The organism is Streptomyces sp. NPDC101225, assembly GCF_044767585.1.
Lineage (GTDB): Bacteria > Actinomycetota > Actinomycetes > Streptomycetales > Streptomycetaceae > Streptomyces.
In genome coordinates this window covers 1-57061 of sequence record NZ_JBIWOE010000039.1, presented here as the reverse complement: position 1 = coordinate 57061, position 57061 = coordinate 1, and the positions used below count along the sequence as shown (strand labels likewise).

Annotated in this window: 51 protein-coding genes and 4 pseudogenes (1 of these 55 cut by a window edge); 23 read left to right on the top strand and 32 right to left on the bottom strand. The window is 69.7% G+C overall.

Features of this window, described 5'->3' with window-relative positions; translation table 11 throughout:
* The 3 genes from ACIRPX_RS36735 to ACIRPX_RS36725 all read right to left on the bottom strand — a co-directional run.
* Positions 1-925: the 5' portion of a right-handed parallel beta-helix repeat-containing protein gene (locus ACIRPX_RS36735; protein ID WP_404203486.1), read on the bottom strand. 446 nt of this gene lie to the left of the window's left edge; the window shows 925 of its 1371 coding nt (coding positions 1-925); the start codon lies at positions 923-925; its stop codon lies beyond the left edge, outside the window.
* A 506-nt stretch (positions 926-1431) separates the two neighbouring features.
* The gene (locus ACIRPX_RS36730) at positions 1432-2361 is read right to left on the bottom strand and encodes a sugar phosphate isomerase/epimerase family protein (RefSeq protein WP_404203484.1); all 930 of its coding nucleotides are present in this window, start codon (positions 2359-2361) and stop codon (positions 1432-1434) included.
* Positions 2358-3341 (bottom strand): Gfo/Idh/MocA family oxidoreductase, encoded by a 984-nt coding sequence (locus ACIRPX_RS36725; RefSeq protein ID WP_404203519.1) that lies wholly within the window; start codon positions 3339-3341, stop codon positions 2358-2360. Before ACIRPX_RS36725 ends, ACIRPX_RS36730 begins: the two co-directional genes overlap by 4 nt.
* On the opposite strand from ACIRPX_RS36725, the gene ACIRPX_RS36720 reads away from it, so the two are divergent.
* The 4 genes and pseudogenes from ACIRPX_RS36720 (at position 3268) to ACIRPX_RS36705 (ending at position 9173) form a co-directional block, all read left to right on the top strand.
* On the top strand, positions 3268-3780 hold the full coding sequence (locus ACIRPX_RS36720; protein WP_404203482.1) for a carotenoid oxygenase family protein: 513 nt from the start codon (positions 3268-3270) through the stop codon (positions 3778-3780). The genes ACIRPX_RS36725 and ACIRPX_RS36720 overlap by 74 nt on opposite strands.
* Positions 3781-3899: 119 nt before the next feature.
* Positions 3900-4667, top strand: a pseudogene (locus tag ACIRPX_RS36715) (LLM class flavin-dependent oxidoreductase).
* A 229-nt stretch (positions 4668-4896) separates the two neighbouring features.
* A complete protein-coding gene (locus ACIRPX_RS36710; RefSeq protein ID WP_404203480.1) occupies positions 4897-5817 on the top strand; it encodes a zinc-binding alcohol dehydrogenase family protein in 921 nt (306 codons plus the stop codon).
* Positions 5818-7364: 1547 nt separating this feature from the next.
* Positions 7365-9173: a ricin-type beta-trefoil lectin domain protein gene (locus ACIRPX_RS36705; RefSeq protein WP_404203478.1), complete on the top strand. Its 1809-nt coding sequence runs from the start codon at positions 7365-7367 to the stop codon at positions 9171-9173.
* A gap of 23 nt (positions 9174-9196) precedes the next feature.
* Here ACIRPX_RS36705 and ACIRPX_RS36700 read toward each other — a convergent pair whose 3' ends face one another.
* Positions 9197-10678, bottom strand: a complete 1482-nt coding sequence (locus ACIRPX_RS36700; RefSeq protein ID WP_404203476.1) for a hypothetical protein — start codon at positions 10676-10678, stop codon at positions 9197-9199.
* An 876-nt stretch (positions 10679-11554) separates the two neighbouring features.
* Positions 11555-12199 (bottom strand): HNH endonuclease family protein, encoded by a 645-nt coding sequence (locus ACIRPX_RS36695; protein ID WP_404203474.1) that lies wholly within the window; start codon positions 12197-12199, stop codon positions 11555-11557.
* A gap of 502 nt (positions 12200-12701) precedes the next feature.
* Here ACIRPX_RS36695 and ACIRPX_RS36690 point away from each other — a divergent pair.
* The 3 genes and pseudogenes from ACIRPX_RS36690 (at position 12702) to ACIRPX_RS36680 (ending at position 13904) form a co-directional block, all read left to right on the top strand.
* Positions 12702-12830, top strand: coding sequence for a transposase (locus tag ACIRPX_RS36690; protein WP_404203472.1), 129 nt, complete (start codon positions 12702-12704; stop codon positions 12828-12830).
* Positions 12831-13098: 268 nt separating this feature from the next.
* Positions 13099-13299: pseudogene (locus ACIRPX_RS36685) on the top strand (IS3 family transposase); the annotation flags it as partial.
* Positions 13227-13904, top strand: a complete 678-nt coding sequence (locus tag ACIRPX_RS36680) for a transposase (RefSeq protein ID WP_404203517.1) — start codon at positions 13227-13229, stop codon at positions 13902-13904. The pseudogene ACIRPX_RS36685 and the gene ACIRPX_RS36680, both read left to right, overlap by 73 nt.
* A gap of 228 nt (positions 13905-14132) precedes the next feature.
* On the opposite strand, the gene ACIRPX_RS36675 is transcribed toward ACIRPX_RS36680, so the two are convergent.
* The 3 genes and pseudogenes from ACIRPX_RS36675 to ACIRPX_RS36665 form a co-directional block, all read right to left on the bottom strand.
* Positions 14133-15371 (bottom strand): lactonase family protein, encoded by a 1239-nt coding sequence (locus ACIRPX_RS36675; protein ID WP_404203470.1) that lies wholly within the window; start codon positions 15369-15371, stop codon positions 14133-14135.
* Positions 15372-15659: 288 nt separating this feature from the next.
* Positions 15660-16439: pseudogene (locus tag ACIRPX_RS36670) on the bottom strand (transposase).
* 410 nt (positions 16440-16849) lie between these two features.
* Positions 16850-17434: a hypothetical protein gene (locus ACIRPX_RS36665; RefSeq protein WP_404203468.1), complete on the bottom strand. Its 585-nt coding sequence runs from the start codon at positions 17432-17434 to the stop codon at positions 16850-16852.
* Positions 17435-17444: 10 nt separating this feature from the next.
* Here ACIRPX_RS36665 and ACIRPX_RS36660 point away from each other — a divergent pair, with 10 nt between their 5' ends.
* Positions 17445-17813: an FAD-binding protein gene (locus tag ACIRPX_RS36660; protein ID WP_404203466.1), complete on the top strand. Its 369-nt coding sequence runs from the start codon at positions 17445-17447 to the stop codon at positions 17811-17813.
* Positions 17814-17880: 67 nt separating this feature from the next.
* Here the strand turns inward: ACIRPX_RS36660 and ACIRPX_RS36655 are convergent, their stop codons facing one another.
* The gene (locus ACIRPX_RS36655; protein WP_404203464.1) at positions 17881-18705 is read right to left on the bottom strand and encodes an IclR family transcriptional regulator; all 825 of its coding nucleotides are present in this window, start codon (positions 18703-18705) and stop codon (positions 17881-17883) included.
* A gap of 115 nt (positions 18706-18820) precedes the next feature.
* Here ACIRPX_RS36655 and ACIRPX_RS36650 point away from each other — a divergent pair, with 115 nt between their 5' ends.
* From ACIRPX_RS36650 to ACIRPX_RS36635, 4 genes are all read left to right on the top strand, one after another.
* Positions 18821-19471, top strand: coding sequence for an ABC transporter permease (locus tag ACIRPX_RS36650; protein ID WP_404203462.1), 651 nt, complete (start codon positions 18821-18823; stop codon positions 19469-19471).
* A 22-nt stretch (positions 19472-19493) separates the two neighbouring features.
* Positions 19494-20501 carry an ABC transporter ATP-binding protein gene (locus tag ACIRPX_RS36645; RefSeq protein WP_404203515.1) on the top strand — a complete coding sequence of 336 codons (1008 nt, stop codon included), beginning with the start codon at positions 19494-19496 and terminating at the stop codon, positions 20499-20501.
* Positions 20498-21280 carry an ABC transporter permease gene (locus tag ACIRPX_RS36640; RefSeq protein WP_404203460.1) on the top strand — a complete coding sequence of 261 codons (783 nt, stop codon included), beginning with the start codon at positions 20498-20500 and terminating at the stop codon, positions 21278-21280. The genes ACIRPX_RS36645 and ACIRPX_RS36640 overlap by 4 nt, the downstream gene beginning before the upstream one ends.
* 211 nt (positions 21281-21491) lie before the next feature.
* Positions 21492-22454, top strand: coding sequence for a glycine betaine ABC transporter substrate-binding protein (locus ACIRPX_RS36635; protein WP_404203458.1), 963 nt, complete (start codon positions 21492-21494; stop codon positions 22452-22454).
* A 296-nt stretch (positions 22455-22750) separates the two neighbouring features.
* Here the strand turns inward: ACIRPX_RS36635 and ACIRPX_RS36630 are convergent, their stop codons facing one another.
* Positions 22751-23101 carry a hypothetical protein gene (locus tag ACIRPX_RS36630; RefSeq protein ID WP_404203456.1) on the bottom strand — a complete coding sequence of 117 codons (351 nt, stop codon included), beginning with the start codon at positions 23099-23101 and terminating at the stop codon, positions 22751-22753.
* Between the two features lie 805 nt (positions 23102-23906).
* Here ACIRPX_RS36630 and ACIRPX_RS36625 point away from each other — a divergent pair.
* Positions 23907-25694: a hypothetical protein gene (locus ACIRPX_RS36625; RefSeq protein WP_404203454.1), complete on the top strand. Its 1788-nt coding sequence runs from the start codon at positions 23907-23909 to the stop codon at positions 25692-25694.
* A 46-nt stretch (positions 25695-25740) separates the two neighbouring features.
* On the opposite strand, the gene ACIRPX_RS36620 is transcribed toward ACIRPX_RS36625, so the two are convergent.
* The 7 genes from ACIRPX_RS36620 to fae all read right to left on the bottom strand — a co-directional run bounded on the left by ACIRPX_RS36620 (position 25741) and on the right by fae (position 32057).
* Positions 25741-25938: a hypothetical protein gene (locus ACIRPX_RS36620; protein WP_404203452.1), complete on the bottom strand. Its 198-nt coding sequence runs from the start codon at positions 25936-25938 to the stop codon at positions 25741-25743.
* The gene (locus ACIRPX_RS36615; RefSeq protein WP_404203450.1) at positions 25935-26546 is read right to left on the bottom strand and encodes a transporter substrate-binding domain-containing protein; all 612 of its coding nucleotides are present in this window, start codon (positions 26544-26546) and stop codon (positions 25935-25937) included. The genes ACIRPX_RS36620 and ACIRPX_RS36615 overlap by 4 nt, the downstream gene beginning before the upstream one ends.
* Before the next feature lie 142 nt (positions 26547-26688).
* Entirely contained in the window at positions 26689-27852 is a 1164-nt protein-coding gene (locus ACIRPX_RS36610; protein ID WP_404203448.1) for an iron-containing alcohol dehydrogenase family protein, read from the bottom strand.
* 40 nt (positions 27853-27892) lie between these two features.
* Entirely contained in the window at positions 27893-28828 is a 936-nt protein-coding gene (locus tag ACIRPX_RS36605; RefSeq protein ID WP_404203446.1) for an NAD(P)-dependent oxidoreductase, read from the bottom strand.
* Between the two features lie 60 nt (positions 28829-28888).
* Positions 28889-30409, bottom strand: coding sequence for an aldehyde dehydrogenase (locus ACIRPX_RS36600; protein ID WP_404203444.1), 1521 nt, complete (start codon positions 30407-30409; stop codon positions 28889-28891).
* The gene (locus ACIRPX_RS36595) at positions 30406-31518 is read right to left on the bottom strand and encodes a mandelate racemase/muconate lactonizing enzyme family protein (protein WP_404203442.1); all 1113 of its coding nucleotides are present in this window, start codon (positions 31516-31518) and stop codon (positions 30406-30408) included. The genes ACIRPX_RS36600 and ACIRPX_RS36595 overlap by 4 nt, the downstream gene beginning before the upstream one ends.
* The gene (gene fae / locus ACIRPX_RS36590; protein WP_404203440.1) at positions 31515-32057 is read right to left on the bottom strand and encodes a formaldehyde-activating enzyme; all 543 of its coding nucleotides are present in this window, start codon (positions 32055-32057) and stop codon (positions 31515-31517) included. The genes ACIRPX_RS36595 and fae overlap by 4 nt, the downstream gene beginning before the upstream one ends.
* Before the next feature lie 221 nt (positions 32058-32278).
* Between fae and ACIRPX_RS36585 the strand changes: the two genes are divergently transcribed.
* The 5 genes from ACIRPX_RS36585 to ACIRPX_RS36565 all read left to right on the top strand — a co-directional run bounded on the left by ACIRPX_RS36585 (position 32279) and on the right by ACIRPX_RS36565 (position 35528).
* Positions 32279-33079, top strand: a complete 801-nt coding sequence (locus ACIRPX_RS36585) for an IclR family transcriptional regulator (protein ID WP_404203436.1) — start codon at positions 32279-32281, stop codon at positions 33077-33079.
* A gap of 150 nt (positions 33080-33229) precedes the next feature.
* Positions 33230-34711, top strand: coding sequence for an NAD-dependent succinate-semialdehyde dehydrogenase (locus ACIRPX_RS36580; RefSeq protein WP_404203434.1), 1482 nt, complete (start codon positions 33230-33232; stop codon positions 34709-34711).
* Between the two features lie 219 nt (positions 34712-34930).
* The gene (locus ACIRPX_RS36575; RefSeq protein ID WP_404203432.1) at positions 34931-35083 is read left to right on the top strand and encodes a hypothetical protein; all 153 of its coding nucleotides are present in this window, start codon (positions 34931-34933) and stop codon (positions 35081-35083) included.
* Positions 35062-35343: a hypothetical protein gene (locus ACIRPX_RS36570; RefSeq protein ID WP_404203430.1), complete on the top strand. Its 282-nt coding sequence runs from the start codon at positions 35062-35064 to the stop codon at positions 35341-35343. The genes ACIRPX_RS36575 and ACIRPX_RS36570 overlap by 22 nt, the downstream gene beginning before the upstream one ends.
* Positions 35238-35528 (top strand): hypothetical protein, encoded by a 291-nt coding sequence (locus ACIRPX_RS36565; protein WP_404203513.1) that lies wholly within the window; start codon positions 35238-35240, stop codon positions 35526-35528. Before ACIRPX_RS36570 ends, ACIRPX_RS36565 begins: the two co-directional genes overlap by 106 nt.
* Here the strand turns inward: ACIRPX_RS36565 and ACIRPX_RS36560 are convergent.
* From ACIRPX_RS36560 to ACIRPX_RS36495, 14 genes and pseudogenes are all read right to left on the bottom strand, one after another.
* Entirely contained in the window at positions 35472-35606 is a 135-nt protein-coding gene (locus ACIRPX_RS36560) for a hypothetical protein (protein ID WP_404203523.1), read from the bottom strand. The two genes, ACIRPX_RS36565 and ACIRPX_RS36560, sit on opposite strands and share 57 nt — an antisense overlap.
* Positions 35607-36128: 522 nt before the next feature.
* Entirely contained in the window at positions 36129-37145 is a 1017-nt protein-coding gene (locus ACIRPX_RS36555) for an aldo/keto reductase (protein ID WP_404203427.1), read from the bottom strand.
* A complete protein-coding gene (locus ACIRPX_RS36550; RefSeq protein ID WP_404203425.1) occupies positions 37142-37918 on the bottom strand; it encodes an SDR family NAD(P)-dependent oxidoreductase in 777 nt (258 codons plus the stop codon). The genes ACIRPX_RS36555 and ACIRPX_RS36550 overlap by 4 nt, the downstream gene beginning before the upstream one ends.
* A 312-nt stretch (positions 37919-38230) precedes the next feature.
* Positions 38231-38904: pseudogene (locus ACIRPX_RS36545) on the bottom strand (fumarylacetoacetate hydrolase family protein); the annotation flags it as partial.
* Positions 38901-39161: a hypothetical protein gene (locus ACIRPX_RS36540; RefSeq protein WP_404203423.1), complete on the bottom strand. Its 261-nt coding sequence runs from the start codon at positions 39159-39161 to the stop codon at positions 38901-38903. The gene ACIRPX_RS36540 and the pseudogene ACIRPX_RS36545, both read right to left, overlap by 4 nt.
* Entirely contained in the window at positions 39158-39919 is a 762-nt protein-coding gene (locus ACIRPX_RS36535) for an SDR family oxidoreductase (RefSeq protein ID WP_404203421.1), read from the bottom strand. The genes ACIRPX_RS36540 and ACIRPX_RS36535 overlap by 4 nt, the downstream gene beginning before the upstream one ends.
* Positions 39916-40965: a zinc-binding dehydrogenase gene (locus ACIRPX_RS36530; RefSeq protein WP_404203419.1), complete on the bottom strand. Its 1050-nt coding sequence runs from the start codon at positions 40963-40965 to the stop codon at positions 39916-39918. The genes ACIRPX_RS36535 and ACIRPX_RS36530 overlap by 4 nt, the downstream gene beginning before the upstream one ends.
* Positions 40962-41870 (bottom strand): amidohydrolase family protein, encoded by a 909-nt coding sequence (locus ACIRPX_RS36525; protein ID WP_404203417.1) that lies wholly within the window; start codon positions 41868-41870, stop codon positions 40962-40964. Before ACIRPX_RS36525 ends, ACIRPX_RS36530 begins: the two co-directional genes overlap by 4 nt.
* On the bottom strand, positions 41867-44647 hold the full coding sequence (locus ACIRPX_RS36520; RefSeq protein WP_404203415.1) for an RICIN domain-containing protein: 2781 nt from the start codon (positions 44645-44647) through the stop codon (positions 41867-41869). The genes ACIRPX_RS36525 and ACIRPX_RS36520 overlap by 4 nt, the downstream gene beginning before the upstream one ends.
* 92 nt (positions 44648-44739) lie before the next feature.
* Positions 44740-45078 carry an L-rhamnose mutarotase gene (locus ACIRPX_RS36515; RefSeq protein ID WP_404203413.1) on the bottom strand — a complete coding sequence of 113 codons (339 nt, stop codon included), beginning with the start codon at positions 45076-45078 and terminating at the stop codon, positions 44740-44742.
* Complete coding sequence (locus ACIRPX_RS36510; RefSeq protein WP_404203411.1) at positions 45075-47090, bottom strand: hypothetical protein; 2016 nt, start codon at positions 47088-47090, stop codon at positions 45075-45077. Before ACIRPX_RS36510 ends, ACIRPX_RS36515 begins: the two co-directional genes overlap by 4 nt.
* Positions 47091-47212: 122 nt before the next feature.
* Positions 47213-48121, bottom strand: a complete 909-nt coding sequence (locus ACIRPX_RS36505) for a carbohydrate ABC transporter permease (RefSeq protein WP_404203409.1) — start codon at positions 48119-48121, stop codon at positions 47213-47215.
* Between the two features lie 55 nt (positions 48122-48176).
* A complete protein-coding gene (locus ACIRPX_RS36500) occupies positions 48177-49091 on the bottom strand; it encodes a carbohydrate ABC transporter permease (protein ID WP_404203406.1) in 915 nt (304 codons plus the stop codon).
* Complete coding sequence (locus ACIRPX_RS36495) at positions 49088-50449, bottom strand: ABC transporter substrate-binding protein (RefSeq protein WP_404203404.1); 1362 nt, start codon at positions 50447-50449, stop codon at positions 49088-49090. The genes ACIRPX_RS36500 and ACIRPX_RS36495 overlap by 4 nt, the downstream gene beginning before the upstream one ends.
* 349 nt (positions 50450-50798) lie before the next feature.
* Here ACIRPX_RS36495 and ACIRPX_RS36490 point away from each other — a divergent pair, with 349 nt between their 5' ends.
* Entirely contained in the window at positions 50799-51596 is a 798-nt protein-coding gene (locus tag ACIRPX_RS36490) for a FadR/GntR family transcriptional regulator (protein WP_404203402.1), read from the top strand.
* A gap of 661 nt (positions 51597-52257) precedes the next feature.
* Here the strand turns inward: ACIRPX_RS36490 and ACIRPX_RS36485 are convergent.
* Positions 52258-53019, bottom strand: a complete 762-nt coding sequence (locus ACIRPX_RS36485) for an IclR family transcriptional regulator (protein WP_404203400.1) — start codon at positions 53017-53019, stop codon at positions 52258-52260.
* Between ACIRPX_RS36485 and ACIRPX_RS36480 the strand changes: the two genes are divergently transcribed.
* The 4 genes from ACIRPX_RS36480 to ACIRPX_RS36465 all read left to right on the top strand — a co-directional run.
* Positions 52937-54424, top strand: a complete 1488-nt coding sequence (locus ACIRPX_RS36480) for a CaiB/BaiF CoA transferase family protein (protein ID WP_404203398.1) — start codon at positions 52937-52939, stop codon at positions 54422-54424. The genes ACIRPX_RS36485 and ACIRPX_RS36480 overlap by 83 nt on opposite strands.
* A gap of 560 nt (positions 54425-54984) precedes the next feature.
* Positions 54985-55881 (top strand): alpha/beta fold hydrolase, encoded by an 897-nt coding sequence (locus ACIRPX_RS36475; protein ID WP_404203396.1) that lies wholly within the window; start codon positions 54985-54987, stop codon positions 55879-55881.
* A 147-nt stretch (positions 55882-56028) separates the two neighbouring features.
* Complete coding sequence (locus ACIRPX_RS36470) at positions 56029-56709, top strand: enoyl-CoA hydratase/isomerase family protein (RefSeq protein WP_404203394.1); 681 nt, start codon at positions 56029-56031, stop codon at positions 56707-56709.
* A 113-nt stretch (positions 56710-56822) separates the two neighbouring features.
* Positions 56823-57061: hypothetical protein (locus ACIRPX_RS36465; protein WP_404203392.1), on the top strand; the 239-nt coding region annotated here is incomplete at its 3' end.

Here is a 57061-nt window from a genome sequence, read left to right as displayed (position 1 = left end):
TGAGGGAGCCGCCGTCCATGGTGAACTCGGCGGTGCCGACGAGGGCGTCGCCGCTGCCGCTCTGGTGCAGCATGACGCCGTTCTTGCCGCCGGTGACCGTACTGTCCTTGAAGACCACCGAGTTGGCGCCCTCCACGACCGCGCCCTCCGCGCCGGTCGCGGTGACTGTCGCCCCGGTGACCGTGATCTTTCCGGTGGAGTAGACGCCGGGAGCGTCCTGGCCGCTCGTGGTGAACGTGCCGCCGGTGACGTCGAGCGTGCCGCCGCCGCGGTCGGTGGCGATGACGGCGGAGTTGGCGCCCGTGGTGTCGGCCGTGACGTTCTTCAGCGTCAGTGTGCCGCCGCCGGAGGCCATCACGCCGTGCGCGTACTGGCCGGTGGCCTTGATCTTTGTGCCTGTGAGCGTCACCGAGGAACCTGAGCCGTACGCGAAGACGCCGTTGGCGCCCTTGCCGGTGGTGCTGACGGTGCCGCCGTCGAGGGTGATGCCGCCGCCGTTTTCCGCGAGGACGCCCGCGTTCAGACCGTAGAAGCTGCTTTCGTCGGACGAGGACGTGGTGCCGGAGGTGGTCACCTTCGCGCCGGTCAGCGTCAGCTTGCCGCTCTTGGTGACCAGCACCGCGGACCTGTTCTTCGTGGACGAGGTGTACGACGCCCCGGACTTGGAGACGGTGCCGCTCTTGAGCGTGTACGTGCCGGTCGCCGTGTACTGCTGGGTCGAGGCACCCGGACCGCCGCCCGACCCGTCCGGAGCGCCGGACGGCGGGGTACCGCCCGGGCCACCAGCCTGGGCGCTTGCAGAGGCGGAGGTCGAGGCAGTGGAACCCGCGGTGGAGCCGCATCCGACGAGTACGAGGGAGGCGACGAGCGCGGTGGCGGCGAGAGCGGATCTCGACAGGTGGTTTCGGATCGGTCGGCGGTCCATCGCTTCCTCCGTTGGTGATCACAGTTGACGGGCATCCGCTTGAGGCGGGCTGCCCGAGCAGCCTCGCGCTCACCGCTGTGACGTCACTGTGCGATACCCATGGGCCCTCTGCGAAGAGGCTGCCGGGCACGCCCGCACCGGGCCGACGCCTTGCCGACCTGGACGCCATCGGTCGGCACCCGCCTCGGCTGCCCCGCGTCGCACGCGCACCACCGTTTCACCCACGGTGTCCGGCGTGGGTCACGATCTCACGCAGCCGAGCCCATGCTCCGAAGAAGCTCCGACGTGAACCTGAAAGGCCTCTGATCTGGGCGTGGTTGACTGCTGCCGAGACAGTCCGACGACCGTTGACCCCGTCAGGTTCTGAGAGCGGACAAGGAAACGGATGACCAACACCCGACTGAAGACAGTCCGCCGGTCCTTCGCCCTTCTCGCCGGGACAGCGGCGCTGGCGGTTGTACCGGGAGCACAGCCGGCTGCCGCCGCGACGACCAGGAGCCTCATGGTCAACAGCGACGCCGACGTGCCGTACTGCCTTTCCGTGGGGCTTTGACCGGCGTGGTACCCGTGTAGGCGCAGAGTTCCTTGGTGATGCGGTCGAGCATGAACGCCGAGGATTCCTCGGCCCGTTCCTCCCAGGCGAAGACGCAGGCCGTGGCCACGCCGTCGAAGTCCAGCTCGCGGAGTGTGCCGAAGAACGCCTCCCAGTCGACCTCGCCCTGACCGATGTCGAGGTGCTGGTGGATGCGGGCGGTGGTGCCGGGCGGGTTGAGGATGTAGCGCAGGCCGCTGGAGCCCTTGTGGTTGAAGGAGTCCGCGATGTGCACGTGCCGCAACTTGTCCCCGGCGTGGCGCAGCATCGCCGCGATGTCCGCCGTCGGGTCCGCGCCCGACAGGTGGAAGGAGTGCGGCGCGCAGTACAGGTAGTTCACCCACGGCTTGTTGACGGCGCGGACCAGGTCCACCGCGGGAGTGTTCTCCTCGCAGAAGTCGTCCGGATGGGCCTCCAGGTTGAGGGCGATGCCCTCCCGCTCGAAGAGCGGCAGCAGCTCCTCCAGCGAGCGCCAGAAGGCGGCCTCGCTCTCGGCGGCGCGTTCGGGCCGGCCGTTGAACTCCGAGTTCATCAGCGGGCATTCGAGGTCGGAGGTGATCTCGATCATCCGCTTCCAGTTGCGGACCGCGGCCTGCCGCTCGGTCTCGTCGGGCGAGGACCACTTGTACAGCGGCAGCACCGAGGAGAGCTGGACGCCGTGCGTGCGCAGGGCCCTCTTCAGCTCGGCGACGCGCGCGTCGTCCGCACGTGGGTGCAGGAAGAACGGCATGAAGTCGTCACGTGGTGACAACTCGATGTACTCGTAGCCGAGTTGGGCGACCGTGCGCACCATGTCGTCGATCGGCAGGGCACGGAACATGTACGGGTCGAGGGCGATCTTCACGCGGCACCTCCGTAGCAGGCGGGACGGGGCTTGAGGTCGGTGCTGACGACCCGGCCCGACTCCAGGGCCTCGACGGTCGCCGCGGTGATGACGGTGGCGGCGTAGCCGTCCCACGCCGAGGGGCCGGTGGGCTCCTGGCCGGCGGCGACACCGGCGATCCACTCGCGGAACTCGGTGTCGAACGCGTCCCGGAAGCGGCCCACCCAGTCCGTGAGCACCTCGGTGCTGTGCTGTGCGGCCGTGCGCACACCGACGGCGGCCGGGTCGGGCAGCCGTACCAGACCCTCCTCGCCGACCGTCTCGCACTGGATGTCGTAGCCGTACTGGCAGTTGACGAAGACCTCCAGGTCGATACGGACGCCCTTGGCGGTCTCGAAGAGCATGATCTGCGGGTCCTTCAGGTGCGCGAACCGCTTGGCCGTGGCGCGCGGTGTGACGACCTGGGTGGAGACGATCTCGTCGTCCAGCAGCCAGCGCAGCACGTCCACCTCGTGCACGGCCGTGTCCAGGGCCGCCATCGCGGAGGTGTACGACTGGGGCACGGTCGGGTTGCGGTGGGCGCAGTGCACGATCAGCGGGGCACCGATCCGGCCGGAGTCGATGACCTGCTTCATCTGCCGGTAGCCGGCGTCGTAGCGGCGCATGAAGCCGACCTGCACGAGGCGGCGGCCGTGCGCGGTCTCGGCGTCGATGATCCGCAGACAGTCCTCGGCGGTCGTCGCGAGGGGCTTCTCGCAGAAGACCGGCTTGCCGGCGGCGATCGCGCCCAGGACGTGCTCGGCGTGGGTGGGGCCCCAGGAGGTGACGAGCACGGCGTCGACGTCGTCCGCCGCGGCCACGGCGGCGCCGTCGGGCAGCACCCGTGCGCCGACCGGCTCGGCGGCCTCGGCGGCACGCGCCGGGTCGATGTCGGTGACCGCGGTGACCCGGGCGTCGGGCGTTCCGATCCACACCCCGCAGGAGCCGCCGGCCCAGGTCAGGACGTGGGCGCTGAACCTCGACAGCGGCGAGGTCGTGGACGACCGCCTGCTCATCGACCACGGGTACGAGCGCCCGAGGCTCAACCTGGGGCATGTCGGCAGGCCGAGCCGCTCCTGCTACCTCCTCGACGAGCACGGTGACGGCTACACGGGCAACGGCGTCCTGAAGTACGACCTCATCGACGAGAAGGAACTCGGATACGTCGACTACGGGGACATGTACGGCGGAGAGGCCCTGTTCGTTCCCAGGCCCAACGCCACCGACGAGGACGACGGTTATCTGGTCGACCTGCTCATGGACGCCACACGCGCGGAGTTCGTCGTCATCCAGGCGAAGACCATGAAGGAACTCGCACGACTGCACCTGCCCCGGCGCGTCCCGTTCGACGTCCACGCCGCCTGGCTCGCCCCCGAGGAGATCTCGAGTCTCGCGGCCTGAGCGGGCAACACGGCCCCCGAAGGCCACGTATCGGCGCCGTCGCACCCGGCGCCAGATGCCGGCCTCGCCCGTCCGACGGACGACCGGCAGCAGACACACGACCATGGACGGAGACCCGCGTGCGACTCGGCGTGCACCTGCACAGGTTCCCCCGGCCCCGGGACGGGGCGGGGTACGCAGGCGAACTGGCCGCGACCGGCACGGCGGCCGAGGCCGCCGGAGTGAGCCGGCTGTCGGTGATGGACCACTACTTCCAGATGGAACACAACGGCGGTGCCGAGGACCCCATGCTGGAGTGCTACACGGCCCTCGGCTTTCTCGCCGCCCGCACCTCCACCGTGCGACTCGGGGCGCTGGTGACCGGAGTGACCTACCGCCATCCCGGCCTGCCCGCGAAGATCGTGACCACCCTCGATTCTGTCTGCAGATGTGGGATCCCGGGGACAACGGGCCCTTCGAGGGCAGGTACTACCGTCTGTCGGAGACACTCGGCGTCCCACCGCCTGTGAGTGCGCCACGGCCCGAGATCATGATCGGTGGCGGTGGAGAGCGCAAGACCCTTCGCCCTGTCGCCCGCTACGGCGACGCCTGCAATCTCTTCGCCACCTCGCCGACGGAGGTGGCCCACAAGCTGGACGTGCTCCGGGCCCACCGCGAAGAGGCAGAGCGCGACTACGACCGGATCCGTAAGCCGGTCGTCCATGCCGGGGGGCCGTTGCACAACGGGCGACATCGATGCTTTTGTCAGTGAGATGTCTGACTATGCTCCTCTCGGCGTCGAGACCGTGATCGTGGGATGCCCGCCGGAAGGCTCCGCGGCCGAGTGGATCGAGCGCTGTGCTGCCCCTGCCGCTCGCCGTCTCGACGGACTCGGTCGCGGCGACTGACCGGATGGAGGGGCGGTGCGGCGGCCGGGGGCGCGGCGGGAGTGAAGGCGAGGCCGAGGAACGATGCCGGGAGATATGTGATCACCGTCGAGGAGACCGCGGGCGTACCTCCGGGCGGTGGCCGACGGGTCCGCGGCCGCGGCCGGTGAACGGCGTCCCGGCGCGCCCCGGTTCCAGCCGCTGGGACGACGGCTCGGCACCGGCCGACCGACGCCCTAACGTCGGGCCCATGAGAGCTGCAGTCATTCATGAGGCCGGGGGAGACCCACAGGTTCGGGACATCGACGAACCGGAACCCGGCGCGGGAGAGACACTCGTCCACGTATCGTCGGCCGCGCTCAACCCGCACGACCTGATCGTCGCGGCCGGCGTGAACCAGCCTCCCCCGGTGCCCTACGTTCCCGGTACGGAGGGCGTCGGGACGCTGACGGACGGCTCACGCGTGTACTTCGGCCTGTCCAGCCCCCCGCACGGCTCCCTCGCGGAGCGGGCGGTGGCCCCCGCAGACTCGGTGCAGCGGATTCCGCCGGACATCGGCGACGGCGAGGCACTGGCCGTGGGGGTTGCGGGCGTATCGGCCTGGCTGCCTCTCACCTGGAAGGCGGGGCTGCGGCCCGGCGAGCAGGTCCTGGTACTCGGCGCCACCGGCAGCGTCGGGCGGATCGCCGTCCAGGCGGCCAGGGTGCTCGGTGCCGGGCGGGTCGTGGCGGCGGGCCGCAACCGGAAGGCACTCGACTGGCTGGGGGACCGGGGAGCCGACGACACCGTCGTGCTCGACGGCGACTCCGCGGAGGCGCTGGCGAAGGCGGGGGGCGACGGCTTCGACGTTGTCCTGGACCTGGTCTACGGGCCGCCCTTCCTTGCCGCCCTGCGGGCCACCCGCCCCGGCGGGCGCATCGTGAACGTCGGCATGCGGGCCGGACGCACGGTCGAACTGCCGGGAGGCATGCTGAAGCGGCGCGACCTGCTGACGTACGCGGGTGACCAGCCGTCCGCGGACCTCAGGCGTCACGCCTACGCGGAACTCGTCCGGCACGTCGCGGCCGGCGACATCGACGTGATGTTCGAGGAACTGCCCCTGGAGCGGGTGCCCGAGGCGTGGCGACGCCAGGCATCGGGCCCGGACACCAAACTCGTCCTCCGCCTCTGAGGACCTGTCAGTTCCTCGGAGACCATCGCCCGCGTGCCGCCGGCGCGCTCGCCGCCGCCGACCGCCGGCACCGCGCGCAACTTCAGCACGAAGCAGACTCCGGCGGCGACGGGCTCGGTCGCGCACGCGTGGCAAGTCGGAGCCGCAGACCAGCAAGGACCGACGCGGCCCGGAGCGATCCGCAAGACCCTGCCTCCCACCTTCAGCTCACCCTCGCAGCCGTAGAGGTGCAGGGACCACAGGGCGGGCAGGCACCAGTCGTCGACCGGGCTGACAACGCCGTGGAGGCCGATGCCCAGGTCCGCCATGGACGGCAGCTGCGCGATGGGTACCCGCCAGACGAGTGGGGTGATCGGGTCCGGCACAGGGGGACGCTACACCGGTGACATCACGCGACCACCGTCGTCCCTGCCGGCGGCCGTCGGGTGAGAACGGACCACCGATGTCGGCCCCGACCATTGTCTTCCCCACGGCACGCCGCCTACGGTCGTGGAAACCGACCAGGACACGGATGACACCATGGTGCTCTTGCCATGCCCGAGGAAACCGCTGCCACGCCCTCCTTCCTGACCACCGCGGAGTCACTGTCCACGTTCAAGTGTCCGGACCGGTTCCGCGACGCCAGGCTGGGGATCTGGTCGCACTGAGGGCCGCAGTCGGTGCCGCGACACGGTGACTGGTACGCACGCCACATGTACATGCAGGGATCGGACCAGCTCGCTACCACGTACGCACCTATGGGCACCCGTCCGAGTTCGGCTACAAGGACGTTGCCGCGCTCTGGAAGGCGGAGAGGTTCACCTCGACGGGCTGGTGGATCTGTACGTCCGGTCCGGCGCCCGCTACTTCGTCGCCTGGGCCCCACGACCTCGGAGAATCCGGACGTGTGGTCCTCAGCGGGGGCGCAGGCACGTCCCTTCAACGGAAGTGCGCCATAAGCCTTTTGGGAGCGCTCCCAAAATGCCGCAGGTGAGAATTCCTCGGCAGTGGTCTCTTTCGGTACGACCGTTGGTCGATGGTCCGGTGTGTCGAGACACGCCTTTGCGGTTCTCCGGTGCCTCCAATTGGACTGGCAGGTGAGTGCAGGTGTTACCGACGGAAACGTGAAGGAGGCTCATCTTGTTGGTATCGGGTGCCGCTTCGCCTGAAATGCCGGGCTACCGCCCATCGAGGCGGGTGTTTGGTGACCTGTGCGGACGCCGCGCCTGCAGCCCTGGTGGCCCGCTGCCTCGCCGGGCTCGAAGATCTGCTCGTAATGGTGACGCATCGTCAACTCTCACGCCGGTAACGGAACGGGCAAGTTGGCTTGGGCGTTGTACCCGTTCGGCGCCTTGTGTATATGGTGTGTCCGTTGATGTGCAGTCAAATTCGCCCAGTGGTGGCACGTGTCTTCATGGCGGTTCGAGGCGGCACCCTGAAAAGGTGGTTCGAGGCGGCTATTTGAGCGGCCGGCGTTGTCCGTGACTATCCCCTCGCGTGTTACCGGTGGTGCAGCATGCCGTTTGGTGTGCACCAATTCCGGCGTTGTCTTGAGAGGAAACACGGTCATGGATGACGCTCCTTCGTCGATTCCTCCTATGTTCGGGCGCGCGTTCGACGCAACGGATGAGCGGTTCGTCGGCGCATCGAAGAAGTGCTCAGGCAGGGACTTCGCTCACTATCCCGTCGGTGAACTGCTGGATCGGCACTGGGAGCCGGTGTTCTCGTACGCCTCGTTGTGTGCCGAGAGCGCTCGCACGGCCGGAGTGCTCGCTTCCGCTGCCTTCACGAGGCTTTTCGACGAGTCTCTGCGGCAGACTGGCCCGACGGTTGCGTGGCGACCGCAGTTGCTGGTGACGGTACTCCGAATAGCCGCCGAGTGGCAGGCGGACCACAGGCGTCGCCTGCTGTGCCCGGAGTTGCGGGAGGCGACGGACTTCCGGAACCACGCGGGGACACTGTGTCGACCCACGGGCCAACGCCGGCTGCTGGCCGAGGCGTTCGAGCGGTTGCCGGAACTCGGACGTTGCCTGGTCTGGCACACGGAGGTCGAGGGCGAGCCCTTGGCCGTCCCAGCGGAACTGCTGGGGCTGGCTGACGAAGAGGCTTCCGTGGAACTGGCGCGGGCAGGCGAGCAGTTGCGTGAACGCTTCCTCGGGGTGCACCGTGCGTGGGCCCCCGAGAAGGAATGCCGTCACTTCAACCGGATGCTCGACGTCACCTACCGGCGTGGAGGCATGGACATCGATGCGGATCTGCGGCGACACCTTGAAAGGTGCTCTCACTGCCGTTTCGCCGCACACGAGTTGGAGCGGTTCAACGGACCGCTCGCCGTGCCGTTGGCCGAAGCTGTGCTCGGATGGGCCGCAGTGGGGTACGTGGAGTCGCGGCCCGGTCGTGGCCGTCCGACCGCGGACGTGGCACCGATGCCCGAGACCGGCACCGTGCCCCGGGTTCCGGGAGACTCCACCGGGTCCGGCGGTGCGGGCCACGGCTCACGAGCGATGGCTCGGAGGGCTTCGCGGCGGAAGAGAAACCGGCGCGCGCTCGTCGTGACCGTTGCCACGACGAGCGCGCTCGCACTGGGTCCGCTTGTCGTGTGGTCGCTGACGACCGGTGCGCAGGAGGGCGAGGGCACGTCGGACGTGCCCACTTCCAGCCCGAGTACCGTGCCCGGTGCCACCCCGTCCTGGGTGGGTGCCGGCGACGGTGCGGGAGCCATTGAGGAAGGACAGCTGCTCAACGCCGCGACCGGTCTGTGCCTGGGTGTCGAGAGAAAGCCCGTGTCGGGCGCCGAGGTCGGGATGACCGACTGCGGGTCGGCGGCGAGCCAGCGGTGGTCGTACGGGTCCGACGGGCTGCTGCGTGATGCGAACGCCCCCGGCCTCTGCCTGGATTCCAGCCTCGCCTACCTGGTCCGGCTCGCTTCGTGTGCCGGTGGGGCGAAGGCGGGATCCGGGAACATGCGTTACGACTTCACCCGCCAGGGCGCGCTGCTGCCTCGTTCTCACCCTGATCTGGCGTTGGCGCCCGCAGCCGCGAAGGGCCGGTCGGATCTCGTGCTGAAGCTTCAGGACGACGGTGACGAGCAGCGCTGGACTTTCGACGACTCGGAACCCTCGTTGCAGATGAAGGCGGTGGGCTGGGACTCGGCGAGCCGTACGCCGTCCACTGCTCCCACCGGGTCCGGCCGAAGCGCCTCGGCCGCGGCGTCCGCGACCGCGCGCCCCACGCAGGCCGCCGTCACTCCCTCGGCGACGTCGACCAGCAGTACCACGGGCCCGGCGGAGTGCTCCGCGTACTACTCCTGTTACGACATGGGAGGGTACGGAGGTTGGTCTCGTCACGGTCGCGGAGGGCGGGGCGGGAACCGCTGAAACGGACCGGAGCGTTTCAGGCCTCACACCTCCAGTGGCCACACACCCCATTCCTGCTCCCAGTCGTAGGTGAGGGTCCCGGCGGCCGTACGCCAGTTCCGGGGTGCGGTGGTCGACTGCCAGTCCAGGGGCTGGACGCCGCCCGGCACCCCGCCGTCCAGGGCGGTCCGGACGGCCGCCTGCAGGTCCCGGTCCGTGCGGTCGTTCCGTGCCGCGGGATCGACGGAGACGAACAGAGCGGTGCCGGAACGGGCGACGAGGTCGAGGAACTGGCGGTTCTTCGACCAGTCCGTCCTCGGCGTGCAGGGAACACAGTCCGCGTCCAGGGCAAAGAAGCGGTTGTGCTGGGCCAGGCGGAAGGCCAGGGTGTTGACACCCATCCTCCGGGTCCGCTCCCACGCGCGCCCGGACGTGTCGTCACCGGTGCGCTGTACTTGTACGAACCCTGCCGCAAGGTGCCCGACGGTGTTGCACCCGATCACCACGGCGGGCCCGGCGGCCTCCGCGATGGTGCGGTAGAGACGGACGAGGACCTCCGCGTTGGTCGACGAGGGATCCGACAACGACATCCGCGCGTCGGCGAGTTCGGGTGGAGCCGAGTTCGCGAACCGGCCGAAGACGTCGTACGTGGAGAAGTCGTGCTTGATCAGTTCGTATCCCCAGTCCCGGAAACGGCGGACATCCGCGGACACCGAGTCCAGCGCGGTGCTCAGGGACGGGTCGAGCGGGAACCCGGAGCCGCGGCGTACCCCGGGGCGGGTCGCCGCGGTCTCGACGCGTGACAGCAGAGGACGGAACCAGAGCCCTGGGCGGGCGCCGATTTCCTCGATCCGGGCGGCCATCTCCGGCATGTCGTCGAACACGCCTGGCAGCCCGCGGTCCCAGGGCCCGCCGGGAGCGCTGCCACCGTCCTCCGTCCAGCCGTCGTCGATGACACAGTAGGGGCGTACCGGATGGCCGTCCGCGTACTCGACGATCGTCCTCGCGTCCCGGAGCACGGCGTCAGGTCCGAAACCCCTACCGTACGCGTAGTACCAGTTGTTGCTGCCCACCACGGGTGTGGCGGGCAGCAACGGGTCCGCACTCATGACGGAACACAGGGCCTCGTGGGCGGCGTACGGGGATGATGCCGACGCCGTGACGACCGTGGCCACGTCGATCGCGCGGTCGCCCGGACGCACCGGACCGCCGCCGCTGCGCACATCGGCCCACAGCGACACGCCCTCCTCGTCCACCGTCCAGGAGCAGAACGCGCCCGCTCGGGTCCGAACCCCCCAGCCCGTGGTGGGCCCGCCGGGTCGCTCGGACACCAACGCGTACCAGGGCAGGACACGTTCGGGCTGGATCGTCCGCCACTGCAGGTCGCCGTAACTGCGCTCCCAGGCGTCGCCGAGGACAAGGGCGTCGCCGGGGATGGGACGGTTCCATCGCAACACGATGCGGGACAGGCCGCTCGCCCCGATCTCCGCGCCTACGAGAAGACCATCGGGCCGCGGCGTCAGCATGACCCTGACACCACGTGTGGACCAATCCCCCGCTCCAGTGGCGGAGGCGCGGAGGATGCATGTGTGATCGGTCATCACATGCACCGAGTCCGGCAGAGACAGCACAGAACCTCCTGGTGGGAGTACGGATGGCGAGGCGGAATCCGGAGGATCGTAGCCCGACCGGGGCAGCCGACGGCGGAGGGGGTGGAAGCGCACGCAGTCCGCATCCCGGCAAACCCGATCACTTCGCGGTCCATCCGTTTCCTGGGAGAGCGCGGACCTCCAGGCCGCCTTGCTTGTGTGCCCTCGGGTTTGATTGTCACTGTCGTCGCGACATGCCGTGTCCCTGTCCCCCGGTCGTGGAAAACAGGGCTGAGGGAGCCGTCACTCGCGGTACGTCGTTGATCCACGCCCAGGAGCGCAATCCGAAGGCCTGGCAATGCCTGTCATGGCCATGACTGCTGGCCGCGAGCGTTATGTGAAGTGTGGGTCCGGGTCCGGGATGTGATTGGCCTGTGGTTCTTGTGGGCTGCGCGGAGCCGCTGTGGTGCCATCAACTCCCGTGTGGCAAAGGCGAGGTGAAGAATCGCAGATCGCACCGTTGTGATGGGGGGTGTGGCCTCCACGGGTTCTCCTCGCGCCCCGTCTGCGCGTGATCTTGTTCATGATGCATCGTGAACGAGCGCGCGATCCGGGCGTGTCTCTTCCTCGTGAATGCGTGCGCATGTGCGAGAACGTCGGTCCGCGCGGCCGAAAACGGGCCGTGGGGACCGACGTTGCTCCAGAGGTCGCACAGTCGGCAGTCTGCTCTCGGGAGCGGTCTTCGCGGTCGCAGGGGTGTGCGACGGTGGCTCCGCGCTGCCTCGCGGCATACGCGACGGAGGTGCCGGGCTGTCAGCAGTCGGCGAGGTAGCTGGTGAGCGCAGCCTTCTCGGCGGAGTCTACGGAGAGGTCGTAGTAGTACTTCACCTGCACCCAGGCGCGCACGTAAGTGCATACATATGCGGCGCGGGTGGGCACCCATTCTGCCGGGTCGTCGTCGCCTTTGGAGCGGTTGGAGCTTGCGGAGACGGCGATCAGCTGGGGCCTCGTGACGTCGTTGGCGAAGGCCTGGCGCTGAGCGGTGGTCCACGCGCTGGCGCCGGAGTCCCAGGCCTCGGCGAGTGGCACGACGTGGTCGATGTCGAAGGTGGAGGGGTTGGTGGTGGTCACCCCGTCGTACTGCGAGTACCAGGTCCCGCTGGTGGCCGTGCAAGCGGAGTTGACGACGACATCGGTGCCGTCGCGCTCGATGACGTACTCGCGCGTGTTGCAGGTCCCGGAAATGGTGATCCAGGTCGGGAACAGGTCGCGGTCGTAGCCGGTGCGGTCCTCGGTCGCGACGGTGAGGGAGGCGAGGTAGGTGCGGGCGGTGGTGGCGCTGACGGGGGCGGGGAGGGCTGCGGAGGCGCTTGGGGAGTTGAGGAGCGCGGCGGAAGATATGAGCCCGGTGAGCGCCGCGAGTATGCCGAGACGTTGACGCGCGTAGAGCTTTGACATGCGAACTCCCTTGGGGAATCAGGGATGTTGGGTGTGGGTGATGGGATGCTCGCTCTGTTGTGTTGCGGAATGATGTAGGCCCGGTAAGAGTTGGATGTCGTGGCCATGACAGGATGCTTGGGTGTTGACCAGGTTCACCCTTCGGTCCGTGTTCCTGGGGTGCTGTGCCTGGCACGCCGTCTGTGCGCGGGTCGTTCGTGGCGTGGAGCGACCCCGTGTGCGAGATCGCACTTGGTGCAGTGGTCCGCGGCAACGCCCGGAGTGCCGACGCGCAGGCGGCGCGGTGCCCTTTTCGTTTCTGTCAGGGCGGGGGTGGTGGAGTCGACGCTCGTGCAGTCCGTCCCTGTCGGCGACGTGGCGGGTCGCGCCCCTCGTGAGCGCCACCTGATGGACCCCGGGTACCGCTTTGTCGCCCGTACCGGCGTAGCCGTCCGGTGGGCTTGATCCGCTTTGACGGACATCGGAGATCAGCGGCTTCGGCTCCGGAAGGATGATGGCCATCATGGAGAGCACGGGGAAGAAGAAGCCTTGCCCTCGCGGCTCGTTCACGCCGGAGTTCAAGGCCGAGATCGTGGAGCTGTGCCGACGCGGTGACCGCTCGGTCGGTCAGGTCGCCAAGGCTTCGGTCTGACCGAGACCGCGGTGCGGGACTGGGCGAGGCAGGCTGAGGTCGACGCGGGCGAGCGGGACGGCCGGAGCAGCAGCGAACGCGAGGAACTGGCCCCACTGCGGCGGGAGAACCGCAGCCTGCGGGAGGACGTGGAGATCCTCAAGCGGGCCACGGCTTTCTTCGCGAAGGAGACCGGTCGCGGTGCACCCGTTCATCGAGGCGGGGAAAACCACAGGTCACAACGTCAAGCATGCGTGTGAACTGATCAAGGTCTCCCGAGCCGCCTTCTATGCTCGCCGCGCCGGCATCCCCAGCTCCCGCGCGGTGCGGGATGCTGAAGCTGACGGACCAGATCACGGCCGTGCACGAGCAGTCGCGCAGAACTTCCGGGACCCCGCGCGTCCACGCCGTTCTCCAGTGCGAGGGCGTCGGCTGCGGACGCCGCAGGGTGGCCCGGCTCATGCGCCTGGCCGGACTGGCCGGCTGGCAGCGAAGACGTCGGCACCGCACCACCATCCCCGACCCGCACGCGGCCACCTGCCCCACCTGGTCCTGCGCGGCTTTGAGCCCGACCCGACCGCCGTCGACACCCGCTGGTGCGGTGACATCATCTACATCGCCACCGAGGAGGGCCGGTGCTACCTGGCCACCGTCATCGACATCGCCTCCCGTCGTGTCGTCGGCTGGGCCACCGCCGACCACCTGCGCACCGAGTTGGTCGGCGACGCGCTGCGAGCCGCCCGCCGCACTCGCAGCCCGGCCGGTCCGGTGATCTTCCACTCGGACCAGGGCAGTACACCAGCCGCGAATTCGCTCTCCTGGCAAGGGAGTTCGGTGTCAGACTGTCCGTCGGCCGCACCGGGCAGTGCTGGGACAACGCGCTGCGCAGAACAAGCCCACGGCGGCCGCCTTGGGCCGATGCGGGAAGTCCGCACACCACGGCGGCCGGGGAGCCTCTGCCGGGACCCGCCGCGTAGTGTCATGGACAAGAGATCGCAGTCCCGCCAGGGTCTCGGCTTGTGCCGCTCGGGCCGTGCCGAGCCTGCGTATGCGGCGGGCGGTCTCATCGGACCACTTGCCTCCCCCCTGACATGATCTCGGTGAGAGCGTCGAGAACGTCCGCTGCAAGGCAAGAACTGGTGCTGCCGTCGGCCTCCACGTGGCGGACCAGGAACCGGGCGGGGGAGCTCGCGGCCTCTGATCCGACGCTGTTTGTCCTCAGGAGGCTCACCCAAGCATCACCGGTCCGCTCGCGGATCAGTGACCGCTCAGAGAACGCTCATAGTCGGGTGAGGCCTCCAAGGCGACGCGGCCTGCGCGCGGTCAGAACGCGGCGATGCCTTCCATCCCGGACTCGTCGAAGGCGGGCAGGCCCTTGGCCGTGGTGACCTTGGTGAGGGCGCCGTCGTGCTCGACGCGGAAGCCGTCGACGGTGCCGGAGGTGGCGTTCTGGACGTAGACGAACTTCTCGTCCTCGGTCACCGCGAGGTCGATCACCCCCTGTGAGTCGGAGGAGGGCGGCGTGGCGATGCCCACCTCGTTGGTGAGGGAGAGAGTGCCGTGCCGGTCCACGCGGTAGCCGGTGACGGTGGAGTTCCGGGTGTTGCCGCCGTAGAAGAAGCTGCCCGCGCGCTCCAGCCAGCACAGGGTCTCCTGGCCGTTGGGCAGGGGCTGCTGAAGGACCTTCAGCTTGCCGTCCCGCCTCACCTTGTAGGTGGTGACAGTGGACTTCTCGGCTTCGGCGACCAGCATCCGCTTACCCGTGGCGTCGAAGCTGATCGCGAAGGGGACACCGCCGGCCGACTTGTTCACGACCGGGTGGGCGACGGCCGGGAGGCCGTTGTGCTTGAGAGGAAGCACCTCGACGGTGTTGTTGCCCTTGGTGGTGACCACCAGGCTGCGGCCGTCCGGGGTGAACTCGACCTCGCCCGGTGACGTGTCGAAGCGCGGTACGGCCTGGTTCTCCAGGCCCAGGGAGCGATAGGACCCGCGCAGCGGCTTCAGCCCCTCGTGGGTGATCCTGAAGCCCTGGACACTGCCCTTGCCGCCCGCGTTCATGACGTAGGCGATCCGGCCGTGCACCGCGATGCTGGAGGGGAAGTCACCACCGGAGCGCACGACCTTGCGGTCCTTCAGATGCTGTCCCTCGACGCGGAACGAGGTCAGTGTGCCGCTGCCTGCATTGACCGCCAGCAGCACCCCGGAGGCGTCGTCGTAGACGAGGGAGCCCTGGGAGGCGAGCGAGTCAGTGGGGGCGTCGACCTGGTCGCCACCCCTGCCTCCGGTCGCGTAGGTGCCCGCGGGGGTGAGCGTGCCGTCGTCGCCCCGTGCGAATACGTGGATCGTGTTGCCGTCCAGCTCGTTGCCCTGGACGAACACGGCGTGATCCGCCCCCGAGTACTGACTGGCCGAGGCCAGGGACACGGCCACCGTGGCGGCCCCGACGAGGGCGAGGACGCCGCCGCCGATGACGACGCGCCGTGACCTGGACTTCGCCCTGTGACCGCCTGAGGTGTTGGCGGGCGTGTTGGTGTGGCGGTGTTCCCTGTGGCTGCTGCGCATGCTCAGGCCCCATTCCCTGTAGCCGTCTGATGGTGTCCGCGGCTGTTCCGTGGACGCCACCAGAGTGGCCGGAGTGAGCAGTGAGCCGACGCGGAACGGCAGCCGCGTCACGGTCTCGTAAGAGGGTGTGGTGTGATCTGGCCGCTTCCCGATGGCCGAACCGGACCTTTGCACCCGTCTGTCGCGGTTCGGCGCGAGCCTTCTGGGTCGACTCGATGCCGGGGCATGCGAGGCGACTGGCCCGGCACCTGAGAGGGCGTTTGATCTAGGTGGATTGCCCTTTATCTGCTAGTAAGTTCCTCGTCGGGTGGGTGTCGTCCCGTCCGTCATGCGCTTGGTGAGGTTGTCGATCGAGGCGACGTGGATCATGGCCTCGGAGCTGGCGGGCAGGGTCTCGTGGTCTCGGGCGAGAAGCCGGTGCAGCGTGATCCAACCAATGCTTCGTTCTTCGACGTTGATCGGAGGCTGGCGCCGTGCTCGATGACGGCGTTCTTGAAGCCGGTGTCGACCCAGCTCTTGGAGATGGTCGGGTAGGTCTTCATGGCCTGGTCGAGGAGGCGTGTTCCGACAGCGTTCCCGGAGAGGCTCGCGGCGCTGACGGTCACGGCGAGCAGCAGGCCGATCGTGTCGGTGAGGATGCCGCGTTTCCTGCTGACGATCTTCTTGGCGGCGTCGGTTCCCTGGCTGGTCAGGGGCACGTTGGTGGAGGTCTTCACGCTCTGGGTGTCGATGACGGAAGCGGTTGGTTCGGGCTTGCGTCCTTCCTTCACGCGGGCCAGGCCGGTCAGGTCGTGGTTGAGCTGGGTGAGGATTCCCTCGTCGCGCCGGGCGGCGTGGCAGGCGCAGACGGTGCCGTGGTGGGGGAAATCGTGCGGAGGTGTTTCGAGGGGATTCCGGTGCGGTTGATGTAGAGGAGTGCGTTGAATACGTCGCACAGGTCGACCTTGGCCGGCTGCCCGGTGGGCCTGCGGTCGGGCCGGGCCTTTCTCCAGGCCGTCAACGTCGGCTCGATTGAGGCCCATCGGGCGTCGGACAGGTCAACTGGGGGTGCGGCTTCCGCCGGCTCACGCCGTAGCGTGATCATGGATGCGGCAGCCGGTGCCGTTCCGCTGCTGCTCGGCGTTTCTGCCCGATCTTCAAATCAGACGGACTTCGTGCACGACAACCGGGGCAAACGGGCGCCCGACTCCGCAGCTCGATGAACGCGAGGGTGCGCGTATGGGGCAAAAAATTCAAGCCTGGCGGCCGCGAAAGTTACTTACCATCACGAAACATGCCTGAATGCCCACTCAGGTCAATGGGCGTTCTCCGAAGGGATGACCGGGGCGCGTCGGCCGACCCGGACACAGGGGGGGCGGCACCCATGGTTCGTTACGGGGTGAGTGGGGACCTGCCGGAAAATCTGTTCCCGACGCCGGTCAACCGCACGGCGGGACCAGGGCGTTCCGAGTTGGGTGCGGCTCGGTGAGGGACGGTGGTCACGCCGCGAGAACGAGGTCGTCGCGGTAGCGGATCGCGTGGACCCGCAGGTGCTCGCGCTGCGTGTGATACTCCCAGTACTCCTCGTAGCCGCCGTTGCTGATCACCCCACGGAGCTTGAGGACGGCCTCGGCGCCCGCCAGGCCCCAGCGGGCGCCGGTGATGTTCATCCGGTCCTTGATCGGGTGCCGGCACGCCTCCTCGATCACGCTTGTCGCGATCGGCCAGTCCTCGGCCCGAGCGATGTCGTAGCCGAGATAGGGGAGTTTCGCGCGCAGGCAGCCAACCGCCTTGTCCACTCCGGAACGACGCTGGTCGTCCAGTTCCTCCGCATGCGCCTGGGCCTCGAGCCCGTCGGTGGCCTGAGCGGCCTCGGCGCCCAGCGCGCGGAGCGCAATCGGGCCGGCGCATGCCTCCGCAGCCCGGTCGGTCTCGGCGAAGAAGCACCTGGCCGCGCCCCACTGGGTAGGCCGCGCGGCGAGGCGCCCGTTGTCGGGTCCTTTTCCGCGCGGTCCGCTGCCGAACCACGCGGGCAGTTGGGTAGGCCGCCAGCGAGGACGACTTCGTTGCGCGCGCTGTTCCACACCGTGTCGGGTGGTCGTCGAGGCTGCCGATCCTGATCTTGCGCTTCAACGAGACTCCTCCCCGCCCCGCCACCAGCGGCTTTCGCCCTTCTCCGCATTCGACGGTCACCTGAAGTCCCCGGCGGGGACCCTGGTCGGTCTTCAGTACGGTCCGGTAGCGCCGGTGAGACCCGGCTACGGCAGCCTGGGCGGCGTCGCCGTCAGCGACCGCTTCCAGGCCGTGGACGAGGACGGTGACGCCGTCGCCGGCCTGTTCGGCGCCGGACGGGATGTCAACAGCGTCTATGGCGGTACGTATCCGTTCGTGAGGGCGGGTGATGGTGCGTCCTTCAGCCACAACTCGGGCCGCATCGCGGGGGCGAACGCGGCGTCTCGGTGAAGAACCAGGTCCGTGGAGGTCCGCTGCGGTTCGGCGGCGCTGGAGCACGACGGCCGGGGGTGGCGCCCTATCGGCTCTGCCCGGGTGTTCCGGCGCCGGGCGCCCCCCCAAGGTCGGCGGCAGTCTCGTACCCCAGGGCGCGGGACAGCTCCAGAGCGCAGCGTGCCGTGGTCCGGCCGGCGGCGTCGAGCCGCTGCCCCATCCGGCCCTTGGGTGCTCCCATGTTGATCGCCGCGATCACCCGGCCACGGTGATCGCGGACCGGGGCCGACACACCGACGAGCCCCGCCTCGAACTCCTCGTCCGCCGTGGCGTAACCCCGAGCGCGGATGGTCCGGATCTCCTTCAGCAGGTCGTCGATGCTGCGGATACGCTGCCCGGGGGGCAGGTCGGCGAACTGCTCCTCGGGGAACCAGGCCCGCAGCACCGGCTTCTCCCAGTCGGAGACCAGGACCCGGCCGGCCGAGGTGTGCAGGGCCGGGACCATGACACCCTCCCAGCCCAGGCTGCGGAAGGCGTGCGGTGAAGACTCGCTGACCAGGGTCAGCACGCCGTTGCCGCGCAGCACGCACAGGTGGACCGTTTCGTACAGTTGCGCGACGAGTCGGCGCAGGAAGGGCGCCGAAACGTACGCCAGCCTGGCCTCCCCGGTTCGAGCCGCCAGTGCGTACAGCCGCCAGCCGATCCGGTAGGCCTGGGTCTCGGGATCCCGCTCCACGAGGCCCTCCTCGGCCAGGCTCGCCAGCGCCCGGGAGACCTGGCTCTTCTCGCGGCCGGCCAGTTCCGCGATCCGGGTCACTCCGAGCCCGCCTCGCATGCGGGCTTCCTGGCCTGCGAGGACGTCCAGAAGATCGGCGTCTCTGCGCAGGCCGGACGTGGGTCGTGCCGCCACGGAACCCTCCTGTTGCAATATCGGCAACTGCAGTTGTCCTCCATGTTACGCACGCCTACCGTTCACCCCACCGAACGGCGCCCCGCCCGATGAGGCGCCCGGGTCCGGAGGGGAAATGGACCGGTTTCTCGAGTACGTCGAAAGGCATACCGACGACCTGTGGCAACAGGGACTGGAGCATGCCGCTGTGGTGGGCACGGCGATCGCGATCGCCACCGTGATCGGTGTCGCGCTCGGCGTCGCCACGTGGGACCGGCCCGCAGCCCGCACCGCCGCCGTCGCGACGACGGGGACCTTTCTCACCATCCCGAGCTTCGCGCTGCTCGGGCTGCTGATCCCACTGCTGGGACTCGGCTGGACGCCGACCGTGGTGGCCCTGGTCGTCTACGCGCTGCTGCCGATCACCCGCAACACCATAGTGGGCCTCCAGGAGGTCAGCCCGGCGGTCCTGGAAGCGGCGCGCGGCACCGGCATGGGTCCGGTGCGCACCCTTCTCGGCGTGCAACTGCCACTGGCCTGGCCGGTGATTCTCACCGGCGTGCGGGTCTCCACCCAGCTCACCGTCGGTATCGCCGCCATCGCGGCCTACGTCGCAGGACCGGGCCTGGGCAACGAGATCTTCGACGGCCTGTCCCGCCTCGGTTCCAAGAACGCCATCAACCAGGCACTCGCCGGAACCCTCGGCGTCGTCGTCCTCGCGCTCCTGTTCGACCTGTTCTTCTTCGCCGTCCGGCGACTGACCACCCCGAGGGGGCTCCGTGTCTGACCACGTCTCGCCGACCGCGACCATTCCCGTCCAGGCCGACCCCGGTGAGGGCGGCGCCGCCGGGCACGGCGCGCGGATCGAACTCACCGGGGTCACCAAGATCTACCCGGGCCAGGAGGAACCCGCCGTGGAGTCCTTCTCCATGGTGATCCCGGCCGGAGAACTGGTCTGCTTCGTCGGCCCTTCCGGGTGCGGCAAGACCACCACCATGAAGATGGTCAACCGGCTGATCGAGCCGAGCAGCGGCCGCATCACCATGGACGGCGAGGACATGCTCTCGCTCGACCCGCACGACCTGCGCCGGCGGATCGGCTACGTGATCCAGCAGATCGGCCTCTTCCCGCACATGTCCATCGCCGACAACGTGGGCCTGGTGCCCCGGATGCTCGGCTGGGGCAAGCGCCGGATCGCGGACCGCGTCGACGAGCTGCTGAACGTCGTCGGACTCGAGCCCGGCCGCTTCCGCTCCCGCTACCCGCGTCAACTCTCCGGCGGGCAGCAGCAACGCGTCGGCGTCGCCCGCGCTCTGGCCGCGGACCCGCCCGTGATGCTGATGGACGAGCCCTTCGGCGCCACCGACCCCATCACCCGTGAGCGGCTGCAGAACGAGTTCCTGGCCCTGCAGCAGCGGATGCGCAAGACCATCATCTTCGTCACGCACGACTTCGAGGAGGCGCTGCGCCTCGGCGACCGGATCGCCGTCCTCGGGGAGCGGTCCCGGATCGTCCAGTACGACACCCCCGCGCGCATCCTCGCGGCGCCCGCCGACGACTACGTCCGCTCCTTCATCGGCGGCCAGGCCGCCATCAAGCGGTTGGGGCTGATCAAGGCGGGCGATCTGGCGCTGCTGTCCGCGGGCTCCGCGCCGCTGCCCTCCGTCGCCGCCGACGCCACCCTGCGCGACGCGCTCGACGCGATCGTGGCACACCGCGCGCAACGGATCGCCGTACTCGACGCCGAGGGCGCCGTCCGTGGCGAGCTGGACTTCGACACCATCGCGCTGGCGGCGGACGACGGAGGTGCGCGGTGACCGCACTCGCGCCCCAGGTTCCGCCCCCCACCCGCCAGGGCGGGGCGGGTTCCCTGCGGCGGTTCCGGTGCGGGCTGCTCGGCACCCCTGCCGTCGTCGCGGTGGCCCTGCTGACCGACTACCTCTGGGTGAACTCGATCCAGCTGGACAGCATCGAGCGGCGCACGCTCAACAGCGACTACCTGATCAGCAAGACGACTGAGCACCTGAAGCTCACCGTCGTCGCGACACTGCTGATCATGCTGATCGCCGTACCGCTGGGCATTCTGATCAGCCGGGTGCGTGCGCGCTGGGTGCCGCCCCTCGTGCTGGGTCTCGCCAACATCGGGCAGGCCACTCCGGCCATCGGCCTGCTGGTGCTGCTGACCATCCTCTACGGCCCTGGCTTCGGCATCGCCATCACCAGCCTGGTCGCCTACTCCGCGCTGCCCGTCCTGCGCAACACACTGATCGGCATCCAGCAGGTCGACCGCTCACTGGTCGAGGCAGCCCGGGGCATGGGTATGAAGCCCCTCCAGATCCTGCTTCGGGTCGAACTCCCGTTGGCCGTGCCGGTGGTACTGGCCGGGCTGCGCACCGCCCTGGTGTTCTGCGTGGGCGTCGCGACTCTCGCCACCTTCGTCAACGCCGGCGGACTCGGGGACATCATCGTCAACGGGATCAAACTGGACCGCGTCCCCGTGCTGATCACCGGGAGCGTCGTCACCGCGTCGATCGCCCTGCTCGTCGACTGGGCCGGCAGCCTGGCCGAGAGGGTCCTGAAACCGAAGGGCGTCTGACGCCGACCCTGTTGCTCCCGCCCCCCTCCACCGTCCCGCCACACGGTCGGTGCCCCGGTCCCCACGATCACGGTCGAGCGCCACCGCCGCGCCCGGCTGCAGTCCAGGAACCGGCACCCCACCGCCGCGCCGCCCCACGCACAGGTGCACACCGACCGCTCGGCTCCAGCCCACGCATCGCCCTGTCAGAGCAACGTTCAGGAGTACCGCCATGCCTTCCCGCCGTACCTCACTCGCCCTCGCAGCCTCCATGGCGACCGCCTCACTCGTCCTGACCGCCTGCGGCGGGGGCGACGACGTCAAGCCGGCCTCGGGATCCGGCACGGCTCTCGAAGGAGCCTCCTTCACCGTCGGTTCCAAGGACTTCTCCGAGCAGATCATCCTCGGCCGGATGACTGTCGAACTCCTGGAGGCGAACGGAGCCGATGTCACCGACAAGACCAACATCAAGGGCTCCGCCAGCACGAGAAAGGCGCTGGAGTCCGGTGACATCTCCATGTACTGGGAGTACACGGGCACCGGCTGGATCACCTACCTGCAGAACACCAAGCCGGTCGCCGACCAGCGCGAGCAGTTCGAGAAGGTCGCCGCCGAGGACCTGCAGAAGAACGGCATCGCCTGGATCGACCCGCCGGCCCCGCTCAACAACACCTACGCGTTCGCCATCCGCAAGGACAAGGCCGAGGAACTCGGGGTGAAGACCCTGTCCGACCTTGCGAAGCTGAGCCAGAGCAAGCCGGACGAGGCCACCTTCTGCATCGAGAGCGAGTTCTCCACCCGCGACGACGGCTTCCCAGGCCTGGTGAAGGCGTACGGCATCAAGGCGCCGAAGGACAACGTGAAGATGCTCGACACCGGCCTCATCTACACCGAGACCGCCAAGGGCGACACCTGCAACTTCGGTGAGGTCTTCGCCACCGATGGCCGCATCCCGGCCAACAAGCTGGTGGTCCTGCAGGACGACAAGAAGTTCTTCCCCGTCTACCAGCCTGCGCTCACGCTCAAGCAGGAGACGCTGAAGAAGTACCCGGCACTGAAGAAGATCTTCGCGCCGCTGGCGAAGAAGCTCACCACGACCGAGATGCAGAAGCTCAACGCGCTCGCGGACGTGGAGGGCGAGGACCCGGAGGACATCGCGCACGACTGGCTGGTGGACAACGGCTTCGTGAAGTAGCCCGGCCGGCGGCTTCGAGAGGCCCCTGCGGAGAGCGGCCCCGTCTCCGCAGGCTCTGAGGGACCGTGCCGCCGGTCCGCTGAGTGGTCAACTCGTCGCTCGGCCGCGCCGCTCGACCGTCCAGGTGTCACGGCCGTGCAGCAGTTCCCGCAGAGTGCCGAGGTTTCCGCCGACGTCGGCCTGCTGGCGGACCAGGTCGTCTTACGTCGCCCGCCGGGCCGCCCGGAACACGCCGGTGCGACGCAATCCGCGCCCCGCCGTCCAGCCTATGACAGGGCGAACGTCTGCGCCGGATCCTAGGCCGTGACGTCGTGCACGATCAGGGCGTCCTCACCCGTCGCGGCGACCTGCGCCACGCGCAGCCCGCCGGTCGCGGGGGCGCGGACGACGCCGTAATCGCCCTCGGGGCCGAAGCGCATCGTTTGGACGTGGAGCAACGGGACGGTCCGGTGGAGGCGTTCCTGAGGGTCTTTCAGGGTGTCGAAGGCGATGTCGTTGAAGACGGGACAGTGGTGATGGATCTCCACCGGCGCCGTCCCGCGGTGCTGGGCCGCCGCGCGAAGTACGGTGGTGAGCTTGCGCGCGGTGGGAGTCCAGGGCCCGTGCGACGAAGGACGCCTCCGCGCCGAGGGCGAGAGAGACCGCATCGGACCTCCTGGTCCGAGCGGTAGTCCTGGGCGGACTGCGGTCCGTCGGCGCGCGGGACCCCGGCCGGGCCGCTCGTGTCTGACATCCAGAGGTCGGTCGTGGTCATACCGGCTCTCCCTTGATCACGGTGACGATCGCGTCGGCGAGTTCCTCGCCGCCGATCGGTCGGCCGGTGACCTTCGACCGGCCGACCACGTCCACGCCGCCGTATGCGGCCCGTAGCAGTCCGGCGAACTGGCGAGGTTCATCTCCGGCACCAGCACCCGTCGGTGGTCGCGCGGGAACTCGCCGAGATTGCCCGGAAAGGGCCCCCGACGGCGCAGATGGGCCCGGGCCACGGACAGCCCACGAGCCCGTACCCGACGGCAGGGGGCGCCGACCGGCCCGTACGTCGATCCCCCGCCCAGCACCAGCACGTCCGCCCGGTCTGTCAGGGTCGTCGACCTCGATGTCCGGCACGTCGACGCCGTCGACCTTGGCCTGGCGCAGTCCCACCATGTGCGCGTGGTTGCCCCGGTCGTAGGAGATCGCTCCGAGGCCGGGCGAGGGTAGTGGTCGTCGGGGACGAAGCCGGTCTCCCGCGCCCGGTCGAAATGGTCGGCCCACTTGAACACCCACCGGCGCGGTCTGCGGACGCCCCCGACTGACGCCGTAGGTGCGAGGATACATCGGATGTTGTGAGGGTTGTTCGAATGGAATCTTCGCGCAGGAGGCGAGATGGTGCAATTCATGTGACTCAGGGGGTGAAAAATGCGGCTAGAGGTGGGATCTTTCTTGCCGGGATGACGAGCTGAAGGGATGGCGATGGGACAGGACTTAAGCCGCAGGCAGGTGTTCGTGGGCAGTGGGGCGGCCGTCGCGGGTGCGGCCACGGCGGGACTCGCGAGCGGTACCGCGTCGGCGAAGGAGCAGGAGCAGGAGCAGGGCGTCAGCGGCAGACGACTGCCGTGGATCCTGGACACGGTGATGTGCAACCCGGGCGAGAGCGTGGTCCTGACCGCCTTCAACGACGTACGACGGCTGCGGGATTACGGCTACAACGGCCAGATCGTCACCGAGTGGCATCCGCCGACCACCGCGATCACCTACGACTCGCTCGACCCGGAGATCTTCCCTCAGGGCTCCGACGAGCGAGTGTGGGTGGAGACCAACGCCGGCCGCATCGACGCACGCATCCGCCAGATCCGCGCCGCCGGCCTCAAGGCCCTGTACTTCATCGACATCGTCACCCTGCCCGAGCGACTCGTCGACCGGTACGCGGACAAGATCCTCGACTCCCGGGGGCGGATCAACCTCGACCACGAGGAGACCCGGCGGATCCACCGCGTCATGCTGGCCGAGATCTTCGACCGCTTCCCCGACCTGGACGGCCTGGTCGTACGGACCGGCGAGACCTACCTGCCCGGCGTCCCGTACTTCCGTGGCAACAACCCGGTCACGCGCGGCGCCGACAGCCACGTCATCCTGCTCGACATCCTCCGCGACGAGGTGTGCGTCAAGCGCGACAAGCTGCTCTTCTACCGGACGTGGAGCTTCGACGCCTTCACCACCAGCCCGGACTACTACCTCGATGTCACGGACCGCATCGAGCCCCACCCCAACCTGGTTTTCTCGATCAAGCATACGGCCGGCGACTTCCTGCGGACCTACAAGTTCAACCCCACCCTCACCCTGGGGCGCCACCCGCAGATCGTCGAGGTGCAGTGCCAGCGAGAGTACGAGGCCAAGGGCGCCGTCCCCGACTACGTCATGCACGGAGTGATCGACGGCTTCGAGGAGTACGCGGGCGACACCGCCCCGAAGGGGCTCGCCGACATCAGGGACCACCCCAACTTCCAGGGGATCTGGACCTGGTCACGCGGCGGGGGCTGGCGCGGGCCGTACATCCCGAACGAGATGTGGTGCGACCTCAACGCCTACGTGGCCGGCCACTGGGCGCAGGACGTGGACCGCACCGAGGCGCAGGTCTTCGGCGACTGGATGCGCGGGGCGGGGGTGAAGGGCACGGACCGGGACCGTTTCCGCAGGCTCGCCCTGCTGTCCGCGAGCGGGACCCTGCACGGCAAGTACACCGCGCTGTTCACGATGGCCAACCCCTTCTGGATGCGGGACCAGTTCATCGGCGGCTCGGACGACCAGCTGAAGGCCGACTTCGAACGGATCCGGCGCCAGGGCCGGATCGACACCGCGATCCAGGAGAAGGCGGACGCCGTCGCGACCTGGCGCGAGGTGGCCCGGCTCGCCCGGAGCATTCACCTGTCCGATCCCGCCGACCGCGACTACCTGCGGATCTCCGGCGAGTACGGCCTGCGGCTCTACACTGCCGTGCACCACGCCTGGGCCGTCATGCTCAAGGGCGTCGAGGGCGACAGCACGGGCACCTACGACGTTGCGGTGATCCGCGAACACCTCGCCGCCTTCGACACGGCATGGCAGGCGTACGAGAAACTGCACGGGCACCCGCTGTGCCCGACGCTCTACGAGCCCTACGCCTTCGGAGCCAAGGACGCGAACGGCCTGTACCACGCCGACCGCGGGCGCGGCGTGAAGCCCACCATGGACCGTTACCGAGCGATCGTCGGCAACGCCTGACCGGAGGCGGTGCCCGCCCTGGGCTGGGGCTCCCGGACGAACCGCCTCAGCCCAGCCAGGACTCGGCGTACCCGTCGTGGGCGGCCGGACGGACCCACTTGGCGAGGTAGTTCTTGAACTCGTCGTCACCGTGCGGCAGAAGATACGACCTCTCGGTGAAGGTGAACGGCTTGCCGGGGTTGATCGCGCAGAGTTCTGGGTGGAGCGTGGCCTGGTACTCGGTCTCGTTCGCGTCCGTGATCATAACGTCGGCACGACCGGCCACGATCTCGTCGAAGATGCTGTTGTTGTCGGCGTGCTCGACGACGGTGGCCTGGTGGATGTTGGCCCGGACGGACTTCTCCTTGGTGCCGCCGGGGTTGACGACGACGCGGACCCCGGCTTGTCGATCGCGTCGAGTGACGGGTACGTGTCCTTGTCGGCGCACCGGGTGATGGCGGCCTTGCCGTCGGTGAGGTAAGGGCTGCTGAAGTACGCGTTCTGCGCCCTGGCCAGGGTGACGGAGATGCCGCCCATGCCGAGGTCGCACTTGCCCGCGGTGAGGTCGTCCATGAGGCCGGCCCAGGTGGAGGGCGCGAAGCGGGTCCGCACGCCCAGGCTGCTGTCCGGGTTCTTGGCCATGCCGCTGTCGATGCCGCTGCAGCCGCCGGTCTTGGCGTCGTGGTAGCTGAACGGCCGGCAGTCACCGGTGGTGCACACCCGGAGCGTGCCGTGCCGCGGCACCCTGTCCAGGAGGGTGCCGCGGCGCTGGCCGGGGGACTGGTCCTGCGCGGCGCCGGCCGTACAGGGGGTGCCGCCACCAGCCGTCACGAGCACGAGGGCGAAGGCGGACAGGGCTGTGCTGCGGCGCATGGGTCTCTTCCCTTGTCACGGGGCTCGCCCTGGGAGCCGCTGTGCACATGCTGCACGGTGAGACCTCGTCGTCCGGCCGTCCGCCGGGAGATCTCCCCATGGTCATCATGGGTTCCTCCGGCGGATCCCCCCGGCACCGGAGTCAGTACGTCCGCGTGAGGATGTCCAGCACCTCCGACTCGCTCGGCCGGCGCGGCGCGTTCTTCGTCACCGCGTCCGCGACCGCCCCCGCCGCGATGGATGCCAGCATCGCCTGGCCGACGCCCAGGCTCCGCAGCGGTCGCTTGACGTCCAGCGCCCCGGAGATCTCGCGCACGCCCCGCATCGCGACCCGCGCCCAGTCGCCGTCGGCCGGCGGGTCGAGACGCATGGCTCGCGCCGCCTGTTCGTAGGCGTCCTGCGCGGCCGGGGCGCTGAACTCCATGACCTCCTCCAGCACGGCCGCGAGCGCCACTCCGTGGGGGGTGCCGGTGTGGGCGGTGAGCGCGTGCCCGATGCCGTGCACCAGGCCCAGCCCGGAGAGGGTGAGTGCCTGTCCGGCGAGATGGGCGCCCATCATGAGCGCGGCGCGGGCGTCCAGGTCCGAGCCGTCCCGGTACGCCGTCGGTAGCGCGCCGCTCACCATCGTCACAGCCTGTGTGGCGTAGGCGGCGGAGACCGGGTTGGCGCCGCGCGAGGCGAGCGACTCGATGCCGTGCACGAGGGCGTCGATCCCGGTGGCCGCGGTCGCGGGCGCGGGCAGGCCCAGCGTCAGCTCGGGGTCGAGCAGGGCGATCCAGGGCTTGACGGAGGGGTGCCCGATGTAGACCTTGCGGCAGGCCGCGGTGTCCTCGATGACGCCGAAGCCGTTGGTCTCGGCGCCGGTTCCGGAAGTGGTCGGGACGGCGACCAGCGGGAGCCCGTCGGAGGCCTCCCACAGGTGGTCGGCGTCGGCAGCCACGGCGTCCGGGTTGCCGACGAGCAGGGCGATGCCTTTGGCCGCGTCGAGCACCGAGCCGCCGCCGAGGGCGACGACCGCGGCGGGACCGAAGCCACGGGCTCGTGCGGCGCCCGCGTCCACATTGCCGGTGGAGGGATTGGGGGCCACCTCGTCGTAGACGGCGTAGTCGATCCCGGCGGCGTCGAGCAGCTTCAGGACGCCGTCGACGACACCCGCCGCGCGCAGGCCCCGGTCGGTAACGACGAAGGCGCGGTGGTGTCCGGTGGAGGCGAGCAGTTCGGGGAGGCGCTCGATGCTGCCGGGGCCGAACTCGATCCGGCAGGTCGGTTCGATGCTGAGCGGCGCGAGGCCGTTGGGGGAGGTCATGGGGTGCGGCTCCTGACGACTTCCGGCGAAGGGCGTGGACTCAGACGGTCAGGGGCGCGCCGTCCAGCGCGACCGTCGGATCGGGGAGCCGGAACTCCCGCCCGGCCAGGGACTCGTAGAGACGGACCGGGCTCATCTCGCCCGCCAGATCACCGTACTGGGCCTGGGCGCGGCGGTATATCTGCTCGACCAGCGCGGACAGCTCCGTGGACACGCCGATGTCGCGACCGAGGTCGACGGCGAGCCCCAGGTCCTTGCAGGCGAGCGCCATGGCGAACGAGTCGTCGTAGTCGCCGTCCGTGAGGACGCACATGACGTCGTTCTCCAGGAAGTTCGAGGCGGCCGGGCTCGCGAGCAGCGCGTTGCGCAGCACACCGAGGTCGACGCCGGACCTGACCCCCATCGCCAGCACCTCGGACGTGGCCACCAGGTGGCTGAACCACAGCAGGTTGATCATGAGCTTGACGGTGTATCCGGCGCCGAGCGGTCCGACGTGCAGGACGCGGTCCGGATCGCCCATGGCCTCCAGGACAGGCAGCGACATGCGGAAGTCGTCCACGGTTCCGCCGACGAAGATCTGCAGGCCTCCGGCCTCGGCGCCGCGCGCCATCCCGCTCACGGGAGCGTCCATCCGGCGCACTTCGCGCCGGTCGAGCACCTCAGCGGCGACCCGCTCGGCGGCGCCCGGGGTGGAGGTCGACATATCGATCCAAAGGGCGCCCGAGGGCAGTGCCTCGGCGGCCCCGCCGCGCAGCAGGACCTCCTCGACGACGCGCGGGTTGGGCAGCATGGTGATCAGCAGTTCCGCGTCGGCGGCGCAGACGGCGGGACTGTCGGCCCAGCGGGCGCCGAGCGCCAGGTGCTCGGCGGCGGCCTCGGGCCGGGTGTCGTGCACGGTTACCAGGTGTCCCGCGTGGATCAGGTGGCGGGCCATGTGGCGTCCCATGTTGCCCAGACCGATGAAACCGATCCTCATTGATTCCTCGCTACGGCTCTGTACGGGTTGGCGGGTGAGTGGTGCGGTGGATACGGATGTTCAGGCCAGGCTGATCCAGGTGGTCTTGAGCGCCGTGTAGGCGTCCAGCGCGTGCAGCGACTTGTCGCGTCCCGCGCCGGTCGCCTTGAAGCCGCCGAACGGGGTGATGACGTCGCTGGCGTCGAACGTGTTGATCCACACGGTGCCGGCCCGCAGCCGCTTCGCCGTGCGGTGGGCCACGGTCACGTCACGCGTCCATACGGAGGCGACGAGCCCGAAGTCGCTCTCGTTCGCCAGCCGCACACCTTCGTCGACATCCCCGTCGTACGACACCACGGCGAGGACCGGACCGAAGATCTCCTCCTGGCCGACCACCGAGGTGTTCTCGACGCCGTCGAGGATCGTCGGCTCGACGAAGCTGCCGCCCGACTCGACGCGGGTGCGTCCGCCGCCGAGCAGCACGGTCGCCCCGTCCTGCCGGCCGCGCTCGATATAGCCGAGGATCTTGGCGAGTTGGGCCTCGTCGACGATCGGGCCCATGACGGTGGCCGGGTCGAGGGGGTCGCCCACCCGGAAGGTGTCGGCGGTGATCCGCCTTACGGCGGTGAGGAGTTCGTCCTTGACGGAGGAGTGGACGACGAGCCGCGAGCCCGCGTTGCAGGTCTGCCCCGCGTTGTAGAAGATGCCCCAGGCCACCGCGGACGCGGCGGCCTCGATGTCGGCGTCGGGCAGCACCAGTTGGGGTGACTTGCCACCTGCCTCGACGGCGACCTGCTTGCCGTTGGACTCGCCCGCGTAGACCTGGAAGAGGCGGGCCACCTTCGCCGAACCGGTGAAGGCGATCTTGTCGATGTCCGGATGCCTGCCCAGTGCCTGCCCGGCGACCTCGCCCCGGCCGGGGACGACGTTGAGCACCCCGTCCGGCAGCCCGGCCTCCGTGGCGAGCGCGGCCAGCCGCAGGGCGGCCAGCGACGTCTGCTCGGCGGGCTTCAGCACGACACTGTTGCCCGTCGCGAGGGCCGGTGCCAGCTTCCAGCTGGCGATCAGCAGCGCGTAGTTCCACGGCACCACCGCGCCGACCACACCCAGCGGCTCCCGGGTGATCAGCGCCAGGGCGTCCCCGGGGGTCGGTGCCAACTCGTCGTACGTCTTGTCGATCGCCTCGGCATACCAGGCGATGGTCTCGGCCGCCTTGGCCACGTCGACGCGCACCGACTCGGTGATGGGCTTGCCCATCTCCAGGGTGTCGAGAAGGGCCAGTTCCTCGGCGTCCTCCAGGACGAGCTCGGCCCAGCGCAGGAGGACGCGCTTGCGCTCCTTGGGCGCGAGGTCCCGCCAGCGCCCGTCCTCGAAGGCGCCGCGGGCGCACCGTACCGCCTTGTCCACGTCCTCCGCGCCCGCGGCCTGTACCTCGGAGAGTACGGAGCCGTCGCGCGAGGAGACGATCGAGAAGCTGTCGCCCGACGTGGCATCCGTGAAGGCACCGTCGACGAACAGCCGGGTCTCGAAGGTGAGCTTGCTCGCCGCTGCCAGCCACTCGTCGTGGGAACGGGACAGCAACTCCTCGATGCGGTACGTCATTTGATCCTCCAGCGGTCGATCGCGTCCTCGTCCAGCTCGATGCCGAGGCCGGGCTTGTCCGGCACTTCGAGGTTGCCCTCGGGGTCGACGCGCACGGGCTCGGCAAGCATGAAGTCGCGGCGCTCGGGCGTCCAGCCGGGCGGGTCGTACGGGAACTCGAAGTAGGGGCCGCCCCCGACGCCCGCGGACACGTGCAGGTTGGCGAGCACGCCGATGCCGTTGGTCCAGCTGTGGGGGGTGAACTGGCGGTGTTTGAGCTGGGCGAGCTCGGCAAGGGTGCGGGCGCGGTGCATGCCGATCGCGAGCACCACGTCCATCTGGTAAATGTCGAGCGCGTCCTCTTCGAGGTAGCGCAGCAGCTCGGTGGGGGAGTGGTGCATCTCGCCGGCGGCGATCCGCACACCGGGATTCTCGGCGCGCAGCCGCTTGAAGCCGTCGAGGTCGGCGTAGGGCAGCGGCTCCTCAACCCAGAAGACGTCGAACTCGGCGAGGTGCGCGATCACCTTGCGGGTCTTGGCGAGGTCCGACGCGTTCGCGGTGTCGCCCGCCATCCGCCAGGACTGGTTGAGGTCGACCATGATCTCGAAGTCGGCGCCCAACTCCTCACGCACGGCGCGTACCGCGGCGATGCCCTCGTCGACCCGGTTCCGGTCGATGCGGATCTTCATGGCGCGGAAGCCCGCCTCGCGCACCTTGAGCGCGGTCGCGACCCGCTCCTCGGGCGACTTCAGCTCGCCGGAGGAGGCGTACGCGGGCAGCTTCTTCGCCGCGTTGCCGAACAGCTCCGACACCGGGCGGCCGTGTACCTTGCCGATGACGTCCCAGAGCGCGGCCTCCAGGGGCCAGTAGTGGGCGCCGTGGAAATTGGCGGTCTCGATCGTCCTGACGTGCCGGGCGATGTCGAGCGGGTCCTCGCCGACGAACAGGTGCTTGTACGTCTCGAAGCCGTCCATCAGGTCGCCCGAGCCGATGCCGGTGACGCCCTCGTCGGTGTGGACGCGGACGATCGTGGCGTCGAAGTGGCGGCGCGGCTCGGGGTCCCAGGCGGCCCGGAAGGGCGGGTCCAGCTCCAGCCGCAGCCGGTCCAGGGTGATGTCGGTGATCTTCATCGGCCGAGCACCTCCGCGGACGGTGTGTAGAAGGGGTTGGCCGGGCCGTCCTTGGCCGCGTCCCGGATGTCGGCGATCATCGGAGTGCCGGTGACAGCGGCGCGCACCGCGCCGCGGGCGGCCTCGCGCTGGTTGCGGAAGGAGACGTCGAGGTCGTCGACCTGGGGGTTGACCCAGACGGCGGCGATGATCAGCAGCTCGTCCGCCTCGTCGGCGGGCAGCAGGCCCTCCTCGACTGCGTCCAGGACGCCCTGCGCCAGGCCGGCCTGCGCCGAACCCCAGGTGGCCCGCTGGTGCAGTTCGCCGCCGCCGGCGGCGGCCTTGGTGACGAACAGCGTCAGCGGCTTGACCGGCACCGACGGGCGGACGACCGTCATGAACGGGACGTGCCCGGCACTCGGCGTGGCCAGCGCCGTCGCCCAGGCGGTCTCGACCGGGCCGCCCTTGCGGCCGATCACGACGTTCGTGTGCGCGGCGTTGGCGCCCTCACCGACGAAGGACTCGCCGATGAGCGCGGTCGGGGCAAAGGGGGAGGGCATCGGAGCTCCTGAACCTCGGGAAGCCGGTGAAGCGGAGAGCATCGGAAGGAAGGGATGAACCTCGTATTCGGTGCAGTTCATCCGGCCCGATGCGGCGAATCTAGGTCCGCCGGAACCCGCCCGCAAGGCGCCGCCGGGAATCGAAATGCCGGTTGCTCTCCTGACAACTTCGTGGCTGACCTGCGGTTCCATGCCCAGCGTCGACGCCTAGGATGGCGCGGGTGACGGACAATCCCTCGCCTGCCCCCGGTATGCAGCGCGGCCACGGCCTGCGGCGCGACATCGACCTGCTGGAGGCCCTCGCCTCCGACGAGGCGCAGAACGCCGGCGGCCTGGGCGTCGTGCGTATCGCCCAGCTCGTCGGCCGGGAGAAGACGCAGATCTCGCGGGCCTTGAAGGCGCTGGCCGTGGAGGGGATCGTGGAACGCGACCCGGACACGCTGGAGTACCGCCTCGGCTGGCGGCTGTTCTCCCTGGTGGCACGGACCTCGGAGAACCGCCTCGTGCGGATGGCCGAGCCGGTCATGCACGCCCTGTCGGCGGACCTGGAGGAGACCAGCCACCTCTGCGTGCTCAGGGACCGTGAGGTCCTCACCCTCCTGTCGGTATCCGGGCACTCGTTCCGCGTCCATGGCTGGGAAGGCCGCGGGGTGCCGGCCTGGCAGACCTCGGCCGGGCGCGTGCTGCTGGCCGACGCCACGCCAGACGAGCTATACGTCCGCTTCGGCACGGCGAGCGAGATGCCGGTCCCGGAGCTGTGGGCACGCATCCAGGAGGTCAGGCGCGTCGGCCATGCGCAGGTCAGCGAGGAGTTCGAACCCGGGCTGGTCGGCGTCTCCGCCCCGATCCGTGACTTCCGTGGCCGGGTGGTCGCCGCGATCAACATCTCGGCACCGAAGGCCCGCCTCGGGGAGCGCCTCGCCGATGCCGGCCGCGCGACCTTCGCCGCCGCGAGCCGGGTCTCCTGGCTCCTCGGCTGGGAGCCCCGCCGCACGACCCTGCGCCAGGAGCGCCTGACGTGATCTCCGCCCACCGAAGCCCGCGATCGGCGGTTGCTCCGACAGCAACCCCCATTTCGATCTCGGAGACAGCCTTGTCGGCCGTATGACGCGCTCGTAAATTCGCCGCGAACCGGACGGAGCCCTCGTTCGGAACGGAGAAAAGAGCAGCCCATGACCTTCGTCGGCATCGACGCCCTCGCCAAGGCCCCGCTCGCCGAGGGCGACGTCCTCGTCGGCGGTCGCTGGAGTGCCGCCGAGGACGGCCGGACCTATCCGGTCAACGACCCGGCCACTGGGGATCTGATCCGCGAGGTGTCCGCGGCGGGACCGAGCGACGCGCTCGCCGCGATCGAGGCGGCCGAGGCGGCGAGCGCCGGGTGGCGGGCCACTCCGGCTCGGCGTCGCTCGGAGATCCTGCACGGCGCGTTCACCCTGATGCGCGAGCACACCGACACGCTCGCCCGGTTGATCGTCCTGGAGAACGGCAAGGCCTACCGGGACGCCGCCGCCGAGGTCGGCTACGCGGCCGAGTTCTTCCGCTGGTTCGCAGAGGAGGCCGTCCGCGTCGGCTCGTCCTTCGGGGACGCTCCCGGCGGTGGCTTCCGGCACGTCGTGCGCAAGCATCCGGTCGGTGTCACCGCCTTCGTCACCCCGTGGAACTTCCCGGCCGCGATGGCCACCCGCAAGATCGCCCCAGCGCTCGCTGCCGGCTGCCCCGTCCTTCTCAAACCCGCTCCGGAAACCCCGCTCACCGCCCTCGCCGTCGCCGCGCTGCTGAGCGAGACTGGTCTGCCCGACGGACTCCTGAACGTCCTGCCCACCGACCGTGCCCCCGAGATCGTCTCCACCTGGCTCGGCGACGAACGGGTCCGCAAGTTCTCCTTCACCGGCTCCACCGCCACCGGCAGGCTCCTGCTCGGACAGGCGGCGGCGAACGTCGTCAACGTGACCATGGAGCTGGGCGGCAACGCCCCCTTCGTGGTCTGCGCGGACGCCGACGTCGACGCTGCCGTGCGCGGCGCCATGGACGCCAAGATGCGCGGCGGCGGCGAGGTGTGCATCGCGGCCAACCGGTTCTACGTCCACGAGTCCGTGGCCGCCGAGTTCACCGAGAAGTTCGGTGCCGCCATGGCCGCCGTACGCACCGGACCCGGGCTGGCGGCCGGCGTCACCCTCGGCCCGATGATCAACGAGGCCGCCGTCGACAAGATCCGATCCCTGGTCGACGACGCCCTCGCACGCGGCGCGCGCATCGCCGCGCAGGGCACGGTGCCCGACGGGCCCGGCCACTTCCACCCCGCGACCGTCCTCACCGACGTCCCCGACGACGCCCGCATCCTCCACGAGGAGGTCTTCGGACCCGTCGCGCCCCTGACCACCTTCACCGACGAGGACGAGATGCTGGCCCGCGCGAACGCGACGATCCACGGCCTCGCCTCCTACGTCTACTCCCGCGACCTGGCCCGTGCCCTGCGCATCGCCGAACACCTGGAGGCCGGCATGGTCGGCCTCAACCGCGGCCTGCTATCCGACCCGGCCGCGCCCTTCGGCGGCGTCAAGCAGTCCGGCCTCGGCCGGGAAGGCGGCCGCGAAGGTCTCGAGGCATTCCTCGAGACGCAGTACATCGCCGTCGACTGGCCGACAACCGTCTGAGACCCCCGCACAGCTCAGGCCCGCCCCGCCCGGACACCGAAGAGTCAAGGACCGCACACGGCAACGACGCCTGCGACCCGGGACCACCGGTCCGACGCCGCGCCGCCCGCTCCGCCGTACAACGAGCGCGAACGCCGACGTCTGCACACGAAGCTGAGACTGGCCACCCAGTCAGGCCAGCGCCTCGACAGCTACGTCATCGGCGGCATCGGCGTGGCCATGGCCGCGCTCACCACGAACCTGCACCTGTCCACGTTCATGCAGGGCCTGGTCGGCGCCTCGCCGCTGATCGGCATCTCGTCGGCGGGCCACTCTTCGGCCGCCTCTCGGACCGGTTCGGGCGGCGGCCGGTGTTGTTCGTCGACATGGTGATCTTCCTGGTCGGCTCGGTCCTCCAGTTCTACGTCTCCGACGGCCTCCAGCCGTTCCTGATCCGCCTGCTGATGGGCGTGGCGATCGGCGGTGAGTATCCGTTGGCGCCCCGCTGCTCTTGGAGTACTCACCCCGCCGGGGTCGGGGGCGGCTCCTGGCCGGCCTCGAGATCAGCTGGTACGTCGGCTATGACCTCGCCACCATGGTGGGCGCCCTGTTCGCAGGCGTCGACGGAGGCTGGCGCTGGTGGCTGGCGGTGAGTGCGGTGATCGCCGTGGCGTGTGTGGCGCTGCGCCGCGCATCGTCTCGCGGGGCGGTACGGGGGCGTCGCGGGTGCTCGACCAACGGCCGAAGGGGCCGGGCAGGCCGCCGATCCAGCCGTCGCGGCTCACCGGCGGGCGGCGAGTGGGGCGAGCCGCTGGGCGGCGGTCGGCCGGCGTGGTGAGGCCAGGACCGTGGCGGCCGACCTCATGGCCAGGGCCTCGGAGGCGGGGAGGATGCGGTCGGCTCGGTCGGCTTCCACGGCCTTCGCCGAGGACGTCGACGAGGAACTCGGAGAGCTCGTACGTCTTCGGCGCGAGCTGTGCGACCGTCTCCCGCAGCGCGGTGCGGCCGTACTGGTCGGCGAGGACGTGGCGGAAGTGGCGGACCATGCCCGCGCAGGAGCCGGAGGGGGTCACCACTGCGTCGTAGCCAAATAGTGACGCGACGTTGGGTCCACGGTGTGGCCGAGCCGTTTCCAGCAGGGCGACGACCGTCTGTCCGGTCCGGGGGACATGGTGTCGTTGAAGCAGGTGATGAACAGGGCTGTACGCATGATGTGCGCCTGATGGGGAGACGGGAGCCACGGGGCGCGGGGCCGGAACGGGCCGCGCTCGCCGGGCGGGGGCGAGACCGGCATCCGCCATGCGGGAGGCGTCGATGGCTTCGGCGCGGAAGCCCGGTGACCGGTGGACGGGTTGGTCGGTGACGAACATGACTCGTTCGGGCCGCTTGACGGGGAGGAGGGCTCCGGAGACGGAGGTACGGCCGTGCGACGTGAGGATCATGACGGTCCCTCCGGCCCTGTGCTCCGGGACGTGGACGAGGGGAACGGAGCATGCGAGGGCAACAGGCCCGAGGCGCGCAGGTCCGTCCAGAGGGCGTCGGGCACCGGCAGCCGGAGCATGTCGACGGTGTCGCGCACCTCTTCGGCCGACCGGGCCCCGGTCAGCACGCCCGCCACGGCCTCGTGGCCGAAGGGGAAGCGCAGGGCGGCGGCCCGCAAGGGCACTCCGTGGCGCTCGCACACGGCCTTCAAACGCAGCGCCCGGTCCAGCAGGGGCCGGGGGGCCGGGGCGTAGTCGTAGCGCGCGCCCGGACGGGGATCGGCCAGTAGACCGGAGTTGAGAACACCTCCGATGATCACACTACGGCCGCGGGCCGCGGCTTCGGGCAGCAGTTCGTCCAGGGCTCCGTGATCGAGGAGCGTGTAGCGCCCGGCGAGCAGGACGGTGTCCACGTCCGTGTCGCGGACGATGCGCGTGAGGGCCCGGGTCTGGTTCATGCCCGCCCCGATCGCCCCGACGACGCCCTCGGCCCGCAGCCGCTCCAGCGCCCGGTAGCCCTGGGTGAGCGCCTGGTCCAGGTGCTCGTCGGGGTCGTGGAGGAGTGCGACGTCGACGCGGTCCAGGCCGAGCCGTTCCAGGCTGGCCTCGATGGAGCGCAGCACGCCGTCGGCGCTGAAGTCCCACACCCGGTGGTGGGTGGCGGCGACGGCGAATCCGTTGGCGAGATCGTCACCGCCCCCGCCGCCGGGGACGAGGAGCCGGCCCACCTTCGTGGACACCGTGTACGCGTCCCGCGGTCGGCCGCGGAGAGCGGCGCCGAGCCTGCGTTCGGACAGGCCGAGGCCGTAGTGCGGGGCCGTGTCGAAGGTGCGGATGCCCGCGTCCCAGGCGGCGGCCACGGTGTCGGCCGCGGCCCGGTCGTTGAGGGGGGCGTAGAGGTTGCCCAGTGCGGCGGCGCCGAACGCCAGCTCGGTGACGCGGACCCTGCTGCCGCCCAGCACGGTGGTTCTCATGAGACCGAAAAGGGACGGACACGCAGCCCCTGCATGCCGCCGTCGACGGCGAGCGAGGTACCCGTGACCGACGCGGCGGCCGGGCTCACCAGGTAGCCGATGGCGGCGGCGACCTCGTCGACGGTGACGAGGCGGCCCAGGGGCTGGCGGGCGTTGAGGGCGGCGCGCTCGGCCTCCGGGTCGTCGGCGGCGTCCAGCAGTCGGCCCACCCAGGGAGTGTCTGTGGTGCCGGGGTTGACGCAGTTGACGCGTATGCCCTCGCGGACGTGGTCGGCGGCCATCGCGAGGGTCAGCGACAGGACCGCGCCCTTGCTCGCGCAGTACAGGGCGCGCTGCGGCAGCCCGGCGGTGGCGCCGATGGAGCAGGTGTTGACGACGGAGGCGGTGCCGGGTCGGGACCGTGCGGCCTCCCGCAGGTACGGCAGGGCCGCGCGAGTCGTCCGCACGATGCCCAGCACATTGATGTCGAGGACGGCGTGCCACTGCTCGTCCGACTGGTCCTCCACCGTACCCTCGGCTCCGACCCCGGCGTTGTTGACCAGGATGTCGAGGCCGCCCAGGTCTCGCGCCGCCGATTCGACGGCCGCGCGCACGGACCCGTCGTCACCGACGTCGGTCCGGTAGCCCGACAACGGGTCGGGGAGCCCGTCCGGGTTCAGGTCCAGGACCGCGACGTGGGCGCCGCGCTCGGAGAGAAGACGGGCCGTGGCCAGCCCGATACCGGAAGCGCCACCGGTGACCAGGGCGCCAAGGTCCTGCAGATCCTTGCTCATACGTTCTTGGCCTTTTGGGGTACGCCGGCCATGCCGACCTTGGGTAGGTGTTCGAACACGAGGCAGCCGCGCGCGGGCTCACAGGCCGGGTCCCGCCTCGCCGTGACGGTCTCACGCACGGTCGCGTGCCTGCCGATGCCACCGGATGGGGCCGGTTCCTCGGTCCGGTACGGCCCGAACCGCTCCGGCGCCCTGGCCCGTGAGACCGGCTCGTCGACGGTCGGCCATGGAGCGCCGTGGCCCGCGGTACCGGCATCGACGGCCAGGACCGCGGCGGCCTTCGGCTTGATCCGGGCGGGTCCATCGGTGACGGACCGCCTCAACCGGGAAGATCATGTCGCGGGTGTGACCGTCCTGCCGCTTCACGCCGTTGACCGACAGGCGCAGGCCCAGGTCCTGGGGGTCCGCCACTTCGTCGGCGGTGACCAGCCACGGCCCCATCGGGTTGAAGGTCTCGCAGGACTTTCCGAGATCCCACTGTGGCGAGAACTCCAGCTGGAACTCCCTTTCGGAGACGTCGTGGCTGATCGTGTACCCCGCGATCGACTCCAGCGCCTGCGCGGTGCTGTCCAGGTGACGGCACCGCCGGCCGATGACGACGGCCAGCTCGACCTCCCAGTCGGTCTTCACCGAGCCACGTGGGGATCAGCACCTCGTCGTACGGGCCAACGACCGTGCCCGGATCCTTCATGAAGACCACCGGGCGAACCGGGATCGCCGCGCCGGTCTCGGTTCGCCCGGTGGTTCAGCCCGACGCAGATGATCTTTCCAGGCCGTGCCACCGGGGCCCCGATCCGGAGATCCGACATGTCCAGCTCGGCCAGCCGCCCCGTCTCGACCGCAGTGCCGGCACGGTCGATGCCGCCCGAAGAAAGGAACGAGCCGTCGATGTCGGTGACGAGAGAGGACAGGTCCAGGACACGTCCGTCGTCGGAGCGTACCGCCGGGCGTTCCGCGCCGCGTGGGCCGACTCGTAGCAGTTTCACGATGCAATCGCTTCCTTGTGATGGGTGGGTGCGGACAGTGAGTGACTCACACCACCGATCGGCGGGAGTCCGCCGTGTGCCGCCATGATCTTGAGTACCCGCTCGGCCGCCGGGGTGCGGAAGGTGACCTCGGCGCATCCCGCTCCGCCCGTGGCGAGCGCCTCGGCGAGCGGGGCGGCCGTGGCGGGGTCGGCCACCGTCAGCCCCGGCAGGATCCGGGAGCCGGCCGGCACGGACGCCAGGTCGGTGCCGCTCATCTGCCGAGCCATCCGCCGTCGACGGGCAGGACCGTGCCGTGGACATACCGGGCGGCGTCGGAGGCGAGGAAGACGGTGGCGCCGGCGAGGTCGTCCGCGCTGCCCCAGCGGCCGGCCGGAATCCGCTCCAGGATGGCTCGGCTGCGCGCCGGATCGTCCCGCAGGGCCTGGGTGTTGTCGGTGGCGATGTAGCCGGGGGCGACGGCGTTGACGTTGACGCCGTGCGGCGCCCACTCGTTGGCGAGGGCCTTGGTCAGGCCGGTGATGCCGTGCTTGGCGGCGGTGTAGCCGGGGACGTTGATCCCGCCCTGGAAGCTCAGCAGCGACGCCGTGAAGACGATCCTGCCTTCGCCGCGGGCCACCATGGCCGCGCCGACGGCCCGGGTGAGGGCGAACTGGGCGCCGAGGTCGACCTGGAGCACCAGCTCCCAGTCGGCGTCGGTGTGCTCGGCGGCCGGAGCACGGCGGATGGTGCCCGCGTTGTTGACCAGGATGTCCACCGGCCTCTCGCGCCGCGCGAGGTCCGCACCGAGCGCGCGTACGGCGGCGGGGTCGGCGAAGTCGGCGCGGACCGCCTCGAAGCTCCGGCCCGCGCCGACCACGTCCTTCTCCACCGCGCTGCCGGATTCCTCCAACCGCGCGCTCACACCGATCACGTCCGCGCCGGCCTCGGCCAGGGCACGGGCCATCGCCCGGCCGATGCCCCGGCGGGCACCGGTGACGACCGCGAGCCGACCGGTCAGATCGAAGAGACTCATGCTGCTTCTCCCTCGGAGCGATCGGTGCAGTCGAGGAGGACCTTCATCACGTCGCCGCCCGCTTCGAGGACGTCGAAGGCCGAGGATGCCTCGGCGAGCGGGACGACCTTGCTGATGAGCCGATCGGCGGGGACGGTACCGTCCGCCACCAGTGTCACCGCCCGCTCGAAGTCGTCACGGTCGTACAACCGGGCGCCCACGAGGGTGAGTTCGCGCCAGAAGAACCGGTGCAGGTTCACCTCGCGGGGCCGTGGGTGGATGGCGACCAGGCACAGCCGGCCGCGCACCGCCAGGACATCGACCGCCGTCTCGACCCCGGCGGCGGCACCGGACACCTCGAACGCGACGTCCGCGCCCGCGCCCCCGGTCCACTCCACGACCAGCTCCGCCACGTCCCGCGAGGCGGGGTCCCACGTGGTCAGCCCCAGTTCCTCGGCAAGCAGCCGGCGGTGGGTGCTCGGCTCCACGACACGTACCTCGGCTCCGGAGGCGCGCGCGACCAGGGCGATGAGGACTCCGACCGGGCCGCCGCCCACGACCACGACCCGCTCGTCGGCGCGGACCTGCGCGCGGCCCACGTCGTGGACGGCGACGGCGGTGGGCTCGACGAGTGCCGCGCGATCCAGGGGCAGCGTGTCGGGCAGGCGGACGAGAACGGACGCAGGCACGGTCCAGCGCTGCTGCATCGCGCCGGGGGAGTCGATGCCGATGAAGTCGAGATGGTGGCAGATGTGCCGGTGATCCGCCGTGCAGGCCGGGCAGGTGCCGTCCCAGCGCAGTGGCATCACGGTCACGTGGTCGCCGGGCCGCCAGTTCTTGACGTCCGCTCCCACACGCACGATCCGGCCGGACATCTCGTGGCCGATGACGGCCGGGGCGGCGACCCGAGTGTCCATGTCACCGTGGAAGATGTGCAGGTCGGTGCCGCAGATGCCGACATAGGCCGGGGCCAGTTCCACCTCGTCCGGCCCGGGCGGCGAACTCGGCGCGGGGGCCGTGTCGAGGCTGCGGGCACGGACGTAGCGCACCGCGAGCACGTCTGTCATGGGGTGGAGTCCTTTCGAGAAGGGCGGGTGGCCGGGGCGAGGCGGTAGAAACGCGTCGCGGTGCCGGCCAGGACCGGCTCGGTGTCGGCGGCGGAACAGCCGGTCAGCAGTTCGTCCATCGCGTCCGCCCAGCGGTTCCAGCCGCCGGCGAGGACGCAGACCGGCCAGTCCGAGCCGAACATCAGCCGGTCGGGCCCGAAGGACGACATGAGAACGTCCCACACCGGGCGGATGTCGTCCGTGGTCCAGGCCTCGTGGTCGGCCTCGGTGACGAGTCCGGACACCTTGCACATGACGTGGGGATGTCCGGCGAGCAGCCGTATCTGACGTTCCCAGCCGGTCAGATCCCCCTTCACCAGTGGCGGCTTGCCCGCGTGGTTCAGTACCAGCGGCAGGTCGGGGAAGCGCCGGGCGAGCCGGACGGCACCGGGCAGCTGGTGGTCGCGGAGCAGCACGTCGTACGCCAGTCCGCGCCGCTGCAGCTCCGTCAGCCCCCGCTCGACGTCCGGACGTTGCAGCCAGTCGGGGTCGCTCTCGGACTGGACAAGGTGCCGTAGTGACCGCAGATACCGACCCCCCGGTCCGGCGAGCAGGCCGTCGAGTGTGGCGCCGACTGCCGGCGAGGTGAGGTCGGCCCAGCCGACCACCGCGCCGACCAGGGCGTCCTGTTCCGCGATCGCGAGCAGGTCCCGTGTCTCGGGGACGGACGCCATGCACTGGACGGCTACCGTGGCCGTCGGCCGGCGGCCGGCGATCGGACGGGTCGCGTCCGATCGCAGGTCGCCGAGGGCGAAGCTGTGCCGGATGGGCGCCAGTGCGGGTTCGTCGAGCCACGGCTGCGGACGCTCGGTGAGGTCCCACAGGTGGTGGTGGGCGTCGACGAGGGCGGGGACGTTCGATGTCACTGAATGGTCCACTGCTGGTTGGTCTGGTTGAGGGACATCCACTGGTCGATCACGGCGCCGTTGGAGGTGGAGTTGTTGTAGACCTCCATGGCCTGCTTGGACTCGTAGTTGCGGATGACGTAGCCGGTGGGGGCCGTCTCGAAGTACCAGAGCTGGTTGTTGCCGCCGCTGTAGGTCCACTGCACGAGTGCGTTGCCCCTGGAATGCGACAGGTTGTAGTCGTCCAGGACCTTGCCGCTGTTGCGGTTGACGATCTTGTACAGATCCCCGCTGACCTTGACGATGTTCCACTGCTGGTTGGTGCCGGAGTTGGCCGCCCACTGGTCGATTTTGCCGCCGTCGGCGGTGGAGTTGTTGTAGACGTCGGCGAGCAGCCCACTGCCCACGTTCTTGATCGTGTAGTACGTCGACGGGTCGAAGGACGGTGTCGCGACGGCGTCCTCCAAGGCGCCGCCCGCCTGCTGCACGCTGAAGTCGGTGATGTAGAAGTAGTCGCCGTCGGTCTTGGCGATGCGGACGTAGCGGAACTTCTGGCGTGCGTCGATCTTGGCGGTCAGGGTCGCGGCGTACGGCAGGGCTGCGGCGTCACGGCGTCCCAGCACGGTGTACGTGGCGAACGTCGGGTCGTTGGAGCCGCGCACCTCGAAGTTGGCGCGGGTCGCGGACTGGTCGACGTCCTGGCGGGTGGTGAGGGAGAACTGCCCCAGTGCGTAGGCGTTGCCGAGGTCGACCTGCCACCAGGCCGAGGTGTCGGCGGCGGTGGGCGACCAGCCGGTGGCCGGGTTGTTGTCGTTGGCTTTGGCCGCAGCCCAGTTCGAGCTGTAGACGGAGGAGGCCGTCACCGTCCTGCCGTAAGCGAGGTTGGTCTTCGTCAGGAGGCCCTGGTAGGCGGACTGGAGTCCGGATGCCTTGATGACCGCGCTGCCGGAGCTGGTGTTGCCGGACAGCGTGACGTTGGAGCCATTGACGTTCCGCTGGATGAAGTTGGCCGTGCGGGACAGGACGTTGTTCGCCACGGTCAGGTTGTTCGAGCCCTCGTCGAGGTAGATGCCGGCCACGGCCGAACCACAGGCGGTGGGAGTGCGGACCACGTCGTGGATGTAGTTCTCGTTGATCACCGTGCCGGGGTCGTTGGAGAGGTGGTAGATGCCGGCGGTGTCGCAGAACTGGGTCAGCACGTTGCCGATGCGGTTGTAGCTGATCGAGTTGTCGCCTTCGGCGTTGGCAGCGGACTGCCAGCCCCAGCCCAGCGAGATGCCCGCCCACGGGGAGTCGGAGATGTCGTTGTGCTCGATCGTGGTGCCGTGGACGAAGCCCGCGTTGATGCCTGCGGTGCCCAGGTAGTCCTGGCCGGTGCGGTTGACGAGGTTGTCGGTGACCGTGACGCCGGTGACGACCTCGCGGGTGTCCTCGCCCGCCGGTGAGGTGGGCGGGTTGTAGACGGTGTGGTACTCGACGGTGGGGTCGGAGAACTTGCCGACCGTGATGCCGTTGCCCGCGACATCGGTGACGATGTTGCCCGTCACGGTGGAGTCGTGGACCCCGTGGTGCAGGTCCAGGGCGGTGGAGCCCATCTGCGTGAAGGTGTTGCCGGTGAAGGACAGGTTGTCGGCGTCGGCCGCGTACACACCCGCCGGAGGACGGTTGACGTACTGGTTGTTGCTGGTGTCGGCGGAGATGTTGTAGTTGCCGCCCTGGGCGTTGAGCAGGCCGTTCTGGGTGGCCTCGGTCCAGTTGGTCTGGGTGAAGGTGATCCCGGAGAACCGCAGGTCGTGGACCGGGGCGTCGAGGCTGTCGCCCTGGATGTCGAAGAGCGTCTCCAGCGTCGGCACCTGCACTGTGGCTGTCGACACGTCCTCGGCCGCGAGGAACCCGGACTGGGCGATCTGCGGCGAGCGGAGTATCTGACGAGTGTTGGCGCTGGCGGTGGCGGCGGTGGCTGTCGTCATGATCTCGCCCGCCCGGGGCTTGTAGTAGAGCGTGTGGGTGCTGCTGTCCAGGTAGAACTCGCCCGGCTCGTTGAGGAACTCGTGGGCGTTCTCGAAGTGGAACGGGGAACCGTTGGACAGCAACGGGTAGGGGCGCTTGAAGAGAATGCCGGCCTCGTGGTCCTGGATGGCCACGCTCGCCACGCTGTTGCTGGTGGTGTACGACTTCAGCCGCAGGTAGTTCTCCGCCCACTGCAGCTGGAGCACCATCTCAACCTTGCTGAACTGACCCCAGTCCGAGATCTGCGAGCTGGCGATCTTCAATACCTGGTTGGTCTTGTCACCGGACTGGAGCTGGAAGTTGGAGCCGACGTCGGGGTACCTGGCACGCGTGGCGCGCACTCCGTTGACGTAGAGTTGCCGGAAGTCGAGGTTGCCGACGGACGCCTTGTACTGGCCGTCGCCGGCGGCGGTCCAGCCACTGATCGTCTTTGCGCTGCTGATCACGGGGGTCTCGGACCCGTACGCCTGGTAGACCACGGTGTGGCCGTTGCTGCCCGAGTCCGCGGTGGTGAAGTCGACGGTGTTGTCGAGGTGGTACGTTCCGCCCCGCAGATTCACCACGATGTCCCCGGACATGTCCGAGTTGACGGCGCGCACCGCGTCGCGGGCGTGCTGGATCGTTTTGAAGGCGGACGCGGTGCTGGTTCCGGAGTTGCTGTCGCTGCCGTTCGTCGGGTCGACATAGAAGTTCATGTCGGCGGCGTGGGCGGACTGCGCGGGGAGGACGACTGCCGTGGCTATCAGCAGTGTCTGGAGCAGTCCTGCGATGAGACGTGCTGGTCTCATGCGGTGGTTCTCCTTCCTGGAGTGCGTCGCGGTGCGTCCCGTGCATCACGCGTCGCGGGGGTTACGGGTCGTCGGACGGCCCGCGCGGCGACCTATTCGGTGCCCGGCTCGGTGAGGTGCCAGATCTCGGGGATGTCGGACCACTGGTCGCCGGTGCCCCGGTCAGGCCAGGGCTGCTGGCACGGATCGGTGAGCTTCCACCACTCCTGCGTCTCGGGATCGGCCTCGATCGTCGCGATGTCGGCCTCGAAGTCCTCGCCGTGGTACTCGAAGTACGCGAAGAGGACGTCGCCGTGCAGGAAGATGCTGTAGTTGCGGATGTTGGCACGGTGCAGGGCGGCCTCCACGCCGGGCCAGACGGCGGAGTGGAGTTCGAGGTACTCCTCGCGCCGCTCGGGACGGAGCCTGATCGTCTGGGCGACGCGCTTCAACGTGGCTCCTCCTGCTCGGTGGCGGACGTCTCGTCGGGCTGCGCCGGGAACGGCGAGCAGTAGCTGGGGGTGCGGGTACGTGGCAGGAGCCGGAGCGTGAGCCGTGTCCGCGAGGACGCCGGGAGCCGGACCGTCAGGAAGGGCCCGCCGCAGGCCGACTCCGCCTCGGTGACGACGGGGTCGCCGTGGCCGTAGTCGTACATGTCACCGACCCACGCGTCGTCCTCGCAGGCCGTGTACCGGACGGAGGCGATGGTGTGCTCGGCGAAGGCACCGGCCTGCACGATCACCGTCCGCGCGGACTCGGGGGAGAGGTTGACGAGTTCGACGGTGGTGGCCTCCGGGTCGATGGAGGTGACCAGCGCGGCCACGTCCGGCGGGAGGCCCGCGCGGCGCCCTTCGGCGTCGTGGTACCGCAGCCGGGCCTGCTGCAGGCCGCCGTTGTACAGGACCTGGGGTCCGCCCCACGTCAGCTGGACGAGGGCCTCGGTGACCACCGGGTTCGACTGCTGCCACACATGGATGTCGGCCTCGGGCACGTCCAGGTCCCGGTAGCGGTCCATGCGGGCCAGCCGGTGACGGACCTGGGCCTGTGCCGCGGCGAGGATCCGCTCGGGATAACCGGGGTCGTCGCCGGCGAGGAAGGCCAGCCACGCCTCCTCGTGCCCCGACTCCTCCTTGGCCCGGAACGGCCGCACGGTCCGCCAGTCGATGCCGGACCCCTCCCGGATCCGCTCCAGCCGGGCCTTGTCGGTTGCGGCGGACGTGTGGTGCCACAGCGCCACCGGTACGGCGGGGGTGACCGGGTTGTAGTCGAACCACCCGGAGTCCTTGTAGCGGAAGGGGACATGGAGCGTCGGTGTGTGGATGTCCGGCCCGAGCTGGGCCAGCCACTTGGAGGGGAGGCTGGAGTCGGCGTCGGTGAAGGCCATCACCTTGCCGTGGGAGAGGAGGGTGTCCAGGGTGCCGGTCACCATGGACAGGTAGCCTTCGTCCCCGGTGACGGTCGCCGCGGCGAGCGCGGCCACACAGGCCGCGTGGCCGACGCTGTGCCATCCGTGCGGCCAGGACCAGCCGTAGTGCCCGCCGTACCAGCGGCCCTCGTGACGGCTGCCGACGACCCCGTCGGGGCCGACGTTGTCGGGGATGAGCCCGTCACCCGCCGCCGCGCGCTCCTTCCACGCGCCAACATAGTCCACGATCCAGTCGCGGTAGCGTTCCTCGCCCGACAGGATCCACGCGTTGAGGACCAGCCCGGCTGCGGCGAGGTTGACGGCGGTGTCGCCGACGCCCATCCGCTCCCGCATCTCTGTGCCGAGCCGGGGATCGGCCGACAGCGGGGCCTTTGGCGCGCCGTCGGGCAGGGTCCAGTCGAGCGGGAAGCCGTAGGTCTCGGCCTCCTCGGGTAGCCAGGGGTAGACCTCGCCGTCGAACAGTCCCGTGCGCTCGGGGTCGCTGCCGTTGTGCGGGCGGGTGATGATGCGGTGCCCGGGGTCGTAGTTGCCCTGCGCCGGATCGACGTACAACTCGGCGAACCGCAGCGCGCGTTCCGACCAGCGCTCGGGTGCGGCCATGCACAGGAAGTAGAGGAGCAGCAGGCTCTCACCCTGGTGGAACCAGTCGTAGCCGCGCTCGAACTCGTCGCGGAGCATGCCCAGTTCGGTGAGCTGCCGGGTGACGCCCTCCCAGTGGCGCTCGCTCGCGGGAAGCAGGTCGTCGGCGCCGCCGAGGAGGTACAGCTGGGGCCAGTTGAAGAAGACCTCGTAGAAGTCGTCCACGCCGTCACGGGTGGTGAGCGTGTCGGTGTAGTCCAGCCGTCCGTCGGGACCGGTGAAGTCGCGTGCGAAACGGCGCCAGGCATGGTCGAGCAGGTCGAAGAGCTCGCGCTGGGCGATCGCCCAGCCCGGCACTTCGAGCAGCGGAACGGTCGCTCGTATCCCGAGCGGGGACGCCGGGTCGCCGGAGGCCGGGGTGTCCTCGCCAGGTGCGTGCTCGGCAGGACTGAAGGGCATGGGAAGGATCTCCATTCAGGGGGCGGGGACGTATGGGACAGCCCACACGCGACAGGGCGGCCTCTGGGCTTGGACGGGCCGGTCTCCGGCTCGGGCGGCCCGGGAAGAACCGGCCCGGGGCGTCACTCCTTGGTGGCTCCGGCGAGCATTCCGGCGACCAGGAAGCGCTGCGAGAAGAGGAAGACGACCAGCACGGGGGTGATGGCCAGCAGGGTGGCCAGGGCGAGCTGGGGCCGCTGGATCGCGAGCGAGCCGACCGTCGGGTTGAAGGACGGCACGCTGCTGAGCAGGGTGCCGACACCGACCTGTACGGGCATCTGGTCGCTCTCGGGGAGCATCACGTACGGCAGGAAGTAGTTGGTCCAGTTGGCGACGAAGCTGAAGAACCCGACGAGCGCGATGACCGGTGTCGCCAGCGGCAGAGCCACATGACGGAAAACCCCGAACTCCGTGCAGCCGTCCATCCGGGCGGCCGCCAGCAGGTCCCTCGGTACGGCCGTGGTGAAGTAGATGTAGGTCAGGTACACGCCGAACGGAAAGAACGCGTACGGCAGGATGATCGACCACATCGTGCCGATCAGATGCACCGCGTTGATCTCCAGGAAGAGCGGCACCACCAGGGTGGCGTTCGGCATGAGCATCACGATCAGCGTGGAGACCAGCAGGATCCGCCGGCCGCGGAACTCCGTCATCGCCAGGGCGTATCCGGCCGGGACGGCGACACACAGGGTGATCACCAGGGACACGCCCGCGTACAGGGCCGAGTTGCGCAGCCACAGCAGGATCGCGTTGTCCTGGAAGGCGGTGAGCGCGTCCCAGTTGGCCCTGAGCGCGTGCCAGGACCCGAAGGAGAGGGGGCTGCCGTGGACCAGCTGCTGGTCGGTCTTGGTGGACGCGAGGACGAGCCAGAGCACCGGCAGCACGAAGAACACCACGAACGCGGTCACTACGGCCGCGACCAGCAGCCGGGAGCCGGTGCGCCGGGCGGATCCGCCGCGTCGCCGGTGCATCGGCCGGGGCACGGGGCTCATGTCACTCTCCTCCGGCCGCGGACGCACGGTGGCGGCGGCCGGGCCCGCATGGGTCTTAGTCGGCATCGAAGAATCCAGACCGTGTGACGAAGACGGCGGCGGCCGACAGGCTGACGACCAGCAGTTCGACCGAGACCGCGGCGGCGCCGTTGATGTTGTTCATCTGAAAGGCGAAGTCGTACGACAACTGGTTGAGCGAGTAGTCGCGGCCGGCCACACCCACACTCGCCAGGGACAGCAGCTGCGGTTCGACGAAGAGCTGCGCGCCGCCCGCGAAAGCGAGGATCACCATGTAGACGATCCACTTGCGCAGCATGGGGATCTGCACGTGCCAGGCGGTCTGCCAGGGGCCCGCGCCGTCGATGCGGGCGGCCTCCATCACGTCCTTGGGGATGTTGTTGAGTGCGCCGTAGATGACGACGATCCATCCGCCGGCGCCGGTCCAGAACGCGATGATCGTGAACAGAAGAGGCAGATGGCCGGGGGCGATCACCTCACCGAAGGTGTGGTAACCCAGCCCCTCCAGCAGCGGACTGACGGGGCTCACCGTGGGATCGAGCATGAACAGCCACACCAGCACGCTCGCGGCGCCCGCCAGTGCTCCTGGGATGTAGTAGAGGAACCGCAGCGTCGTCCCGGCGGTGCCGGAGGCCAGCCGGTGCAGCACCAGCGCCAGGCCCACCACGATCACGACCAGCGAGGCCAGCCAGAACAGCAGGTAGAGCGCGACATGGCCGACGGCCGGTACGAACCGGAAGTCCTGGGCCGCGGTGACGAAGTTGGCGAGGCCGGTGAACGAGCCGCCCGCGTCGGTGAAGGCGAAGTACACGGCGTAGGCGGTGGGCACGACCCCGAAGGCGAGCAGCAGCACGACATACGCGGCGACGAACGCCACGCCGGCCCGGCTCTGCGGGAGGCCGCCACGGGGGCGACGAGAGGCGGAGCCGGCCGAGGAGTGGGTCAGCGTCACTGGGAGACCTTGTATCCGTCGGACTTGGCGTACTTGACGATGGCGTCCTGCCACGCGGGCAGCAGCGAGACGATGCTCTTGCCCTGCGTCATGCCGGGCTTGACCGTGGCCGCCCAGATCGCCTCCTGGCTGAACTGGCCGGAACCCCAGCCGGACCAGACCTGCGTCGAGGCGTCCTTGAGGACACTGATGTCCGCGGCGAAGTAGCCCGAGGCGTTCTGCTGCTTCAGCCAGGTCTCCGCCGCGGGCGCGTAGGCCGGGAAACCGGGCGCCGTCTTGCCCTGGTAGGCCTCGTCCGTGGTGACCCAGGTCAGGAAGTCGGTGGCCGCCTTGAGATGAGCCGAGTGCTTCGAGAGCAGCCAGGTGCCACCGCCCACGTTGCCGGTGGAGGGCGAGGTCTCACCGCTCCACTGCGGCATCGGCGCCGCCCCGATCGTCTTGGCCGGCGTCTTGAGGGTGTCCTTGAAGACCGCGCCGCCGAACCAGGCCGGTCCCGGCATCAGCAGCACCTTGTCGGCCTGGTTCTTGGCGAAGTCGGTGCTGAACACGCCGCTGGTCGACATGGACCTGTCCTTGATGAGCACGTCCATGAGCTTGGCCATCTTCGTGCATTCGGCGCTGCCGGTGTTCACCGAGACGGACTTGGCGCCGGTGATGTGGTTGGCGCCGCACTTGCTCGCCCACAGGTAGATCTCCGGGGTGAAGGAGTCGCCCGCGTCACCCACCAGGTAGCCGGGGTGCTCCTTGGCCACCTTCTCACCCAGCTTCTGGTACTCCTCCCAGGTCGTCGGGACCTGGTAGCCGAACTTCCTCATCAGCGGAGCGTTGTACCACAGCACGGCCTGCGAGAGGTCGTTGCGCAGACAGTAGACGGTGCCGTCGACCGTGCAGACGTCGTTGGCGCCCTTGGCGAAATTCCCGAGGGTCGCCTCGGGGACGAGGCCCTTGTTCAGCGGGGCCACGAAGTTCGCGTCGACCGCCCAGGTCACCTCGTTGTTCTGCGAGCTGAAGACGACGTCCGGCCAGCCCTTTCCGGTGCGGTTGAACAGCTGGACCTTCGTCTGCAGGTAGTTCGAGCCGTTCGCGTCGCCGTCGTAGGTGACGATGTCCATCTTCACGTCGGGGTGCTGCGACTGGTACAGCTTCGCGGCGGCGACCCGGGTCGAGTCCACCCACACGGTGAACGCCCCGTCCTTCTGCGCGACCTGTGCGAAACCGTCCTTGGTGGTGGTGCTCGCCCCGCCTGAGCCGCAGGCTGTGGCGGCCGCGACCACCGTCGCCGCGCAGGAGGCCACGAGGATCAGCCGCCTTCTGGCCGACGCTCTTGCCCGGCGGGACGGAGTCTTCGTTGCGGTCATGAGTAACTCCACTACGTTGTGGGCGCCCGTGCGGAGCGCGGAGTGCATGTGACGAGGCGACGATCGGCCGTACCCGGTTGAGTCGCGCCTTGTCGCGGAAGAAATTAGGCGCCTTATCAAGGTGGAGGTCAAGGGGATGAGCGGTCACGGTTTTAGGTTTCTCGCCCCATGAGAGGCATGCAATTTCCCATATGCCTAGTTCTGTTACATTTTTGGCTGGGGATGGTGTGCATTGGGGTCATGCTGGCGGCTGAGATGAGTACGACTCATTTTGAAGTTGGGGTAGCATGGCTGTCGAAGTGGAAGTCGCGGGACGCGCTTGGGGGGACCGTAGGTGGAGGCAGAACAGATGAGTGAAACGTCCGCGGCCGACGGGTCGGTTGTGCAGCTGTCCGACGGGGCAGGGGAGGGGGTGAGGGCGGCCGGGCGCGACTACCGGCCGCGATACGAGGTCGTCGCTGAGCAGATCGTCGCGTACATCGGTGAGTCCCACCTGGTTCCAGGTGACCGTCTGCCCACCGAGAACGATCTGGCCGCCCGGCTGGGGACCAGCCGGGCCGTGGTGCGTGAAGCCGTGAAGATCCTCTCCGCGCTTGGCCGTGTCCGGGCCCACAAGGGGCGTGGCCTGTTCGTCGCCGACGACGAAGGAATGCTCGGCGCCAGTCGCTGGGGCGGCTTCTTCCGGCCCACCGACCTCGACCACATCTTCACGCTCTTCGAGTTCCGCAGGGTTCAGGAGATGGCCGCCAGCAGGCTGGCGGCGTCCCGCGCCACCCCCGCCGAGCTGCGGGCGATCGAGGTCGCCGTGGACGGTTGTCGGCACGGTTTCGTCCACGGTTTCGTCGAGGTCTTCAACCAGGCGGACGACGACTTCCACGCCAGCGTCGCGGCAGCCTCGCACAACAGCTTCCTCGTCGGCGCGGTACGGGACGCACGCCGGTTGCAGCGGCTGTCCAGCGCCATCGGGATCCACGACACGCTCGGCGAGCACACGGAAGCCGCGGTCGAGGAGCACGCAGCGATCTACCAGGCCATTCGAGATGGCCACCCTGACGCGGCGGCGCAGGCCACCGCCGTGCACCTGGACAAGACGCTGGAGGACTACCGGCGCGAGATCCAGCGGCGGGTGTTCGGGCAGCGGGGCTGAGACACCGTCACGGGCGTGACGCAAGGCTGCGGTTCACTCCCTGACGTCTGCAGGCAGCGCACCCGGACCGTGGCCGAACGATGGGACGCGGCGGTGCCGGCGGGGGAGCGGCCGCGACGTCGCTGCCGCTGGCGAGTCACTGAGCGCGGGTTGCGATGCCCGGATCGCGGGGCTGCGCCGGTGCCCTGGTCGTCGTGGGGTACGACGGTTCCACGAGCCTTGTGCGAGTGCGCCCGGGAGGGGCAGGCGTTACGGAATTCCTGCCCCTGTCCGACCGGCATCACCGCCTCCGGGTCCGTACGACGCGGATGTCCCCCGGTGGTCGTCCTCCAGGTTGCACCGCGACGACTCTGCTGCGCACTTACCCGGCGGGATGGCACTTTGCCGATACGGCGTCCAGAGCGTGTCGCAGAAGCAGGCAGGCCGGGCGCGTCCGAGGCCCTGGAGGCACGGCGCGTGACCGACCGCCGAATTGCGCAGCAGGGTCCGCGCCCCGGTCAACGCTCTTCGATGCCGGCCGAAGCCGATCAACCGCTGTGGGCACGGGCCGATGCTCGAACGCGCCGAGATGGCCGGCCGAGCGGTGCGTGCCTTCGTCGCGGACCACCGGGCGCGGCCGATGACGAGCTGAGGACCCGCCTTCGGCCTGGCGACACACGGATCAGCGCAACTGTGTCGCGACCCGCGCCGCAGCGTCCCGAACCAGCTCACCATAGTGCGGCCGGACGCGCGCGGTGATCCGCGCGGTCGGTCCGGAGATGCTCAGTGCCGCCACCGGACGCCCTCCTGCCGACCGGATGCAGGCCGCCACCGACGCGATGCCGTCGCTGAGTTCCTCTTCGGCGCTCGACCAGCCGCGACGGCGGATGCGACGCAACTGCGCGCGCAGGGGGCCGGGGTCGGTGATGGTGTTCGCGGCAAGCCGCCGAAGGCCGTCCGCCAGGTAGCGTTCGACCTCCGCGTCCGGCAGCGCTGCGAGTACTGCCTTGCCGCTCGCCGAGGCGTGCAAGGGTCCGCGGCTGCCGATCGGCAGCACGTAGCGCAGTGGATGGGCGCTGTCCATGCGCTCGACGAGCTCGAGCTCGTCGCCGTCGGCCCGGCTCAGGTGCACGGTTTCCAGTGTGTCGGCGTTGAGCTCGCCGAGCACCGGCAGCGCCGCCTTCCGCAGCCGTGCGTCGGCCGCGACGTGCTGGGCCAGAGTCCGCACGGCCTCGCCCAGCACCCAGCGTGTGCGGTCGCGCCGGTCGGGCCGGATCCAGCCCAACTCGGCCAGAGTGGCCAGACTGCGCTGCACCGTCGTCTTCGGCGTCGCCAGCCTACGGCTCAGCTCGCTCAGTCCGATGGGCTGGAGGGTTCCGACAGCCTCAAGCACCTCGAAAGCCGTCCGGACGCTGTTCACCCCTGTGCTCGACCGATCCGTCACACGTCCATCTTCGCGGTCCGCACAGTGGACCGCAACTTGCTTCCTGACGATTGACCGTCGAAAAGTGCCCTGTCTAGCGTCGTTCCGAGCAGCGCACTCGGCCCGGACAACGGACCAACCGTCGAGAAAGGACCGCAGCGTGGTGGTATCAGTTTCCGGACGGCCCTCGTTCCTCGAGGGGGTCCGCGTCCTGGACATCACCGGTGCTCTCGCCGGGCCCTACTGCACGACCATCCTCGCCGACCTGGGCGCAGACGTGATCAAGGTGGAGCCGGTGGCCGGTGACTCGCTGCGTCGGCGCCGCGTCGGACCGGACCGGACAGCGTTGCCGTTCGTCCTGGTGCACCGTGGGAAGAGCAGCCTGGCGATCGACATCAAGAGCGACGCGGGGCGTCGAATCGTGCGCGCGCTCGCCGCTCGCGTCGATGTCCTGGTCGAGAACTTCCGCGTCGGCGCGTTGGCCGCTCGGGGGCTGGCCTACGAAGATCTCCGGGAGAGCTGCCCGGACCTGGTCTACTGCTCGATCTCCGGATTCGGGCAGACCGGACCGATGCGGGACGCGAAGGGTGTCGACCTGATCGCCCAGGCATTCGGCGGGTTGATGAGCGTGACCGGCAGCCCTGACGGGAGGATCGCCAAAGCGGGCTTCCCGCTCAGCGACCTGGGAACCGGCATGTGGGGCACGATCGGCCTGCTCGCCGCTCTGCTTCGGGCCCGATCCGGGCACGGCGGCGCGCACATCGACGTCGCGCTCTCCGACACCGTCGCCGGCTGGTCGGTCTGGGAGGTCGCCGACTACGTCGCCACGGGCGTGGAGCCCGGTCCGCTCGGCACCGCCCACCGGCTTGCCGCCCCTTACCAGGCCTTCGAGTGCTCCGACGGGCGACCGCTGGTGATCGGCGCCGTCGACAGACTGTGGCCCGCGCTGTGCGGGGCGCTGGGCGTCGACCTTGCCGACGATCCCCGCTTCGGCTCGGAGACCGACCGCTTCACACATCGGGAGGCGCTCGCCGAACTGCTGCAGGTCCGTTTCGAAACACGCCCGCGCGACGAATGGGTGGACACCCTGCGGGCCGTGGGTGTTCCGTGCGGGCCGGTCAACACCATCGGCCAGGTGCTCGCGGAGCCCCAGTTCGCCGTACGCGAGATGTTCCCTGCCGATCCCGAGCGCTTTGGTCAGCCACTGATCGTCAATACCCCGATCGTCGCCGACGGCGCCCCGCGGGCGACCGGTCCCGCACCCGAACTGGGAGCCGACACAGTGCGCCTGCTCGCCGAGATCGGGCTCGATGAAGACGAGATCGCCACACTCGCGGCCGACGGCGTGGTAGGCCTGCCGCCCGGCGCCCTCGCGGGCGGGACGGACCCTCGGCTCGCGTCGGACACGCCCGGCGGCGCCCGGTGACCGGCTGTTCGGTCCGACAACGCCGAGTGGGGCACAGGCGGCACGACGTGCCCTCCCCCGCGAATCCGCGACGCGATGGACTGCGCGGCTGCGGCCGACCTGCGCGATCACATGGCATCTGCTGCCACCGAGCCGCAGGCCGGCCCAGTGGTCCCGGCCCACGAGGGCGGCACCTGGGGTGCGAGGTGAGCTTCGTCGCACACGGTTCGACACCGTGCAGGGCCCACCGCACCACGGCGCTCGGCGCCGGCTGGCGGTGGGACGTGCGGGCCTCACCGGACCGGTCGTTCTATTCGGCCGCAGCCGTCCACCGTACCCTCGCTCCACAGCCCGGGCCGTGGAGCGAGGGCCGGTGGACCGCCGCACGTGAGCGTTCCTCAGCGAGCAGAACGGACTGTTGCTCGGCGTGTTCGCCGTCGCCCCGAAGGCCGTGCGTGACTTCGACGGGTTCCACCGGGCGGCCACACCCAGCGACACCGCCCACGACAAGCCCGCCTCCGTCGCCGTGCTCGGCACGGCAGCCCGCACACCGCCCCGCCCGTTCCCCAGAGGAGTCCGCCATGCCCACGGTGACCACATCGGACGGTGTCACTCTGCACCTTGTCGACGAGGGCGCGGGCCCGCCGGTTCTGTTCCTGCACGAGTTCCTCGGCGACCATCGCAGCTGGGACACCCAGGTGGCAGACCTGCGTTTCGACCATCGGTGCCTGACCTTCCCTGCGCGCGGCTACCCCCCCTCGCAAGTCCCTGCGCAGGCCGACCACTACTCCTGGGAGTTGGCGGTGCGCGACGCGCTGGACGTGCTCGACCACGCGGGCGTGGACCGTGCCCACATCGTGGGCCTGTCGATGGGCGGCTTCACCGCGCTCCAGCTGGGTGCGCGGCACTCCCACCGGGTGCGGTCGCTCCTGGTGGCCAGCACCGGGTCGGGCGCCTACCCGCCCACCAGGGAGACCTTTCTGACCGAGACCCAGCTCATCGCCGAGCTCTTCCGCACCGAGGGTTCGGCCGCGGTGGCGGACCGGCTGGCGGTGGGTCCTTCCCGGGTCCAACTGCAGCGCAAATCGCCGGAGCGCTGGCAGGAGTTCCGCGACCAACTCGCCGGGCACTCGGCGGAGGGCTCCGCGTTCACGGTGCTCCAGGTTCAGCGGGCCCGCCCGTCGCTGTTCGACATCACCGACGACCTCGCCCGCATCACCGCCCCGACCCTCGTCGCCAACGGCGACGAGGACGCGGCCTGCCTCGACGCGGGCCTGCTGCTCAAGCGGACGGTGACGACCGCGGCCCTGCGAGTCGAACCGAGCACCGGCCACGCGCTCAACCTGGAGGACCCGACGCGGTTCAATGCCGTTGTCCGGGAGTTCGTGGCCACCGTTGAGGCAGGGCGCTGGCCCGAGAGGGACTCCCGCTCGGCCGCGGGCGGGACGGGCGTGCGGCCCTTCCCGACGAGGACGTGACCGTGTGATGGGCGAAGACGAGGCGCGCCGTCCGCCCCGACGATGCCCGAGTCGCGGGAGGCCCAGGCTCACAGGGCCTGGTGGGACGTCGTCTCAAGCCGGCCCTCGCAGGACATAGGAAAGAGGCGTTCGATGGAGGTTCCAGTCATGAGCGAAGGCAGTTCCACCAGCGAACACGTCCGCGTCACGATCGCCGAAGGTATCGCCGGCGTCACTCTTTCGCGCCCTGAGAAGCGCAACGCCCTCACCCCGCAGATGTGGGCCGCCGTCGTCGAGGGGCTGAGATCGGCGAAGGCCGACTCCAGCGTGCGGGCGCTGGTGGTCACGGGCGAAGGCGGATCGTTCTCCGCGGGCGCCGATCTGGATTTCGTCAAGGGTACCGACGGTCGCCCCTCGCCCGAGTATTCGACCATCGCATTCGACGGTCTCAACGCGATCGCCGACTTCCCGCGTCCGACGCTGGCACGGATCGAGGGTCACTGCATCGGTGCGGGCGTGAACATCGCGCTCGCCTGCGACGTCCGATTCACCACACCCGATTCGACGTTCGCGATCCCGGCCGCCCGCCGTGGCCTCGTCTACGACAACCGGTCGATCACCCGGTTGATCGAGCTCACCGGGCCGGGGCAGGCGAGCAGGCTGCTCTACTCAGGGGCGACGATCAGCGGTTGTGAGGCTGCGCGCATCGGGTTGGCAGAGGTGAGCTCCGACGACCTTTCGGCCTGCGTCGACGCCTATGTCACAGCGGTGCTCGCGGGCGGTGCCGACGCCATCACCCTCACTCGTGACCGGATCAGAGGGGGTGTGCATGGTGGGTACCACTCATGAGCCGATCGGGACGCCTCGGGATGCCCGCTCCGAGTGAGCGTCTGGGGCCGACACCGATCTGCTGGTTCGGATCTCGGTCATGGCCCACGATCATGCGAGGCGACGGGGCAGCGGTGGCAGACGGGGCGACCCTGGTCACGGCGATCGACGAGCGGGTGCTGCCCCCGTGTCCACCCCCGGCCTGCCGTCTGCCCGAGCACCTGGTCGACGGCGGCTACGCCTCCGCTCAGGTAGGCGGCGTGAGGAATCGCCCCCGCGGTGGTTCCGGGGGGTGGAACGGGCTGCTGCTGTGGGGGGTGGGTGGGGGGATCGTGGTGTGCGGTAGTGCAGGTGTGGAGGAGGAGTGGCCATG

Bases quoted from the DNA above. Each gene is read 5' to 3' on its own strand.
- ACIRPX_RS36720 (WP_404203482.1), top strand. From the start codon at position 3,268: ATGTCGGTGACCGCGGTGACCCGGGCGTCGGGCGTTCCGATCCACACC.
- ACIRPX_RS36710 (WP_404203480.1), top strand. From the start codon at position 4,897: ATGAGAGCTGCAGTCATTCATGAGGCCGGGGGAGACCCACAGGTTCGG.
- ACIRPX_RS36705 (WP_404203478.1), top strand. From the start codon at position 7,365: ATGGATGACGCTCCTTCGTCGATTCCTCCTATGTTCGGGCGCGCGTTC.
- ACIRPX_RS36700 (WP_404203476.1), bottom strand. From the start codon at position 10,678: ATGCTGACGCCGCGGCCCGATGGTCTTCTCGTAGGCGCGGAGATCGGG.
- ACIRPX_RS36695 (WP_404203474.1), bottom strand. From the start codon at position 12,199: ATGTCAAAGCTCTACGCGCGTCAACGTCTCGGCATACTCGCGGCGCTC.
- ACIRPX_RS36690 (WP_404203472.1), top strand. From the start codon at position 12,702: ATGGAGAGCACGGGGAAGAAGAAGCCTTGCCCTCGCGGCTCGTTCACG.
- ACIRPX_RS36675 (WP_404203470.1), bottom strand. From the start codon at position 15,371: ATGCGCAGCAGCCACAGGGAACACCGCCACACCAACACGCCCGCCAAC.
- ACIRPX_RS36650 (WP_404203462.1), top strand. From the start codon at position 18,821: ATGGACCGGTTTCTCGAGTACGTCGAAAGGCATACCGACGACCTGTGG.
- ACIRPX_RS36635 (WP_404203458.1), top strand. From the start codon at position 21,492: ATGCCTTCCCGCCGTACCTCACTCGCCCTCGCAGCCTCCATGGCGACC.
- ACIRPX_RS36630 (WP_404203456.1), bottom strand. From the start codon at position 23,101: ATGCGGTCTCTCTCGCCCTCGGCGCGGAGGCGTCCTTCGTCGCACGGG.
- ACIRPX_RS36625 (WP_404203454.1), top strand. From the start codon at position 23,907: ATGGGACAGGACTTAAGCCGCAGGCAGGTGTTCGTGGGCAGTGGGGCG.
- ACIRPX_RS36620 (WP_404203452.1), bottom strand. From the start codon at position 25,938: ATGATCACGGACGCGAACGAGACCGAGTACCAGGCCACGCTCCACCCA.
- ACIRPX_RS36615 (WP_404203450.1), bottom strand. From the start codon at position 26,546: ATGCGCCGCAGCACAGCCCTGTCCGCCTTCGCCCTCGTGCTCGTGACG.
- ACIRPX_RS36610 (WP_404203448.1), bottom strand. From the start codon at position 27,852: ATGACCTCCCCCAACGGCCTCGCGCCGCTCAGCATCGAACCGACCTGC.
- ACIRPX_RS36605 (WP_404203446.1), bottom strand. From the start codon at position 28,828: ATGAGGATCGGTTTCATCGGTCTGGGCAACATGGGACGCCACATGGCC.
- ACIRPX_RS36600 (WP_404203444.1), bottom strand. From the start codon at position 30,409: ATGACGTACCGCATCGAGGAGTTGCTGTCCCGTTCCCACGACGAGTGG.
- ACIRPX_RS36595 (WP_404203442.1), bottom strand. From the start codon at position 31,518: ATGAAGATCACCGACATCACCCTGGACCGGCTGCGGCTGGAGCTGGAC.
- fae (WP_404203440.1), bottom strand. From the start codon at position 32,057: ATGCCCTCCCCCTTTGCCCCGACCGCGCTCATCGGCGAGTCCTTCGTC.
- ACIRPX_RS36580 (WP_404203434.1), top strand. From the start codon at position 33,230: ATGACCTTCGTCGGCATCGACGCCCTCGCCAAGGCCCCGCTCGCCGAG.
- ACIRPX_RS36575 (WP_404203432.1), top strand. From the start codon at position 34,931: ATGGCCGCGCTCACCACGAACCTGCACCTGTCCACGTTCATGCAGGGC.
- ACIRPX_RS36555 (WP_404203427.1), bottom strand. From the start codon at position 37,145: ATGAGAACCACCGTGCTGGGCGGCAGCAGGGTCCGCGTCACCGAGCTG.
- ACIRPX_RS36550 (WP_404203425.1), bottom strand. From the start codon at position 37,918: ATGAGCAAGGATCTGCAGGACCTTGGCGCCCTGGTCACCGGTGGCGCT.
- ACIRPX_RS36540 (WP_404203423.1), bottom strand. From the start codon at position 39,161: ATGAGCGGCACCGACCTGGCGTCCGTGCCGGCCGGCTCCCGGATCCTG.
- ACIRPX_RS36535 (WP_404203421.1), bottom strand. From the start codon at position 39,919: ATGAGTCTCTTCGATCTGACCGGTCGGCTCGCGGTCGTCACCGGTGCC.
- ACIRPX_RS36530 (WP_404203419.1), bottom strand. From the start codon at position 40,965: ATGACAGACGTGCTCGCGGTGCGCTACGTCCGTGCCCGCAGCCTCGAC.
- ACIRPX_RS36520 (WP_404203415.1), bottom strand. From the start codon at position 44,647: ATGAGACCAGCACGTCTCATCGCAGGACTGCTCCAGACACTGCTGATA.
- ACIRPX_RS36510 (WP_404203411.1), bottom strand. From the start codon at position 47,090: ATGCCCTTCAGTCCTGCCGAGCACGCACCTGGCGAGGACACCCCGGCC.
- ACIRPX_RS36505 (WP_404203409.1), bottom strand. From the start codon at position 48,121: ATGAGCCCCGTGCCCCGGCCGATGCACCGGCGACGCGGCGGATCCGCC.
- ACIRPX_RS36495 (WP_404203404.1), bottom strand. From the start codon at position 50,449: ATGACCGCAACGAAGACTCCGTCCCGCCGGGCAAGAGCGTCGGCCAGA.
- ACIRPX_RS36490 (WP_404203402.1), top strand. From the start codon at position 50,799: ATGAGTGAAACGTCCGCGGCCGACGGGTCGGTTGTGCAGCTGTCCGAC.
- ACIRPX_RS36480 (WP_404203398.1), top strand. From the start codon at position 52,937: ATGGGCTGGAGGGTTCCGACAGCCTCAAGCACCTCGAAAGCCGTCCGG.
- ACIRPX_RS36475 (WP_404203396.1), top strand. From the start codon at position 54,985: ATGCCCACGGTGACCACATCGGACGGTGTCACTCTGCACCTTGTCGAC.
- ACIRPX_RS36470 (WP_404203394.1), top strand. From the start codon at position 56,029: ATGAGCGAAGGCAGTTCCACCAGCGAACACGTCCGCGTCACGATCGCC.